Genomic DNA, 57,671 nt, shown 5'->3' with positions numbered 1-57,671 from the left:
CTTTATTTTTGTCAGAATTGTAGATTTTATTTTCATTTTAAAAGCATATAAATGTTTAGCTTATTAGATATCATTGGGACAATGGCATTTGCTATGTCTGGCGCGTTGACAGCAATGAATAAAAGACTGGATCCATTCGGGGTTTTTATAATTGCCTTTGTTACTGCAGTCGGTGGAGGTACAGTACGTGATGTTTTAATTGGTAGAACACCTGTGGGATGGATGCTTGATTTAAAGTATGTTTATGTTATTTTTTTGGGATTTATTCTAGCGGTTATCTTTAGAAAAAAATTTGATAGACTAAGAACTTCCTTGTTTTTGTTTGATACGATAGGTTTAGGTGTTTTTACATTAATTGGGTTAGAAAGAGGAATACTTGCTGGTTTACATCCTATAATTTGTATTGCATTGGGGACGATGACAGCTTGCTTTGGAGGCGTTACTCGTGATATTTTATGTAACGAAATTCCTGTAATTTTTAGAAGAGAAATTTATGCTACGATTTGTATTCTAGGAGGTATTGTCTTTTTTGTATTGAAAAAATGGAATCTAAATGATGATATTTTGTATCTCGTAACCTGTATTGTTATAATTTTAGTTCGATTAATGGCAGTAAAATATAAATGGTATTTACCAGCATTAGAACACAAGCGATAAATGAATTCTAATAATAAATTGTGAAAAACTACACCGTAAAATTATATCAGGAAACAGATTATGAAAAGTGGAATGACTTTATTGGTCAAGCCAAAAATGCTACTTTCCTGTTTCATCGTGATTTTATGGAATATCATAAAGACCGATTTGAAGATTTCTCCTTATTGGTTTATGAAAATGAAAAATTAGTTTCGGTTTTACCTGCAAATAGAGTTAATGATGTAGTGTATTCACATCAAGGACTGACTTATGGAGGTTTGGTTTATGATGAAAAGGCAAAACTTGTTTCAGTTATCGAAATCTTTAAAAATATTTTAATTTTTTTTAATGAGAAGGCTGTTGTAAAATTACATTTGAAGACGCTTCCAGCAATTTATCATTTAAAACCTAGTGAAGAAATTCAATATGCATTGTTTTTAGCTGAAGCAAAATTGGTTCGACGGGATTCGTTGTCAGTTTTGAATTTATCTCATGAAAATAAAATATCAAAAATTAGGAGAAGAGGTATTCAAAAAGCTATTCTTAATGATTTAATTATCAGAGAGGAGGATGATTTTGAAGGCTTTTGGAACGAAATCCTGATTCCTAATTTAGATAAGAAGCACAAGGCAAAGCCAGTTCATACCTTAGAAGAAATACACTTACTAAAAAATATCTTTCCAGATAATATTCGCCAGTTTAATGTATATCAGAATGATAAAATAGTAGCAGGAACATCAGTTTTTGAAAGTAAAAATGTAGCACATTGCCAGTATATTTCTAAAAATGAAAACCAAGATAATTTAGGAAGTTTAGATTTTTTATTTGAATTTTTGATAAAAGAAGTATTTGCTGAAAAACAGTTTTTTGATTTCGGAATTTCTAATGAGAATCAAGGGAAAAAGTTAAATGAAGGATTGTCATATTGGAAAGAAAGCTTTGGTGCGAGTACAATTGTCCACGATTTTTACGAAGTAGAAACAATAAATTATGGTTTATTAAATAATGTCTTACTATGATTTCTTTTTTAGATTTAAAGAAAATAAACGAGCCATACAAAAAGGTATTTCAAGAAAAAATGAATGCAGTTTTGGATAATGGTTGGTATATTTTAGGTAAAGAAGTCAAAACATTCGAAGCATCTTTTGCAGCGTATTGTGGTGCAAAACATTGTATCGGAGTGGGAAATGGTCTGGATGCTTTAACGTTAATTTTTAAATCATACATTCAGTTAGGGAAATTACAAAAAGGGGATGAAGTTATTGTTCCTGCAAATACATATATAGCCAGTATTCTAGCTATTTTGCAAGCCGATTTAGTTCCGGTTTTGGTCGAGCCAAAGTTAGAAACGTATAATCTTAATCCAGATTTAATTCAGGAAAAAATCACACCAAAAACTAAAGCGATTTTAGTAGTTCATCTATATGGACAATTGGCAGAAATGGATGCAATAAATGAGATAGCCTATGTAAGTAATCTTTTAGTTGTTGAAGACGCAGCACAATCCCATGGGGCAATTAGCAATCAGCCATCAGTAATCGGCAATCAAAGATCAAGCGTTGCATACAGTTTTTACCCAGGGAAAAATTTAGGCGCTTTGGGAGACGGCGGTGCAATCACAACCAACGACTCAGAGTTGGCAAAGATTTTATTTTCGCTTCGTAATTATGGTTCAGAAACAAAATATTATAATGATTTTGTTGGTGTAAATTCGCGATTAGACGAATTACAAGCTGCATTCCTAAATGTGAAATTACCGAATTTGGATGCTGAAAATGAGCTACGAAGAAATATTGCGAAGAGATATTTGACTGAGATTAAAAATGAAAAAATAATATTACCCTTTTGGGATTTTTCAGAGAATCATGTATTCCATTTATTTGTTATTCGAACTGAAAAAAGAGACGATTTACAAGCTTATTTATTAGAGAATGATATTCAAGCCATGATTCATTATCCTGTTCCTCCACATAAGCAAAAAGCATTCCTACAATGGAATAATTTATCTTTTCCTATTACCGAAAAAATACATAATGAAGTTTTAAGTTTGCCAATAAGTCCAATTTTGACAGATGTAGAAGTCAGTTTTATTATCGAAATAATTAATAAATACTAGTTTGAATTTCGTTAAAAAATATACTCAGACCAATCTATTTAAAATTTCTTCCTTAAATAGTTTGAGTGTAATGTTGAAAATTGGTATTATAAAACCTTGACAAAAATTATAAAAAACTGAGCTGATATAGCATAGGTTATAAATCGTTTTCTTTATCTATTAGCATTTTCATGTATTTGAGATATAAAATTAATTAGTTAAGAAAATCTTAATTTTTTTTGTTTTCATGCAATTTTATTTAGTATGTTTGAGAGAATTAATCTACAAACAAAACTACAATAAAATGAAACCAACCTTTACTCTTTTATCTTTTGGAATATTTATATTAAGTACTATTACTACAAATGCACAAATTAGTACAGGTACAGGTGGTGGTATTTTACCAAACTCACCAACTTCTAATACTAATGTGGGTATTGGGACTAATAATCCAACATCGACATTAGAAGTTAATGGAGAAGTCAAAGCAAAAAAAGGAGTGTTTACTAATAGTTTACCTGATGGACAAATTTTTATTGATGCAAATGAAAGAAACGTGAAGAGTAACGTTTTTTCAGCAGGTAATTTTGTTAGTGCCACTAGTAGAATGATGAATTTTTTTGATTATCCAACTTCAAATATTAATAATAAATCGAGGTTTTGGTTTTCTATTGATGACAGGTCTGATAATCAAAGATTTAGGGTTTATGCGGAGACAGGTGGATACGGAGGCCTTGAAGTAAATGATGCTAAACAGAGAAATGCATTTAAAGTTGCAGAAGAGAATACTCCAGACGGATGTAATTTTAGTCATATCTCTATTCCTCAGGCAAATACTAAATTAATTATTGGTTCAAGTTATGAAAACCTAACACCTGATGAAAATGCAAAATATAAGTTGATAGTAAAAAGAGGTACATGTGGGGCAACATTTTTAGATGGTTCAGGTAGTGCTCTTATAGAAGGGAATATAGTATCTATGGGAAATATGAGTATCGGAACCTCAAATTTTGTAGATGGAGCAGATACCTATAGACTTTCTGTAAAAGGAAAGATAAGAGCAGAAGAAATAAAAGTTTACAGCACTTGGGCAGATTATGTTTTTAGTAAAGATTATAAATTGCCTAATTTAAAAGAAGTTGAAAAATTTATAAATAAAAATGGCCATTTACCAAATATGCCTTCTGCTAAAGAAGTTACAGAAAAAGGTTTAGAGTTAGGTGAAATGGTAAAAATCCAACAGGAAAAAATAGAAGAACTGACTCTTTATTTAATTCAGCAGAATAAAGATATGGAAGAGTTAAAAGCTCAAATGAAGAAGATAATAGAGAAGAAATAAAACAGTAACGTTACAAAACTATGAAATATTATTTACTATTAATTCTGTTCGGATTTTCGATAAATATAGTTGCTCAGCAAAAAATCACATTCAATTATGATGCTGCTGGCAACCAAACTTTGAGAGAATTATGCCTTTCAGGATGTACAGCCAAAATGTCTAAAGAAATCCCCAAAGAGATTGATGCAATTACAGATGAGGACTTACAAAAGTTCTCTCCTGAAGATGTTATATCTTACTATCCAAACCCTGTAAGAGAAGAATTATATCTTAAATGGGAATTAAAAGACGGTAATAGTGTTTCATCTATAGTGGTGTACGGTTTAAACGGACAAACACTAAATACCTACCATAAAACCAAAAAAATAAACACTCAAAATATTTCTTTTCAGAGTTACCCAACAGGTGTATACATAGTTGCTTTAATATATACCAGCGGAGATCAAAAAACAATAAAAATTATCAAGCAATAATTATATGAAGCAATTTTACTTACTACTTTTATTTTTTGTTACTCATTTAACATTTTCTCAGAATTTTACAGATACCAAAGGAGAATTACAAATTTCGAACTCAGGTACAGCAACCTATACTTTACCTATTGCTATCCCGCCAAGTATAAAAAGCGTAGCACCAATCATAAATCTTACCTATAGTAGTGGTGTTAGAGGAGGGATAGCTGGACAAGGCTGGAGCATTAATAGTATTTCTGCGATTAGCCGCATGGCAACCAGAAGGGATATTGATGGCTTTACTGATGGAGTCGATTTTGATGACAACGACAAACTCGCTCTTGATGGACAGCGATTATTATTAAAAACCGGAACCTATTGGGTAACTGGATCAACCTATGAAACAGAATATAAAAGCAATACTAAGATTGAATTAAATAAAGAAGGAACTACAACTTATTTTGTTGTAACGGCTCCCGATGGTTCAAGAAGTTGGTATGGTTCTCAAGGATCTGGAAATCTTCAAAACTCGATTTCTGTGAACTCGTGGTATATTGTACGTTATGAAGATTCTAATGGAAATTATATTAGTTACAATTATAAAACAGTAACTTACAATAACACTAATCAATTGTATATTAATACTATTGCTTTTAGTGGGAATACTATAGCAGGAATTACAGCTGAAAATAAGATAGTTTTTAATTACAGAGGATCAAAAAGAATAGAGAAAGATTATGCAAATGGAGCCCCTGTATATGCAACCCAAATTTTGGATAACATACAAGTTTCTGCAAATAATACCTTATTTAGGAGGTATAAACTTACTCAGGAAGCAGACCCTATTTTAGGTTATGAAAGAATAACTCAGATACAAGAATATAATGGGCAGGATGAAGCTTCTAATCCTGTTATATTTAAGTATGATAACACGGAAACCAAGACTACAAGAATTGAAAAAGAATATACAAATAACCTTGCTTTTGATAGAGTAGATGTAGCAGGAGATTTTGATGGTGATGGGCGATTGGATTTTGCTATGGGCGATAAAGTTTATACAAAACTGTTCCAAGAAAATAGTGGTAACGCTCCTATTGTTATGCCTTTTTTGACTTCTACTAATAAAACTTTTGCAGCAACAACTTTAACAAGTGGGAAACTGAATCAATTCAGCAGTATGATAAATCCTGTTGAAGAGCTTAATTCAATTACCTTTAATTATTATAATCTCAGTAACAATACTGTAAATCTAGTAAATTCAAAATCAGTGCCCATTTCAAACTTGGTATATAAAGAGGAATGCATTACTGGAGGTGGAGGAGCTCCAGAACACGGAGGCGGAATCACTGTTACTGATCTTACTAATCTTAACAACCAATATATTGAGGGAGATTTCAATGGTGATGGTATTTCTGAAGTGATAATATTTCAGTATTTACAGACTGATCACTATGAAATGGATGGCCCTTGTTTTGGCCCAAATGGAGAGCCATTAATGTGTACTTGTGTTTTTAAAAATACGAGTATTGGCTATTGTCCTAATTTTACTTATTATTTAAACTTAGCCCCAAATGCTTCAACTGAGTTAAATAGTAAAGATTTTATGACTATGACAGAACTTGTTTTTTGCAAACAATACGAAAATAAATTTGTAGCAGATTTTAATGGTGATGGAAAAACGGATATTTTGTTCATTGATAATACAACTAAAGACTATCGTATTGTAAGCATCAAACAGCTAACAGCAGCTCCATGGCATGAAGTAGAAATTATCGGAACAGGAAATTTAGATAAATATTCTAAGACGAAACAGATTCTTATTGGGGATTATAATGGAGATGGAAAAACAGATATTATGATACCCGATACAGAGGGAGGAGAAGGTGCAGATCATGCAAAATGGCACATCTATTACAGTAATTCAAATGCAGCTGGGGGGGATTTTTTTACTAAAGAAGCTCATAATATTGTAGAATACAGACCTGATACAAATGACGATTATAAAACACAAAGACATTATAGTAATTACTATGCAATAGACATCAATAAGGATGGGAAATCTGATTTGGTACGCGTTTGGAGGAATTACTACAAACCAAAATTAACAATCAATGACCATGACACCGAGTGGCAAGTAACAGGCTTTACTAATAATATTGGCAAAGTCGGTGCTTCTGTTTTCATACAGACGTATGCTTCAGAGGTTTTTGATTCCAATTCTCCCGATGTTCCAATCCCTATAGCTTCAAATTTCAAATACAATGCTGCTAATACTGATTTAGTGCTTGTTAGAGGACATTACAATAGAATTGAGTATTATCAATTTAATAAAAATGTAAATACGGATAACAGGTTAAAATCGGTAACAGAGGTTAGCGGAAACATTACGCAAACTATCGAGTACCAACCTATGGAAGCTGTCGATTTTAGATTTGGTAATGCCACAACTGATTTTTATTCTTCCAGCGATACAGCCCTTTATCCTGATATAGAAATTATTCAAAATCCAGAGAGTTTTTTAGTTTCTAAACTTACAGCAACAATAAATGGTATTTCTAAATATCAGGATTTTAGGTATAGAGGTTATGTGTCTAATTATAATTACGGTACAGTAGGTTTTACCAGAACCACAAGAAGTAGTTGGTACTTATCTCCAACAGACGCTAAAATATGGACTACTCAATACAATGATCCTAGTCTTAGAGGAGCAAATACCATTACCTGGTCTAGTACAAATGCATCAACCGTTTTTGCTGCAATTCCAACAGATTTGTTGAGCACCAAAACAAATGTGTTTGCTACTTATTCCAAAGGAGGCAATACACCATCTATCCCTATGCCTAGTGATATCAATATTGTAAATCCTGTAATTGCTAGTGCAACTACCAAAGCGAGTAATTCGATTACAGCATCATCAGTTATAAACAATGATTTAAATGTTAATTATCAGGCACCACAAATAATCTTAAAACCAGGATTTAGTGCAAAAGCAAGCGGTAATAGTATGTTTAGAGCCTATCCCTTTATAGAAAGCGAAAATGCACCAACAACAAACAGTAGTGTTTACAATGTATTGTTGACCAAACAAACTACCGAAGATCATCTTACGGGAATAAAAAACGAAACCAGTTTTACTTATGATGGTACAGTGGAGAGTACAAACTATTATGGTTTGGAGACACAAAGTATATCCAGACAATACAGCGGAGGAACGCTTCAGGGGACAAATACAACTAATACACAATATGACAACAACCCTACAGGAGTTGGTAACGGGTATTATATAGGAAGGCCAAAGAAAGTAAATTCTTCTAGCACTATATATACGGGAGACACTAGAACATCTGAGGAAAAATATACCTATACAGGAACAAATTTAACTCAAACAGAAAAAAAAGGACATAATACCTACGCTATAATAGAGGATATGATCTACGATACAGTAGGAAATTTATTGACTAAAAAAGTGAGTGCTCCAGCTGCTTCAGTCCCAGTAGCTGCCCGAACGATTACCGATGAATATGACAGTACGAAACGATTTGTAATTAAAAAAACAGATCATCAGGGGTTTGTTACCGATTATGCTTATAACACATTAGGTCAAGTAACCAAATCTACCAATTATATGGGAGTGGTTAGTGATTTTACCTATGACAATTGGGGAAAATTAACAACTAATACTAGTACGAATGTCTCACAAACACCTCTTGTTATCAACATTGTGTATGAAAAACGATCTGATGGTGGATATATGACAACTAATACAACTAATACGGATTCTAAAACGATTACTGTATTTGATGTATTAGGAAGAGCAGTTATTACTACTACAAAAGGATTTGCGGCTAATTCTATGGTGTCAAAACAAGTTGTTTATGATGCATTAGGAAGGAAGACTAAAGAAAGTGAACCTAGTTTGTCCTCTCCTGATAAATGGACTTTATATGAATACGATTATTTAATGAGGCCAACAAAAATCACATTACCAACTGATAAAATACAGACAATAGCATATAATGGATTAACTACAACTAGCACAGATGATGGAAGAACTACCACGGCTACTGTAGATGCGCTGGGTAACAAAATACAAACTACCGATCCTGGTGGGACTATCAGTTTTGTTTATTATGCTAACGGAAGCCTTAAAGAGTCCAATTATGAAGGAAATAAAGTAACAGTATCTATTGACGGTTGGGGTAATAAAGTTGCCATGACTGATCCAAGTGCTGGTACCTACACCTATTCCTACGATGCTTTTGGGCAAATAAAAACAGAAACTACGCCTAATGGAACTACTTCATTTGCGTATGATGATGCAGGGAAAACAACAGAAAAAACAATTAAAGGTACGAATACCGATAGTAAAACTACTTATGCGTATAATAGTTTAAACCAGATTACAAGCAGTACTTTTACAAATATATTTGAGAGTAGTGTTATTACCAATAATTATGAATACGATACTTATAAAAGAATATCGCGAACGATAGAAACAACTCCTTATGCAACTTTTACAAAAGAACTGACCTATGACACATACGGGAGAGCCGACAAAGAAACTTCAATAGCTGCAGCAAGCGGAAAAACAAGTGCTAAAACGGTAAAAAATACGTACCAAAATGGTTTTCCTTGGCAAATAGTCGATGATACGACACAACAAATTTTATGGCAAACCAATGCTCTAAACGAAAGAGGACAGCTCATTGGTGCTTCTTTAGGAAATGGTATCGTGATTAACAATACGTATGACCAATATGGTTATGCTGAAAAGTTTAAACATGATAAAACAGGAACAGCTCCTGTAAATATTATGACATTAACAACCACTTTTGAACCAAAAAGAGGCAACCTAACCAACCGAACTAATAGCTTATTTAACTGGAATGAAAATTTTAAATATGACGAATTAGACCGTTTAACAAGTTATTATAATGCGCAAGGAGTTCCAGAAACCCAGAGTTATGATGCCAAAGGTAAAATTTCTAAAAATAGTGTAGGTACATATAACTATACTGTACCTAACAAAACATATCAAAATAATTCGATAACGTTAAGTCCAGAATCTTTAACGTATTATCAAAATAGAGGATCTGGAGCAAATACAGCTCCAAGATTGGGAATAGAGGTTACCTACAATACTTTTAAAAGTCCTGTAAGAATAAGAGAACAAGGACGTGATGGAACTTACAACGATTATATAAATTTTGCTTATAATGATGGTAATGATCGTAGCACTATGTTTTATGGTGGATTACAAGATGATAAATTACAACGTCGTTATCGTAAACATTACTCTGGAGATGGATCGATGGAGATTAAAGAAGATGAAACAACAGGAACAGTAGAGTTTGTAACTTATATAGGTGGTGATGGCTATACGGCATCAGTTGTTTTAAAATCGGATGGGATAAATCCTGCAAATTATTTATATTTACATCGTGATTATCAGGGTAGTATTATTGCTATTACAGATAATAATGCAACTATTGTCGAAAAACGTCTTTATGATGCTTGGGGAGCGATAATCAAAGTACAAAATGGTGCTGGTGTAACTCTGGATGGCTTAACAGTTTTGGATCGTGGTTATACAGGACATGAGCACGTACAAAGTATGGGGCTCATCAATATGAATGGCCGTTTGTATGATCCGAAATTACATCGTTTTTTGCAACCAGATAATTTTATACAGGAGGTAGAAAATACACAAAACTATAATCGTTACGCCTACGTTCTTAATAATCCATTAAAATATACTGATCCGAGCGGTGAACTTGCTTTTCTTGCAGTTGTAGGTATTGGTGCAGCTGTAGCTGCTTTTTCCTATACTTTGACAGCTCTATTGGCAGATGTCCCTTTTAGTGTTGGAGGCTTGGCTAAATCAACATTTATTGGTGCAGCAAGCGCTGCGGTGACTTTTGGTATCGGTAATGCAGCAAGTTCATTATTTAGTACTCCTGCAATGGGATTTTGGCAGGGTGCATATCAAGGTGCCATAATTGGAGGCATATCAGGAATTGGTTCAACAATTGCTACTGCAGCATTTACAGGAAATAGTATAACTTTAAAAGCTGTTTTGGGCGGTGCTGTGACTGGAGCAATTGTAGGAGGAGTAATGGGAGGAATTCAAGGAGGAATTAACGCTGAAAATTCAGGAAGAGAATTTTGGTCAGGTCAAAAGTGGGAAGAGATAAAAATGGGGTATCAAGAAAAATCTCTTTTCTCGAACAAAGTGAATTTTTCTGACACAAAATGGGACATCGATCAACAAATGAAAATTCCCCAGACTAATCAAAATTTTGAATTTGATTGTACACATGCTTGTAAATTATCTGTTGATAGCTATTTTGGTGTTTCTGGACAGGAAGCTAATAATTTGAGTTGGCTAAAAAGAGCTAATACTCTTGATTCTAATGGCATTGGGGGGATTAAAAATATGAGAATAATGGGGATGTATAATGGGACAGGATATTCGACTAACCCGTTAGGGAACGGTTATTATCATAATTATGATGCGAAAGAATCTCTACCATGGATGTCTAATCAGATGGCGCAGAATAGAATCATTCAAATAGGTTGGATGCCTGATGGTACATTAGGACATGCTAGTTTAGTAACGAGACTAAGATATTTATCTGATTTCTCTAAATTTAGAATTGATATAATGAATCCAAATTCAGGTGGAACAAGTGTATTAAAAAGTTTAAAAAATATTCATCAAATTTTTAGTATATGGAAACAATAAAAACATTATTTGTTATTTTTCTTTTTAACATTAATTGTTTTGGGCAATCTAATAGAACTCATGATACAATTAAAATCAATTTTGATAAACAAAAATATATAAATATTGCTTTTGATAGTCTTAAAAAAAGATATAACTTTCAAAAAGAACTGTATGAAAAAGAACTGATAAATACTAATAAAAACGAAAGTATAAGTTTAAAATACAAATTTGAGGATTTGCATTTTTATAGTATTCCTATTTTTAAAATAAAAAAGAAAGGGCCATCTTTTTGTTACAAAAATAATATTGAATGCATTATAGATTTTGAAGGCAAATCTATAATGCAGAATGTCGTCGTGTTGGATGTTGAAAATAACATCCTTACAGCAATTGATATTCCAGATTTAAATTTTGTACTTCAGAATGATAACCCAATGAAATTAGAATTTAAGTTAGATAAGTTAGACACTGAAAAAATCATCTATAATTCTCTTTTATCATTTCCTAAATCCTATAAAAAACTAAATGATATTTTAAAAACAGAAGAAACAACTTTTATCTTTAAAATTTTTGGAATTGAAAATGTCATATTTGAAGTTTCTAAAAACAATAATAAGTTATATGCTAGTTATGTTGGTAATTTAGGAGGATTGATCTTCTCAAATAAAGTTATAAAAAAGGAAACTAAAAGACAGCACATGCTAGCTAATGAATATATTTTAAAATATATAGGTTCAGAAAAAATAAAAAACCTTGCAAAAGGGGAGGCTGAAAATATTTTTTATGAAGAAATAGAAGATGGATTTAAAAAATATTCTCATATAAAAAATAAAGAAATTTTTCTTAAAGTTATTACAATTGAATAACATATGTTAGATGTAACTATTCTGTCCATACTTAATGTTACTAATATTTAGAATATTGTTACACTAAAAAATAATTAAAGATATATAACTGTAAAAACAAAAAACTCATGAAACAAATTGTTACCTGCTTATTTTTAACATTATCATTAACAGCCTTTTCGCAACAGCTTACTTATAAAAGTGGAGGAACGGTTTATAATGCAGAAAACAAAAGATTATCATCCGATGAAGTTCGACAACTTTTAGCCAATAATAGTGAAGCACTAAGCCTTTATAATGCAGGGAGAAGCAAAAAAACATGGGGAAATGTTCTTTTTTATGGGGGAATAGGTCTTGTGGCAACGAACTTAATTATCGGTATGAATACAGATAATAGTACTACATCTTATCCTGGAAATGGATATTACCCTTCAGTAAAATCTGAACGAACAAATATGACTGTGGCTATCATTGGTGGGGCATTAATTGTTGCTTCTATCCCTATCAAAATAGGGTATCCTAAAAAGATCAAATCGGCTCTTGCAAAATACAATGAAGGGTTGGTAGAAAATTATAGTCCTGCTCCCAAAGCAACTTTATTAGCAAGTACAAATCAAATAGGTTTACGAATTGAATTTTAGGGCTATTATTCTTTTACTGAGTCGTTATAGTGTAATAATTATTGAAGTTGTCAGTTTCTTTGAAGATAGAGCGGATGTTTTAGAATGGAAAGAATTATAATGGCAGAAGTTTTGTAATGGTTTTATTTACCAAGGCTTTGCATTTATTTTTGAAGGTGTTTTGTTTAGTTAAATAATTCTTAAAATCAATTTCTTTTCATTTGGTTTTATTTGATATTTTTACAAGAACTAATCTGCTAAAAACACAATACATGAAACCATCCTTTACTCTTTTATTTTTTGGAATTTTTATATTAAGTACTATTACTACAAATGCACAGATTAGTACAGGTGCAGGTGGTGCAGGAAGTATCTTACCAAACTCACCAACTTCTAATGTAAATTTAGGTATTGGTGTTGATAATCCGAAATCTAAACTTGAAATAGCAGGATTTCCAGCTATCAATACTACTTATACTTTTTTAGATAATGGAGATTCTTTTGATAAAAGTAGATTGTTGAATATTGGAACTTTAAGAGAAAATTCTACATCAACAAATGGTGCTAGATTATTAACTTTTTATGATGTACCTCCTTCTAATATTTTGCCTTATGCCCAAACTATGCTAGCAATTGAAGATAGAAATGATGCTAATAGATTGAGACATAGTGCAAAAGCCAATGGAGATAGTTCATTCAAACTTAGTGATAGGAATCAAAAACTTGTTTTAGAACTATATGAAAATGATGAAGCTGGAATCTTAACCTTGAATAAACCAGATTCCTACTTTACAATTGGAGGTATGCAAACTTGGCCAGTACCTTATAGACTTATGGTGAAAAATGGCGCTTCAAAATTTGAAGGAGCTGTATATGTTGATACAAATTTAGGCATCGGAACTTCAAATTTTGTAGATGGAGCTGATACCTATAGGCTCTCAGTAAAAGGAAAAATAAGAGCCGAGGAAGTAAAAGTTTATAATACTTGGGCAGATTATGTTTTTAGAAAAGACTATAAATTACTTAATTTAAAAGAAGTTGAAAAATATATAGCTGAAAATGGTCATTTGCCCAATGTTCCTTCTGCTAAAGAAATTACAGAAAAAGGTTTAGAGCTTGGGGAAATGGCAAAAATTCAACAAGAAAAAATAGAAGAACTGACCCTTTATTTAATTCAGCAAAATAAAGAGAATGAACAATTGAATAAAGATATTCAGGAACTAAAAGCACAGATGAAAATTTTATTAGATAAAAAATGTCAAAATTAAAATATCTTATTAAGAGATACATGCCTGAAAAAATATGGATTTCTTTTATTAAGATTTATAATTTGACAAATTTAAGGGATTTATACAATTGGTATTTAATTAAAGAAGCACCTCATAGGCATAGAAAAGCACTAGAAGCTGTTAGAAAAAAAGAAAAGATTAAAGTTGCTTTCTTTTTAATTCATGAATCTGTTTGGAAATACGATGTGTTATTTGATTTAATGTTGCAGCATCCGAGATTTGAACCTCTACTATTTGTTTGTCCTGTTGTAAATTTTGGTGAGGGAAACATGGTTTTCGAAATGAATAAATCTTTTGAAGCATTTAAAAAGAAAGGATATGATGTTATTAAAACCTTTGATAGTACTATAGGGGAATACTTAGATGTAAAAAAGGTATTTTCGCCTGATATTATTTTTTTTACCAATCCGTATGATGGTTTAGTAGATTATAGATATAATATAAAGATGTTTCCAAATACTTTAACTTGTTATGTGCCTTATAGTATCCCAACGGTTAATTATGAGTTTACCTATAATTTAGATTTTCACAACTTGGTTTGGAAAATTTTTTCGGAAACAGAGATCCATCAAAAAATGGCATCCAAAAAGCAAAGAAATAAAGGAATAAATAGAATCGTAACAGGTTATCCAGCATTTGATCCGCTTTTAATTAATAAAAAAACCAAGGACGTTTGGAAAAATAAAACCTCAATTTTAAAAAAAGTTATTTGGTCGCCACATCATTTAATGAACGAATTAAACAAAGTGTCTAATTTTTTAGAGTATTATGATTTCTTTTTAGAATTAGCCATTAATTATAAAGATAAATTACAAATTGCATTCAATCCACATCCTTTACTAAGGGTTAAATTAGAAAACGACTCAAATTGGGGTAAAGAAAAAACCGATCGCTACTTCAATAAATGGATAAATCTTGAAAATGGCCAGTTTGGAGATGGTTATTACATCGATCTTTTTTTAACCTCAGATGCACTTATTCACGACAGTGGTTCTTTTATGGCAGAATACCTTATTACGGGTAAGCCATCACTCTTTATGATCAGAGATGAATCCGTTATGGACTATTGGAATACTTTTGGAGAAAAAGCAATCGGAGCACATTATCAATCTAGAAACAAAGAGCAAGTTATAGATTTTATTGAAAATGTTGTGCTGAATGAAAACGATTGTATGAAAGAGCAGCGTAATAATTTTGTGCAAAATAATCTGATTACAGAAAACAAACAGACTGCCTCCCAAAATATTTTGGAGTATTTAGAGAATCAAATCTTTAAATGATTTTTGATTGTTTTTAAGTTTAGGATTTTACTTATCATTAGCAATGAGTAAAATGATATTTTTATTAAACAAATTAAATACTTAATAAATGCACAAGATCTCTTTAAAGTCAATGGCTACTACAGGAATTATTTGGTCAGCTGTAGATAAATTTGCTGCTCAGTTCGGTCAATTTGTTGTAGGTATAATACTTGCACGCATTTTATTGCCTGAAGATTTTGGTTTAATAGGGATGCTAACTATTTTTATAGCGCTATCACAGACTTTTATCGAAAGCGGATTAGGAGTAGCTTTAATTCAACGTCAAAATAGATCTAAAGTTGATTTTTCGACCCTATTTGTATTTAATTTAGTTATAAGTAGTTTTTTTTATTTGGTATTATTTTTATCAGCACCTTTTATATCTTCTTTTTTTAAGCAACCTCAATTAATTGATTTGATAAGAATCTTAGGTTTGGTTTTGTTTTTAAATGCTTTTGCAATAGTTCAACGAACTAAACTGACAATTGAGATTGATTTCAAATCCATTGCAAAAAGTAATGTTATTGGAATGATTACTGGCGGATTGTGTGGAGTAGTGGCTGCAATGAATGGATATGGAGTTTGGTCATTAGTTATTCAAATGCTTATTGGGGCTTTTAGCTCATCTTTATCTTTTTGGTTTTTAGGTAATTGGGTGCCTTCTGTTACTTTTTCAAAAACGGCATTTAAATCTTTATTTGGTTATGGATCAAAATTATTAATAGCTGGTTTGTATGCCCAAGTTCTTAATAATATATATAACATTTGTTTAGGTAAGTTTTATCCAATTGCTTCACTAGGCTATTATACAAGAGCAAAGAATTTGGCAGATTTATCATCAGGAACTATAGCCAGCATCTTACAACAAGCCACTTTTCCGGTTCTTGCATCTTTACAAAATGATAAAGAAAAACTAGTTTCTGTTTACAGTCGTATGATCCGAATGTCAGCTTTTTTTATTATTCCTTTAATGACTCTGATTGCTTTGCTGGCAAAACCTATCGTTATATTATTATTTACAGAGAAATGGGTTTCTCTAATTCCACTTTTACAATGGATGGTTTTTGCTCGTGTTTTTTTTCCTATGAGTGCAATTAATATGAATTTATTAAATGCAATTGGTCGATCAGATTTATTTTTGAAAGTTGATCTGTCTAAATTGCCTTTGACCATCATAGCAATGATAATTACAATTCCATTAGGTGTAAAATCAATTATTATTGGTCATGTTGTTACATCAACTGTGGCATTTATCATAAATGCATATTTGCCGGGTAAGTTTTATGGTTATGGAGTAATTAATCAGTTGAAAGACATGTTCCCCGTTTTTATGGCTACTGTAGGAATGGCTTTTGTCGTATTTGTAATGTCTAGTTTTGTAAAAAATTTAATTTTACAGTTATTCTTTGGAGTTCTATTTGGGACAGTAACTTATTTATTTATTTGTTGGTTGCTAAAATTAGATGAGTTAGTAGAACTTAAAAAGTTGCTTTTAAAGTTTAAGAAAGATGGTGTTGTAAAGAATTAATTTTTGAATATAAAACATATTTTTTTGTCTTCAAGATGCTATTATTCCATTTGGATTTTCAATTAAATATGATAATTCATTTAATAAATAATCGACATTTGGAATAGCACACGAAAACTCTCTACATTAAGTTGTAGTGTTTAATTAGTTAATTTTTAGTATTTATGGTTGTGATAAAAGTTAGTATTTTTTAAAATTTGTTCTCAGAAACAGCCAGAATCTTAAGCCTATATTTTTGTAAAATGATTTATAATCTTTGAATTTAAAAGTGTGAACTATTTCATGATGTACTCTTTTTTGAATAGCAAGATCTTCTTTTTTGTTTCGATTTAATCGGATGGCTTTTTTTAGAATTAAATAAGTAGATAAGTTCATTTTTTTGAATCTTGATTTTCGACTGTCATAAAAGTTAGTAGTTAATGAATTATCGGAAATTCTTTTTTTAATTAAAACGTCATCTATAAAATCAAATTCATACAAACGTGCTGAGCGTATCCAAAAATCTAAATCTTCATAAGCAAGTGTTTCATCGTAACCTTTTAATGAATCGTAAACTGATTTTTTAGTCATTGCAGAAACGGAACAAATACTTTTTCCGTCAGAAAGAATGTATAAATAAATATCACCAGTGTGTTTTTTTTTGATAATTTTTCCAGTATCATCAGTAGGGAAGTAGTATGAATCAAATTCGCTTTTTTCTGTAATCAATTCTGCATTCCCATAAACAATTCCAAGATTTTTAAAAGAACTTTCTCGAAAGGTTTTTATTTGCAACGAAATACAGTTTGAAACTAAAACATCGTCAGCAGCCAAATCAATAATATATTCTCCTTTGGCTAGTTTTAGTGCTTTATTAAAAGATTTAGTGTTTCCTAAATTAGTTTTATTAATAATGAATTGAGCTTTAGGATAATCCAAAAGCCATTCGTTAATTATATCTTTAGAATTATCAGTACTACAATCATCTACAATTATCAATTCAATGAATGGATAATCTTGGTAGATAACAGAGAATAAACTCTCCATGATAAATTTTTCATGATTGTAGCATAGGCAAATAATTGTTACTAATGATTTATTTTGCATTTTGTTTTTAAAGAGTTATATATTTGATACGAAAATAAGAAATCAATAATGGTAGTGACTAACAAAAAATAAATTTTATGAATGTAGTTATGATTAATTTTCCAAAAATTGAAAACATCTTAGGTAACATTGCGGTTATAGAAAATGAAACTATTCGTTTTGAAATCAAAAGAGTCTATTATTTATATGATATTCCAAGTTCTTCTATAAGAGGGGGACATTCTCATAAAAAACTACAACAAGTTTTAATCGCAATTTCAGGAAGTTTTGATGTTGTTTTAAAAGATGGTAAAACTGAAAAAAAAGTCACTTTAAATAAGCCTGATATAGGTTTGTTGATTGAAAATAATATATGGCGTGAACTCGAAAATTTTTCATCAGGTGCAGTTTGCCTTGTCTTAGCTTCTGAAGTTTATGATGAGAATGATTATTTACGGAATTACAATGAATTTTTGAAATCAAAAAAATGAAATTACTATATATAACACAAAGGGCAAATGAGGAAGGAGGAGTGCAAAGAGTACTTGCTGTAAAAACCAATTATTTAATTGAGAAATTTAATTATGAGGTTTATATTATCACTCAGAATAAAGGAAATGAAAAGCTTTTTTTTGAATTCAATCATCAAATTAAATTTTATGACATTCTATTGAAAAGCAATAAAGTTTCCAATTTGCTTCGATATAAAGTTGAGCTGCAGAAGTATATCAGAATAATACAACCTGATTGTATTATTGTTTGTGATTTTGCATTAAAATCATTTTCCATTCCATTACTAGTAAACACAAAAGTTCCTATCGTCTTTGAGGTACACGGCTCTAGATTTAATGAATATAGAAAGTCTCATTTTTTTGGACTTAGTAATAAATTCAAATATAGATATAGGAATTATTGTGCTTCTCATTTTTTGTATTTTGTGGCGTTATCAGATGAAAGTCTGAATGAGTGGTCTGTTAAAAATAGTGTTGTAATTTCTAATCCGTTATGGGTTGGAATAAATCTTTTTTCAGATTTAAACGCAAAAAAGGTTATTGCGGTCGCAAGGCACTCATATGAAAAAGGAATTGATAGATTATTGGAAATATGGGAAATAGTTATGCAAAAACACCCTGATTGGATATTGGAAATTTATGGAAAACAAAATGAGGATTTAGCATTACAAAACTTAGCAAAAAAATTGAAGATTGAAAAAAATGTAGTTTTCCTTAATCCAGTTAAAAGTATACAACAAAAATATAATGAAGCATCAATTTTAGTAATGACCTCTAGGAATGAAGCATTGCCAATGGTTCTAATTGAAGCTATGGCTTGTGGTTTGCCTAGTATAGCTTACGATTGTCCTGTTGGGCCAAGAGCAATTATACAAAATAATGAAAACGGATTCCTTATAGAAGATGGAAATAAAGATTCTTTTGTTGATAAATTATGTCTTTTAATAGAAGATAAGAATTTAAGGATAAAAATGGGTAAAAAAGCAATAAAGAGTATAGAGAAGTATGATTTAGACACTATTATGAATCAATGGAAGGTTTTACTTGATTCAGTTGTTAGGTCTTGATTTATAATTTGGTAAAAACCCAACCGATATAAATCAAAGATAAAAAGTGAGGGGCTATCACTCAATAAGTTTTTCTTTAATGATGATTTAAAAAATAAAAATAAATTTCCATAAAATACAGAAAGTTTATATTTATCTATTATTTTATAATAATGCGAAAGCTTGACATATTCTACGTCGATAAGCTTTTTGTCGACTAGATATTTTAATCCACTTACAGATTCTTCCGATTTTTTTAAGAAAGCTTCACTACTTTCTATTCCTAGGTGATAAACTGGATTATCAATATGGATTATTTGTATGCTGTTTTGTTTTAACTCGAAAGAAAACAAAGTATCTTCATGTCGTAAATTTGGAATTTTTTCATTAAAACATACTTTCTTAAAGATTGATTTTGTGATCAAAAAGTTTAATGTCAATAAAGAAAGATATGGATTTTCTTGTCTTTTCTCAACTACTAATGCTTCTCTAGATTTTCCATAAACCCATCTTAGGATTTCAGATTCTATGGGGCTCTCTTTTTGATATTGAATTCCACCGTAAACTACTTTTTCTTCGTTATTTACTTGAAGAATATAATTAGAGATAAAATTGGAATGAATTGGTAATGTATCAGCATCTAGAAAAAGAAGGTTTTCAAAATGAGCTTTTTGAGCTAATAAATTTCGAATAGCACTACGTCCTATGTTATGTTTCAAAACAGTATAAGAAGTATTCTTTAATTGGTTTATTTCGGTATTTTTAATTAAGTATTGATTAGATCCGTCATCCTGACAAATAATCTCAAACTCAATTTCAGATTTTAAACATTGCCTATGTAACTCATTGACAAGAGGACAAATATTGTAATTATATACTGGAATAAGAATAGAAAGCATTAATTGTCGTTTTTTAAAATATATTTGTAAAGAAAATACTTTTTATTAAAAAAATCTCCTTGTTAATAAAAATGATATCAAGTTTGTATAAAAGTAAAACACTGAAAATGAATTTAAGATCTGTTTATTATTTTATTTCCCCAAAATCAAGACTTGTTGCACGAAAAATATATTACTCACCTTTTGATCTGTTTAATTCATTAAGTGGACGTAAAAATAAAATGGTTCCAAATAAAGGAGACATTTTTATAGGTTCAGGAGACTTTGTAGAGCAAGGGAAACATCATCTTAAGCTTTTAACAGAATATGCAAAGCTAAAACCAAATCATTCTGTTCTTGACGTTGGTTGCGGTATTGGTAGAGTAGCTGTTCCACTTACTAACTATTTATTAGATGATAGTAGATACGAGGGATTTGATTTGGTTAAGAAAGGCATTAATTGGTGTAAAAATAATATAACGATCAACTTTCCTAATTTCAGTTTTCAGCATATCCCTTTAAACAACGATTTGTATAGTTTAACAAATCAAAAAGCTGAAAATTTCACGTATCCTTATCCGGATAACTCTTTTGATATTGTATTTTTATTTTCAGTTTTCACCCATATGCAGCCATTAGAGGTTCAAAATTATCTTAATGAAATTTATAGAGTATTAAAGCCTGGTGGAAGATGTTTAGCTACATTTTTTGTTTATGATGAAATTAATGAGAGTATAATCTCAAACAATAACGGAACTTATATTTTTCCATATAAAAACGAAGGGTATAGATTGATGAATGAAAAAGTGCCATCAGCGAATATCGCTTTTAACGAAGAGTATTTATATAAAATGGCAGAGCTAAGTAAATTAAAAATTGAAAATAAAATATACGGAACTTGGTCCAAAAGAGGAGATAAGTCTCTATTAGATTTTCAAGATATTTTAGTTTTTGAAAAATAATTTAAAAGTATATTACACTGTTCTCTGAACTACTTCAAAAATTCTAGCATCTTCACATTTTAATGTTTTTGAAGGGAATTTCATCAATAATGCATAATCGTGTGTTGCCATGATAATAGTTTTTCCAAGTGCATTGATACTTCTTAAAACTTCAAGAACTTCAGAGCTTGTCTGAGGATCTAAGTTTCCAGTAGGTTCATCAGCAAGGATAAATTCAGGATCGTTTAGTAGAGCTCTTGCAATTGCAACACGTTGTTGCTCTCCCCCAGAAAGTTGATGAGGCATTTTTTGAGTAAATTCTTTCATGCCAACTTTATCAAGAACTTCATCGATTTTACGTTCCATTCCTTCTTTATCAACCCATCCCGTTGCTTTAAGTACAAAAAGCATATTGTCTTGTACAGTTCTGTCCGGAAGTAATTTAAAATCTTGAAACACAATTCCGATTTTACGTCTCAAATAAGGAATATCATTTTCTTTTAGAGTAGCCAAATCAAAATCAACAATATGACCTTCACCTTCTGTTAATGGTAAGTCGCCATATAAAGTTTTCATGAAACTACTTTTTCCAGAACCTGTTTTTCCGATGATATAAATAAACTCGCCATGTTTTACTTCTAAATTTACATGAGATAAAATATTTTTTCCTTCTTGATAAATAGCTACATCTTTAAGAGACAGTACGGTTTGTGACATGATAAAATTGATTTGAATGGTAAAAGTAATAAGTTAACAGCTGTATTCAAAATAAAATTCCCTCATTTAAAGAAATAGTCACTTATATGTCATTATTTAATACTATAAGTGTGTGGTTGTTGGTTTTTTTATGTGTGTTAAATCATGATAGTTGTATTTTTATTTATAATAAATACCAAAAGCATTTCGTTATACCCAGTAGAAAATGATACATTTGAAAATTAAATTAAAATCACAATGCACAAACTTTCACGGTTAATTTTTATACTAGTTTTTCTTTTATCGATTAAGGTTTCGGCACAAAAGTCGGCGATTTATACCTATGATTTAAGGGATTTTGACAAAGCAGTTTCTTTATATAACGATAAACAATATGCATCGGCTCAGATTATTTTCGAAAAAGTAAAAGAAAAAGATACGAGAGAAGAAGTAAAGGCCGACTGTACTTATTATATTGCTAATTGCGCTATAAGAACCAATCAGCCAAATGCTGATGAGCTTATGGAGCGTTTTGTTGAGGATTATCCAATAAGCACCAAACAAAATCAAGCATATATAGAAGTAGCGCATTATTTTTTTGATCAGGCAAACTATCCCAAAGCATTGCAGTGGTTTGATCGTGTAGATGAAAACTATATGAGCAAGAGTGATTTAGATAAATTTAACTTCCAGAAAGGATACAGTTACTTTAATTCTAAAAAGAAAAAAGAAGCGACAACTTATTTTAATAAGGTCGTAAATTCTCCTGAATATGGTTCTCAAGCCAAGTATTATTTAGGATTTATGGCTTATGAAGGAGATGATTATAAAGAAGCAACCAAATATTTTGATGAGGTTTCAGGTGAAGAAAAATACAAAGAGAAGCTTTCGTATTATCAGGCTGACATGAATTTTAAATTAGGGAATTTCCAAAAAGCAATTGATTTAGGACAAAAAGCAATGCCAAAATCAAATGAAATCGAAAAGTCAGAATTGAATAAGATTATCGGAGAGAGCTATTTTAATTTAAAAGTATATGACAAGGCAATTCCATTTTTAGTACAATATAAAGGTAAAAAAGGGAAATGGAATAACACAGATTTCTATCAATTAGGATATGCTTATTATCAGCAAAAAGAGTATGAAAATGCTATTTCACAATTTAATAAGATTATTGAAGGAAAAGATTTTGTGGCGCAAAATGCCTATTATCATTTAGGACAGAGTTATTTAAATACTGATAAAAAACAACAAGCCTTAAATGCATTTAAGAATGCTGCTGAAATGGATTATGATAAGGCAATCCAGGAAGATGCAAGTTTAAATTATGCAAAGCTGAGTTATGAAATAGGGAATTCATACCAAAATGTACCAGTAGTATTACTTGATTTCTTAAAGAAATACCCAAATAATTCCAGTAAATCAGAAGTAGAGAAGTTATTGATAGATTCTTATATTTCGTCTAAAAACTACAGTGAAGCTTTAAGTTTATTAGAAAAAAACAAATCTCCAGAGAATAGATTAGCTTATCAAAAAGTGCTTTTTTACAGAGGTTTAGAATTGTATAATGATAATAATTATCAAGAAGCTTCTAAGATGTTTGTGAAATCTCTTAACGAACAAAAAAGTCCTGAGTTTACGGCTCGTGCTACTTTCTGGAAAGGAGAAACAGAGTATCTTACTGATGATTTTAAAAATGCTTTAATCAGTTACAAACAATTTGCAGGTTTGGCTGCTGCCAAAGCAACTCCAGAGTTTAAAAATGTTAATTACAATATTGCTTACACCTATTTTAAGTTAAAGGAATATGAGAATGCAGGTAATTCATTTCAGGCTCAAATTGATAATTCAAAAGAGGATACTTCAAGATTGCATGATTCATATTTAAGATTAGCCGATTGTCGATTTGTAACATCTAAGTATGCATTGGCAATGGAAGCTTATACTAAAGTTATGAGTTTTAAAGGAGTTGATGCTGATTATGCTTATTTTCAGAAAGCCATTTGTTATGGTTTTATGAATAAAAATGACAAAAAAATCGAAGAGCTTAATGGGTTTCTTCAGATGTATAAAAAATCAGAATATCGTGATGACGCCATGTTTGAGTTAGCAAATACATACGCTGCAGTGGAAAAACAAGAATTGGCAATTAAAATGTATGATCAATTGGTTGCTGAGTTCAAAAACGGAGCTTTCACAGCAAAGTCTATTTTACGTGAAGGATTAATTTATTATAACTCAGATAGAGATCAATTGGCTTTGACAAAATTTAAAAAAGTAGCAGCCGATTTCCCTAGAACACCAGAGGCTCTTGAAGCAGTTTCTACAGCGAGATTAATTTATGTTGATAGCGGAAAAGTAGATGAATATGCAACTTGGGTACGTACGTTGGATTTCGTAGCAGTTACAGATGCTGATTTGGATAACGATACTTTTGAAGGGGCTATAAAACAATATGAGCAAAATAATAACAAGCAAGCGATTATAGGTTTCAGTAACTATGTGAGCAAATTTCCAAAAGGAATACATGCACTGGAAGCGAATTTTAAATTAGCACAAGCATATACAACAGAAGGCTCAGAAACTAAATCGATTCCTAATTATCAATATGTAATCGAACAGCCTCGTAGTGAATATACAGAGCAATCTTTGATGCGATTGGCTCAGATATTCTTAAAAGCTAAAGATTGTGATAAAGCAATTCCTGTTTTGGCTCGTATAGAAAACGAAGGTGATTCTTCTCAGAATAAAACATTTGCACAAGCGAACCTAATGAAATGTTATTATGATAAAAACGATTATAGTAACTCAGTTGTGTATGCAGAAAAAGTATTGCAAAATCCTAAAACAGATGAAAATGTAAAAAGTGATGCACAAATTATTGTGGCAAGAGCAGCAATTAAATCTGGTGATGAAGATAAGGCTAAAACAGCTTATGCAAAATTAGCTACAACATCTAAAGGGGAGCTGGCAGCAGAATCATTGTATTATGATGCTTATTTTAAAAATAAAGAAAACAAGTACGATGCTTCAAATGCAGCAGTGCAAAAATTAGCCAAAAACTATTCATCATTTAAATATTTTGGAGCAAAAGGATTGGTATTAATGGCAAAAAATTTCTATGGTTTAAAAGATAGTTATCAGGCGACTTATATTTTAGAGAATGTAATTCAGAATTTCACAGCTTATCCAGATGTCGTTTCTGAAGCTGAAAAAGAATTAAGTGCTATTAAAGCAGAAGAATCTAAAACCAATTCATCGATTACAAAGTAGAAAATACAGTAAAAAGAGTATAGATGATAGAGTCAAGACATCACAGATAAGTCTATTTTCTTTATCCTTTGCTCTCAAAAAAATAAAATATGAAAATCAATTTCCAAAATAAACATATCGCTTTTCTTTTACTGCTAACTTCCCAGTTGACTTTGGCACAAAAAAAAGATGAAACAAAAAAGAAAGAAGAAACAATTGGTACCGAAGAAGTAAATGTAGTAAAGGCATATTTACCTACAATTTCAGATGCTTTTAAGGTAAAAGAAATTCCTTCATTAAATGATGAAGGAAACGCTCCTAAAGAAACGATCAAATACACCATTTTTTCTTTTCCGGTAGCTTCGACTTTTACGCCTTCAAAAGGAAATGCCCAAGGGGTAGATAAAGCTAAAAAAGAGCATTTGTTTACTAATTATGCAACCGCAGGAGTTGGTAACTACGGTAATTTAAATGCCGAATTATTTGTTGCGCAGGAATTAGGAAACAATGACTATGTAGCAGGGATGTTTAAGCATCAATCATCGCAAGGAGGAATAAAAGGAATAGATCTTAATGATAAGTTTTATGATACTTCATTAGATTTAATCTATGGAGTGAAAAATAGAGATATGTCCTGGAGTATTGATTTAGGATATCAAAATCAGATTTATAATTGGTATGGTTTGCCAGTTGATTTTGGTTCAACTTTGACTCCACAGGATCGCGGAATGTTAATTAGTAGTATAAGTCCAAAGCATTCATATAACGGAATTAATCTTGGTGGGAATATTGACTTCAGTGATGGGATTTTTACCAAAGCGACTATGAAATACAGTCATTTTTCGGATGGTTTAAAATCTTCTGAAAACAGATTTTACATAAAGCCATCTTTTAAAGTCGAAATAATGGATCAGTCTATAAATACAGATGTAATTGTAGATTATGTAGGAGGAAGTTTTGAGAATAATTACGAGAAAACAAATTTGCAACCTATAAAATATGGCTTTACAAATTTTGGATTATCGCCAAGTTTTGTAATGCAGCAAGATGATTGGACACTGAATTTAGGTGCTAAATTATTCTATAGCTTAGATAATGAAAATAGTAATAGTAAAATTTTAGTGTATCCAAATGTGACTGCTTCGTACAAGGTGGTTGGAGATTTAATGATTTTTTATGCTGGAGCGGAAGGGAATTTAGAACAAAATACTTATATGGATTTTGTAGATCAAAACCCATTTTTATCTCCAACACTAAATATTAATCCGACTGATAAACAATTTGATATTTTTGCAGGTCTAAAAGGAAAATTAGCTAATAATGTAAGTTATAAAGTTCAAGGGTCGTATGTAAACGAAAGAAACAAAGCTTTATTTAAGAGTAATAACTATACGGAAGACATAGCTAACGAAAATTACGCTTTCGGAAATTCATTTCAAGTTGTGTATGATAATATGACAACAATGCGTTTTTATGGAGAGTTAAAAGCTGATTTCTCAGAGAATGTTTCTTTCGGAATCAACGGAACTTTTAATAGTTATAGTAATGATCACCAAAGTGAAGCTTGGAATTTACCAACAATGAAATTAAGCACAAGTTTAGATTTTAATGTTACTAAGCAATGGTATGCAGGGTTTAATTTGTTTTATGTAGGCGAAAGAAAAGATGAGCAGTTTAATGTCAATTTAGCGACAAATTCAACTCCAGTTACATTAAAAAGCTATTTCGATTTAAATGCACATGTAGGATATAAATATAGCGATAGATTAACTTTTTATTTAAAAGCAAATAATATTACAAATCAGGCATATCAAAAATGGTTGAATTACCCAGTTCAAGGTTTTCAGATTATGGCTGGAGCAAACTATAAATTTGATTTTTAAGAAGACTTAACCGCGAATTCCGTAAAGATTTACGAAAGTTTTATAAATATTTTAGCCTTACATTCAGGAATGAATTTATTTTATTCCTGAATGTAAGGCTAAGTTTTTTTAAATATATTAATTTGCGACCTTTGCGTAAATATTTACGCATTTAGCGTTAAAAAAATCTCAGAACCTTAGTGACTCAGTAACTCAGAACCTTAAAATAAATGACTTTCAAACAAAAAATACATACCTATTATTTACAAATGGTTCAGGATCGAATAGATGTTTTTAAAGACATGATTTTGGCATTGACTGAAGATTCTAAAAATGATGCTAAAGGCTCAGCAGGTGATAAGCACGAAACAGCTTTGTCAATGATGCATATTGAGCAGGAAAAGCTAACTAATAAATTAAAAGAAGCAATTGCTCAAAAAGCAATTCTGGATAGAATAGATGCTGAGTTTATTTCTTCGACTATTATTATTGGGAGTTTAGTTCGAGCAAATGGTATTTATTTGTATTTGAGTGTAGCTTTGCCAAAAATTACTATCGATGGAATTAATGTGATTGCATTATCGCCACAGTCTCCATTAGGAACCCATTTAATAGGTAATACCGTTGGCTTTAAATTTGAAATTAATAAAACACATTATACTATCGAAAGTGTTTCATAAAAAGCTCTTTTCTTTCATTTTTAAACTAAAATTAAGTAAAGAATTTAAAATTATAACTGCAATGCCGTTTTTTACTTCTTGATTGTTTTGTTTTTATTGTAAATCATCACTTTTAGTTACATATTATAACTGAAATGGCTATATGTGTTTTGTATTTGTAACTGTTATTGCATATTTGCCTTATCAAAATGAATAAAAATATAAAAATATATAGTTATGTGTGGAATAGTATGTGCTTTTGATCTAAAACAAAAAGCTGAAACCTTAAGACCTCAAGTATTAGAAATGTCTAAAATCATTCGTCACCGCGGACCAGATTGGAGTGGTATTTATAGTAATGATAAGGCGATTTTGTCGCATGAGCGTTTGGCAATTGTAGATCCAGCTTCAGGAAAACAGCCTTTGTTTACAGAAGATAAGAAATTAGTTTTGGCTGCAAACGGTGAAATTTACAACCACAGAGAATTACGTAAACAATTTGAAGGGAAATATAACTTTCAAACAGAAAGTGATTGCGAAGTTATCTTAGCACTTTATAAAGAAAAAGGACCTCATTTTTTAGATGAAATGAATGGTATTTTCGGATTTGCAATATATGATGTAGAAAAAGATGAGTATTTTATTGCTCGTGATCATATGGGAATTATTCCGTTATATATTGGATGGGATCAGGATGGGACTTTTTATGTAGCTTCAGAATTGAAAGCTTTAGAAGGATATTGTACAAAAATACAGTTGTTTCCTCCAGGACATTATATGACAAGTAAAGATGGCGAATTTGTTCAATGGTACAAAAGAGATTGGATGGAGTATGATGCGGTAAAAGATAACCAAACAAGTATTCCTGAAATTAAAAAAGCACTAGAAGCAGCTGTTCACAGACAATTAATGAGTGATGTGCCTTATGGAGTTTTGCTTTCTGGAGGTTTAGATTCTTCTATAACATCGGCTGTAGCTAAAAAATATGCTCAAAAACGTATAGAGTCTGATGATACAACAGATGCTTGGTATCCGCAATTACACTCTTTTTCGGTAGGATTAGAGGGTTCGCCAGATTTAGCTGCGGCTCAAATAGTAGCAAAACATATCGGGACAATTCACCACGAAATTAAATTCACCATTCAAGAAGGTTTAGATGCAGTTCGCGATGTAATTTATAACCTAGAAACGTATGATGTGACTACAGTTAGAGCATCAACTCCAATGTGGTTAATGGCAAGAGTTATTAAGTCAATGGGGATTAAAATGGTATTGTCTGGAGAAGGTGCAGATGAGTTATTTGGAGGGTATTTATACTTCCATAAAGCACCAAATGCGAAAGAGTTTCATGAAGAAAACGTTCGTAAATTAGGTAAATTACATATGTACGACTGTTTACGTGCAAACAAAAGTTTAGCAGCTTGGGGAATTGAAGGGCGTGTACCGTTCTTAGATAAAGAATTCATGGATATAGCTATGCGTATTAATCCACAAGATAAAATGATCAATAAAGAACATCCTATGGAAAAATGGGTAGTTCGTAAAGCTTTTGAAGATATGTTGCCAGAAAGTGTTGCTTGGAGACAAAAAGAGCAGTTCTCTGATGGAGTAGGATACAGCTGGATTGATACTTTGAAAGAAGTGGTAGCAAAAGAAGTTTCGGATGAACAATTAGCGAATGCAAAATATAAATTCCCTTTGCAGACACCAACTTCTAAAGAAGAATATTACTACCGTTCTATTTTTGCAGAACATTTTCCGAGTGATGCTGCCGCTTTATGTGTGCCTCAGGAAGCAAGTGTGGCTTGTAGTACAAAAATTGCATTAGAATGGGACGAGGCATTTAAAAATATGAATGATCCTTCAGGTAGAGCTGTTGCAAGTGTTCATGATGATGCTTACGCTAAAGCATAAAAACAATAATTGTTTCTGTTTGGAATAATACAAAAGAAAGCGCCCTCAATTTTGAGGACGTTTTCTTTGTGAATATAAAAACTATTGATTCAGTGGGTTGAAAAGAAATTTTAACCATATTTGTTATCGCAAAATTTTAAAAGTATTAAAAATATATAGTTATGTGTGGAATATTAGCCATTATTGGAAAAGGAAAAGACCCGCAACTTGTAAAAGAACTTTCAGAAAGAATGTCACATCGCGGTCCAGATGAAAGTGATTTGCATATAATGGAAAAAGGGCATATCATGAGTCATGAACGTCTATCGATTATAGATTTGCATTCAGGAAAACAACCTATTCAAGGAACATCTTCTGCTTGGATGGTTCATAATGGCGAAATATACAATCATCAGGAATTACGAAATGGTATTTTGAAAGGACATACTTTTAGAACAAAATCAGATTCAGAAGTAATTGTTCATTTATACGAAGAGTTTGGTTATGATTTTTGTAACATGCTTGATGGAGATTGGGCTTTTGTAGTGATTGATGGAGATGATTTTATTGCTGGAAGAGACCCTTTAGGGGTAAAACCTTTGTATTATGGTTTGGATGAAAGAGGAAGAATCTATTTTTCGTCAGAAATGAAACCTATTGCAGATCAGTGTAAATCGTTTTCTACATTTCCTCCAGGGCACTATTATACACCTAAAACTGGTTTTGTAAAATATTATCAACCAGAATATGAAGACTACTTAAAAGCAGATCAGAATTTAGATTTAGATTTAATCAGAGAGACTTTGACAGAAGCAACTCGTAAACGTTTAATGAGTGATGTGCCAATTGGGGTATTGCTTTCGGGAGGATTAGATTCATCTTTAACATCAGCAATAGCATCGAGATTATTGGCTGAAAGAGGGGAGAAGCTACATTCGTTTTCTATTGGATTAGATGAAAATGCACCAGATGCAAAGGCGGCTAAAAAAGTAGCAGCATTTTTAGGAACAGAACATCATGAAGTACATTTTACGATAGAACAGGGGATTGAGATTCTTGATAAATTGATTTGGCATCTAGAAACTTATGATGTAACATCAATTCGAGCAAGTACGCCAATGTATTTCTTGTCTAAAGCAATTGCAGATATGGGAATAAAAGTAGTGCTTTCGGGAGAAGGAGCAGATGAGATTTTCGGAGGATATTTGTATTTTAGAAATGCTCCGTCAGCTGAAGAATTTCAAAAAGAAACGATTGAAAGAGTTCAGAAATTATTCACTGCCGATTTATTAAGAGCAGATAAGTCAACAATGGCTCACGGATTAGAAGCGAGAGTTCCGTTTTTAGACAAAGCTTTCTTAGATGTGGCAGTTCGTGTTAAGCCAGAAGAAAAACAGCCTAAAACGTACGAAGGAAAAGAAAAATATATATTAAGAAAAGCTTTTGATACTCCAGAAGATCCATATTTGCCAGCAGAAGTATTGTGGAGGCAAAAAGAGCAGTTCTCAGATGGAGTAGGGTACAATTGGATTGATGAATTAATTGAATATTGTTCTTCAAAAGTTACAGACGAACAATTAGCTGGAGCGGTGGCAGAGTTTCCTTATAACTCACCAACGACCAAAGAAGCTTATTTTTACAGGTCGGTATTTCATAAATACTATCCACAGGTCAGTGCAGCGCAAACCGTTAGGAAATGGATTCCAAAATGGCAAGAAAACCAAGATCCAAGTGGTAGAGCAAATGCAGCTCACGTAAAAGCAGATATAGAAATTGCTAAATCGGGAGTTGTGGTTTAATAAAACGAGTTATATTTTGAGTTAGAAATAATAAGCAAGTCAATTAGTAAAATTTCAAAACAGCATTGTTAAATGTTCGTTTTGGAATTTTGTTATTTATAATAGTTATAGATTTTGTTTTTTATGCTATAAAAAACAAGATTTTTTAATAATATGTTGATAACTTAAGTGCTTTAGGTAGTATTTTAACGGATATATAATTTGCGTTTTTATATATTTGCGTGTTAGACAAATATTACATTTTTTAGAATAAATTATATGAGCGAAGAAATCAAGAAGAGCAATTATTCAGCAGATAGTATTCAGGCATTAGAGGGAATGGAGCATGTAAGAATGCGTCCATCGATGTATATTGGAGATGTGGGTGTTCGAGGACTACATCATTTGGTTTATGAAGTAGTAGATAACTCTATTGATGAGGCCATGGGAGGGCATTGTGATACCATTGGTGTTGCGATAAACGAAGATGGTTCTGTAAGTGTAGAAGATAATGGTCGTGGTATTCCAGTAGATATACATAAAAAAGAAGGTGTATCAGCATTAGAAGTTGTAATGACTAAAATTGGTGCTGGAGGTAAATTTGATAAAGATTCATATAAAGTCTCTGGAGGTTTGCACGGTGTTGGGGTTTCGGTAGTAAATGCCTTGTCAAATCACCTGCGTGCAACTGTTCACAGTAGTGACGGAAAGATATATGAGCAAGAATATGAAAAAGGAAAAGCTTTGTATCCAGTTAAACAAATTGGAGAAACTACAAAAAGAGGAACTATTGTAACCTTTTTTCCTGACGAAACAATTTTCACACAAACTACAGAGTTCTCTTATGATACTTTGTCAGCACGTATGCGTGAGCTTTCCTTCTTGAATAAAGGAATCACAATTACATTTACTGATAAAAGAGAAGTTGATGAGAAAGGTGAATTTAAAACAGAGATATTTCATTCTGACGAGGGATTAAAAGAATACATTCGTTATCTGGATGGAAACCGTGAGCCAATTATTGCACACGTTATTTCTATGGATCACGAAAAAGGAGAAATCCCTGTAGAAGTAGCTTTGATTTATAATACAAGTTATACAGAGAATATCTTTTCTTATGTAAATAATATTAATACACACGAAGGAGGAACGCACCTGCAAGGTTTTAGAACTGGATTAACGAGATCGTTAAAGAAATATGCAGATGCTTCTGGAATGTTAGACAAATTAAAGTTTGATATTTCTGGAGATGACTTCCGTGAAGGACTTACAGCAATTATTTCGGTAAAAGTAGCTGAACCACAATTTGAGGGGCAAACAAAAACGAAACTAGGAAATAGAGAAGTTGTTTCGCCAGTAAGTCAAGCTGTAAGTGAGATGATTGAGAATTATTTGGAAGAAAATCCAAATGATGCTAGAATCATTGTTCAAAAAGTAATTCTTGCTGCTCAAGCGCGTCATGCTGCTAAGAAAGCGCGTGAAATGGTACAGCGTAAAACCGTTATGGGTGGAGGCGGATTGCCAGGAAAACTTTCAGATTGTTCTGAGCAAGATCCAGCGCGTTGTGAGGTATATCTTGTCGAGGGAGATTCGGCGGGTGGAACTGCAAAACAAGGTCGTGATCGTGCATTTCAAGCAATTTTGCCATTACGTGGTAAGATTTTGAATGTTGAAAAAGCAATGCATCATAAAGTATTTGAAAACGAAGAGATTCGTAATATATTTACTGCTTTAGGAGTTACAGTTGGTACTGCAGAAGATAGTAAAGCATTGAATTTAGAAAAGCTACGTTACCATAAAGTAATTATTATGTGTGATGCCGATGTCGATGGTAGCCACATTTCTACTTTAATATTAACATTCTTTTTCCGTTTTATGAAAGAACTAATAGAAGAAGGGCACGTATATATTGCTGCTCCACCTTTGTATTTGGTTAAAAAAGGGAATAAAAAAGAATATGCATGGAATGATGTTCAACGTGATCAGGCTAATGAAAGAATGGGTGGAAGCGCAGGAATTCAACGTTATAAAGGTCTTGGGGAGATGAATGCGGAGCAATTGTGGGAAACTACCATGGATCCAAGTTTTAGAACTTTACGTCAGGTAAATATTGATAGTTTAGCAGAAGCAGATAGAGTTTTCTCTATGTTAATGGGAGATGAGGTTCCGCCTCGTAGAGAGTTTATCGAGAAGAATGCAGTTTATGCGAAAATTGATGCTTAAAAAAGTTTAATTGTTATATTTGTTTAGTTGACTGTTGCTTATATTAGCTGTCAAGTAAATTGATTAGAATAAGCAATTAACCCAATAAAAAAATTAACTAATAACCGAATAAATTTTAAAATATGAAAGTTACCATTGTAGGAGCAGGAAACGTTGGAGCCACTTGTGCTGACGTTATTTCTTATAGAGGAATTGCAAGCGAAGTAGTATTATTGGATATCAAAGAAGGTTTTGCTGAAGGTAAAGCTTTAGATATTATGCAATGTGCTACAAATACTGGTTTTAATACCAAAGTAACTGGGGTAACAAATGATTATTCTAAAACGGCTGGTAGTGATGTAGTGGTAATTACATCAGGAATTCCTAGAAAACCAGGAATGACTCGCGAAGAATTAATTGGAATCAATGCAGGGATTGTGAAAACAGTTGCTGAAAATGTATTGAAGCATTCACCAAATACAATAATTGTAGTTGTTTCTAACCCTATGGATACAATGACTTATTTGGCATTGAAATCAACAGGATTGCCAAAAAACAGAATAATTGGTATGGGAGGGGCGCTTGATAGTTCTCGTTTTAGAACGTATTTATCTTTGGCGTTAGATAAACCAGCTAATGATATTTCAGCTATGGTAATTGGAGGTCATGGAGATACAACAATGATTCCGTTGACACGTTTAGCTTCATATAACGGTATTCCGGTAACAGAGTTTCTTTCTGAAGAAGTTTTGCAAAAAGTAGCTGCTGATACTATGATGGGTGGAGCTACACTTACAGGGCTTTTAGGTACGTCTGCTTGGTATGCGCCAGGAGCTTCAGTAGCGTATTTGGTTGACAGTATTTTAAATGATCAAAAGAAAATGATAGCATGTTCTGTTTTTGTTGAAGGCGAATACGGGCAAAATGATATTTGTATTGGTGTACCATGTATTATTGGTAAAAATGGTGTTGAAGAAATCTTAGACATCAAATTGAATGACCAAGAAAAAGCATTATTTGCTAAAAGCGCAGATGCAGTTAGAGGAATGAATGACGCTTTAAAGGCGATTTTAGTATAAGATTTACGAGTAAATAGAAGAAGACTGCACTTTTGCAGTCTTTTTTTTGAGATTAATTAATAAATAAATTGGTTAATCTTTTCGTTAATTATATATTTGCTCGGTTTAAAAAAAATGATGTAATTCATAATTCCGTTATTTAGATATGAAAACTTGCTCAAAGGCTTGATTTTGTATGATTTAAAACAAAACAAACTATAAAACATAATTAATTTTTAGTAATAATGCAGAATAAAGGACTTATTAAATTTTTCGCAATTCTATTTGCATTGGTAAGTATTTACCAACTTTCCTTCACTTTTGTCGCTGATAAGGTAAAAAGTGATGCGAAATCTTTCGCAGGAAACGATCCTGATAAAGAATTAAAATATTTGGATTCTATTGGTAAAGAAAAAGTTTTCAATCTAGGATTTACTAGTTTTACTTTTAACGAAGTAAAAGATAAGCAAATCAATAAAGGTCTTGACTTAGAAGGAGGAATTAATGTTATTCTTCAAATTTCTGTAAAAGACGTTTTAAAAGGATTGGCTAATAATTCTAAAAATCCAGTTTTTAATAAGTCATTAGCAGATGCAACAGCAAATCAAAAAGGAAATCAAACGTATTTAGATGCATTTTTTGAAGCGTTTGAAGCAAATTCAAATGGAACAGTAAAATTAGCTTCTCCAGATATCTTTGCTAACAGAAGTTTGCAAGGTGAGGGTGGAATTGATTTCCAAATGAGTGATGCTCAAGTAAAAAAAGTAATCAAAAGAAAAGTTGATGAGTCTGTAGATAGTGCTTTTGGAGTACTAAGAAAACGTATCGATAAATTTGGTGTAACACAGCCAAATATTCAAAAAATTGGAGAAACAGGAAGAATTCTTGTTGAACTTCCAGGTGCTAAAGATGTTGATAGAATCAAGAAATTATTACAAAGTACTGCTCAATTAGAGTTTTGGGAAACGTATAAAATTGAAGAAATGGGTAATTTCTTAATGGCAGCTAACGAAGCCTTAAAGAAAACCGAAATCAATAAAGTTGAAACTAAAGCTGTAGTTAAAGATTCATTGAATGATTTACTTACAGGTGGTAAAGATTCACTTGCTACTAAAAAAGGAAATAATCCTTTATTTGATAAAATTATAGGTCAAGGTGGTGGACCAGTTTTAGGTCTTTTCTCACCAAAAGATACTGCTGTTGTAAACAGTTATTTAAAAAGATCAGATATCAGAGTATTATTAGCTCCGGATCAACATTATGCAAAATTTGTTTGGGGTAAACCAACAGATATTAAAGATGCAAAAGGAAAAGAAATTGAAGCTATTGAATTGTATGCTTTAAAAGGAAATAGAGATAACGTTGCTGCAATGAGTGGTGGTGTTGTAACTGATGCTAAAGATACTTTTGACCAAATGGGTAAACCAGCTGTGTCTATGCAAATGAACAGTCAAGGTGCTAAAGCTTGGGAAGAATTAACAGGAAGAGCATATACTCAAAAAAGTAATATTGCTATTGTCTTAGATGATATCGTATATTCTGCTCCAGGAGTTTCTAGTGGTCCAATTTCAGGAGGAAGATCAGAGATTTCAGGTGTATTTGATGTTACAGAAACTAAAGATTTAGCTAACGTATTAAGAGCTGGTAAATTACCTGCTGCTGCAGATATTGTTCAGTCAGAAGTTGTAGGACCATCCCTAGGTCAGGAAGCTATTGATAATGGAACAACTTCAGCTATCGTAGGTTTACTTTTAGTATCTCTTTGGATGATGATTTATTATGGTAAAGCAGGTTGGTATGCAAATCTTGCATTAGCAGTTAACTTACTTTTCTTATTCGGTATTTTGGCAAGTTTAGGAGCAGTTCTTACTTTACCAGGTATTGCAGGTATCGTATTAACAATGGGAACAGCTGTAGATGCGAATATTATTATATACGAAAGAGCAAAAGAAGAATTGCGAGCAGGTAAAACACTTGACGAAGCAATTAAAACTTCATATAGCTGGAGAGGTGCAATGTCATCTATTACAGATGCAAACGTAACGCATATTTTAACTGGAGCTGTATTATTCATATTTGGTTCAGGACCAATTAAAGGTTTTGCTACTACTTTATTGATTGGTATTATTACCTCTTTATTTACTTCTATCTTTATCGCTAGAATATTTATTGACAGAAATATTAGTAGAAAGAATGATTTAACATTCGTAACTAATTTCTCTAAAAATATGTTTAATAACTTCCATTTTGATTTCTTAGGAGTTAAAAAATGGACTTATTTATTCTCAAGTGTTGTTGTTGTTGTGAGTATTGTATCATTGTGCATAAACGGACTTGATCAAGGTGTAGATTTTGTTGGAGGAAGAACATTCCAAATTCGTTTTGAAAAACCTGTTCAGGCAGAAGTTGTTAAAGATGAATTAGCTGTAGTTTTTGGTAGTGCTGAAGCAAAAGTTTTTGGTAAAGACAACCAATTAAAAATTACAACTAAATACAAAGTTGCTGAGCACGGTGTTAAAGCTGACGAAGAAGTAAATAAATTGTTGTTTGATAATTTGAAAAAATATTATTCTGATGGTTTAACTTATGATAAATTTGTTAATGCTTATGAAGGTAAAAAACTAGGAATAGTACAAGCTTCAAAAGTAGGGCCGGCAGTTGCAGAAGATATTAAAACAAACGCTTATTGGGCTGTACTTGGAGCAATGGCAATTGTATTCTTATATTTAATGATTAGTTTTAGAAAATGGCAATTTAGCTTAGGTGCAATCGCAGCTATTGCTCATGATGTTATCTTCGTATTAGGTATTTATTCATTATGTTATAAATTCATGCCATTTGGTATGGAGGTAGATCAACACTTTATTGCGGCGATCCTTACCGTTATTGGTTACTCAATGAATGATACGGTTATTGTATTTGACAGGGTTCGTGAATTCTTAGCAGGAAAAACAAAAGGTTCTTTTGAGCAGATTGTAAATGACTCTATTAATACAACAATGTCAAGAACTATCAATACTTCATTAACGATGATCGTGGTATTATTAATCATGTTTATTTTTGGTGGAGAATCAATTAGAGGATTTATCTTCGCTATGTTGGTAGGTATTATTGTAGGAACATATTCTTCATTATTTATTGCAACTCCAGTTTTAGTAGATTCTATCTCTTCTGCTGATAAGATTGCTATAGAAGAAAGACATAAAAATGCTGAATAATAATTGTATTATTATTTAATGAAAGGATCCAATGAAAATTGGATCCTTTTTTTTTTGAGTGAAAGTTTTTGAAATGTTGAGAAATTCAAATTGAGTAGGTGCGGGCTTAATATGCTAATATGTTAGATCAAGCTTAAGCATTGTTCAATTTACAATACAAATGCAATCTAATCATTCGGAGTAACGTAGGATTCCAGAAGTGTTATGAAATTTTTGGATATGATATGATTGTTGTTATTATAGCAATAAGGAAAGTAATTAGCTTAATAGAATCACAATTGTCATATCAATGTAATGTAGTTTTGTTGTATTGTTTAGCTGAAATGAAATGTTTTTATTAGGTGATAGGTATATGATTATTTGATAAGATTGAGGAAGGAAGGGAAGATTGTTTTATAAGATCAAATTATGAAGTGTAAAATGAGATTAAATACTAAAAATAGAGACTAGCAAATATATAGAAACAAAAAAAGACCCGATACTCTCATATGAAGGTATCGGGTCTCTTTATTTGTATGTGTTTATTGTTTATAAAGAAGCTTTTTTATTTGCTCTAATCATAAAGTAAGTTCCAACTATTATAAACGGAATACTTAGCCACTGTCCTGTTGAAAATAGGCCTAATTCGCTTTCAATACCGCCTTGACTTTCTTTTACAAATTCGACTATAAAACGAACAACAAATAAAAGTACTAAAAACAATCCGAACAAAAATCCAGGTTTTTGACTTGCATTTGTTTTCCAGTATAAATAGTAAAGGATTGCAAAAACAAAAATGTAGCAAAAACCTTCATATAGTTGCGCTGGATGTTTTACAGGAACCTGTGCTAATAAATCAGCAAATTTAGGATCTGTTGCAATAGCAGTATATGCGTCTTTTGGATTGGCAATTTGAGTTTTGTTTACCGCATCGTTTTTACTGAAATATTCATGTAAAAAACGAATTCCAAAAACAGAATCTGTTTCGTTTCCTGTGATTTCTGAATTAAAGAAATTACCTAAACGTACAAATATTGCCCCACTGGCAACAGGAATTACAACTCTGTCTAATATCCATAATAAAGGACGTTTTAATATCTTTTTGCTGTAATAGTACATTGCAATTATAATTGCGATTGCTGCACCATGACTAGCTAATCCTTGGTATCCTGTGAATTCAAAATTTGGACTAAAGCGGAAAGGTAAAAAGATTTCAGAAACATGATTTCTATAATATTCCCAATCGTAAAATAAAACGTGACCTAAACGTGCTCCAACTAAAGTTGCTAAAACAGTCCAGATAAATAAAGAGTCTAATTTGTCGATTGGTTCATTTTCACGTTCGAAAATTTGTTTCATTATGTACCATCCTAATCCAAAAGCAATTACGAACATTAGGCTGTAATATCGAATCATAAAAAAACCTAAATCAATTCCTTCCGAAGGATTCCAAACAATGTTTAAAGCGTGTATCATGTAGTAGTATATTTTTATGTTGTAAAAATAAATATTTAAAGTAAAGTTATACTTTATAAAAAGTTAATGTTTGTGTTTGCATTTCTTTTCAGGGACAGGATCGTAGCCACTTCTTCCCCACGGATGGCAGCTGAGTATTCGTTTGACTCCTAGATAGCCACCATAAAATAAACCATGAGCTTGCAAGGCTTCAATCATATAGCTGGAGCATGTTGGTTCAAAACGGCAAGCCGCAGGGGTAAAGGGGGAAATCGCATTTTGGTAAAACCGTACAAGTAAAACAAATGGATATATGAGGATTTTCATCACTTAAGCTTGTAGATTACACGATTTTTGAAATAAAGGAACGAAAAAATGCTTATACATATTTGATTTTTTAAATAAATTAAACAGTTTCAATTTTCATTTCGGAGGATAATCAAGTATCGTTAATCGTATAATTCAAAAATCATTAATTGCTTAATGAAATTTAATTATTTTGGCTAATTGACACTAAATAAAGTTCCATCTTTACCATCTTTTAGTTGAATACCTAATTCAATCAATTGATCTCTAATTTGATCAGAAAGTGCAAAATCTTTATCAGCTCTTGCTTGATTTCTCATTTCAATTAGCATTGTTACAACACCTTCCAATTTATCATTGTTGGTGTCTGAGGCTTTTTCATCTTTAAGTCCTAAAACATCAAATACAAATGCTTTTAATGAAGTTGTTAGGTTGTTTAGATCTTCAGAGGTAATAGTTTCCTTTTTCTCTTTTAATAAATTAACATAACGAACGGCTTCAAATAATTGCGCGATTAAAATAGGAGTGTTAAAATCATCATTCATGGCATCGTAGCATAATTGTTTCCAGCTAGCAATGTTAATTGATGAAGTAGCGCTTGGAGTAATCGAATCTAATGAATCCATAGCTTCCATTAATCGTTTGTATCCTTTTTCGGCTGCAACAATAGCATCATCCGAAAAATCTAAGATGCTTCGGTAATGAGCTTGCAACATAAAAAAACGAGCTACAGAAGCTGAGAATGGTTTGCTAAGAATAGTATTTTCTCCACTCAAAATCTCACCAGGTAAAATATTATTCCCAGTTGATTTTGCCATTTTCTTTCCGTTTAGAGTAAGCATATTGGCATGCATCCAATAATTTACTGGACTCTGACCAGTACAAGCTTCGTTTTGTGCAATTTCACATTCATGATGTGGGAATTTTAAATCCATTCCACCACCGTGAATATCAAAATGATTTCCTAAATATTTAGTACTCATTGCAGTACATTCAAGATGCCAACCAGGAAAACCATCGCTCCAAGGTGAAGGCCATCTCATTATATGTTGGGGTTCTGCTTTTTTCCAAAGAGCAAAATCCTGAGGGTTTCTTTTGTCTGATTGACCGTCAAGATCGCGTGTATTAGCTAGCATATCTTCGATATTTCGCCCACTTAATATACCGTAATTGTTGGTTTCGTTATATTTTACAACATCAAAATATACTGATCCGTTTGCTTCGTAACCAATTCCAGTGTCGATTATTTTTTTGACAATTTCAATTTGTTCAATAATATGACCAGTTGCAGTAGGTTCAATACTAGGAGGTAAAAAATTAAAAGCTTTAAGGATGTCATGAAAATCTACAGTATAACGCTGTACAATTTCCATTGGTTCCAATTGTTCTAAACGTGCTTTTTTTGCAATTTTATCTTCTCCTTCATCTACATCATCAACAATATGACCAACATCAGTAATATTTCGTACATAGCGTACCTTGTAATTCAAATGCAAAAAATACCTAAAAATCACATCAAATGACATAAAAGTTCTCACATTCCCTAAGTGTACATTGCTGTAAACCGTTGGCCCGCAAACATACATTCCAACATTTCCTTCATGAATAGGATTGAAATTCTCTTTTTCACCCGAAAGCGAATTGTATATTTTTAGATGTTGACTTGTATATAAAGGCATGTTGTTTTACTATTTGATTGTTTTAATTGTTGATTTGTTTAATCGTGTAAACATTTATCGCTAGCTGTATTTTGTTCTTTTGAAAGATAGTATTTTTTTAAACTATTTATCTGATTGCAAATTTTTTCAATTTTTCCTCGACAATTTATATAATCATCTTCTGATATATAATTTAAATCCTTTGATATAATTAAATGATTTAAAGTCTCCATTGCAGATGAATATGAAATAGTTAAAAAATGTGCTTTGTCTTTATTTGTATTTCTCGAAGTTCCTTCGGCAATATTTGTTGTTATTGACGATGAACTTCTTTTTATTTGAGAAGTTATTCCAAATGTTTCATTTGAAGGGAAATTACTAGTCAATTTATAAATATCCAAAACAAACATTCTTGAGTTCTGCCAAACTTCTAACTTTTCAAATGAAAAAACGTACATTCTTTTTAGCTTTATTTGTTTAGCTGTTTTCGATTAAACGATTGAACAAATAAACAATTAATCAGAATTTAAAACTGAGTTTCTAATTTAATGTAGTCCAAAAATTCTCTTCTTGTTTGAGGATCTTTAAATTTACCGCCAAATTCAGATGTTACAGTACTGCTTTCAATATCTTTAATTCCTCTTGAGTTTACACAAAGGTGCTTTGCGTCTATAACGCAGGCTACATCTTCAGTGCCAAGGGCTCTTTGTAATTCCTGAACGATTTGCATAGTTAAGCGCTCTTGTACCTGAGGTCTTTTAGAGTAATACTCAACAATTCGGTTCATTTTTGATAGACCAATTACTCTTCCATTAGAGATGTAAGCAACATGAGCTCTTCCTATAATTGGTAATAAATGGTGTTCGCAGGTAGAATAAAGCGTAATGTTTTTTTCAACCAACATCTCGCCATACTTATAATTATTATCAAAAGTAGATGCTTTAGGTTTTCTTACAGGATTAAGTCCTCCAAAAATTTCTTTAACAAACATTTTGGCTACTCTATTTGGAGTGCCTTTTAAACTGTCGTCTGTTAAGTCCATTCCAAGTGTAATCAGAATATTTTCAACATCTTTCTTTATTTTTTCAATTTTTTCATCGTCAGTAATTGCAAAAGCATCTTCTCTAATTGGGTTTTGCGCACTTGATCCGATATGATTGTCACCTATTTCGTCTAAAAAATCTTCGTTATTTATCATTAAAAACTACTATTATAATGGGTATATCTTTTTGAGTGCGTAAAGATAATTAATAAAAGGGAAACAGTTTCTATCGTTTCTACTATTTAATGTGCAGTTTTTAGATATAAATTAATTCTGGAACCCGTATGTGCCTAAAACAGAAATGACAACAACTTTTAATCGTTGTTGCCATTTGCATTTTATTAACTATTTGTTTTTTTTATTGCCTCCTATTTTTTAGCATTATATACTAAAAGTGCCTCTTTTAAAACAGTAACAGCTTGAATTAAATCTTCTTTGTTTAAGACATATGCAATACGTACTTGGTTTAATCCCATCCCTGGAGTTGAGTAAAACCCTGCAGCAGGAGCAATCATTACAGTTTTACCGTTATAATCGTAACTTTCTAATAGCCATTGTGCAAAAACGTCTGCATTATCAATGGGTAATTGAGCAATACAATAAAATGCTCCTTTAGGTTTGGTAACTATAACTCCTTCTATTTTATTAAGCTCAGTGATTAAAGTATCTCTTCGCTCTCTGTATTCAGAAATTACTTCGTCAAAATAACTTTGTGGAGTGTCAATAGCTGCTTCACATGCAATTTGTTCAATAGTAGGCGGACTTAAACGAGCTTGAGCAAATTTCATTACTGTCGCAATAACATCTTTATTTTTCGAGATTAAACAGCCAATTCTAGCGCCACACATACTGTAACGTTTAGAAACTGAATCAACCATAATTACGTTTTGTTCGATACCTTTTAGGTTCATTACAGAATAATGAATATCGCCATCGTAGGTAAACTCACGATACACTTCGTCGGCAATTAAATACAAATCATGTTTCTTAACTAAATCTGCTAATTGCAAAATTTCAGACTCAGAATATAAATATCCAGTTGGATTTCCTGGATTACATATTAGTATAGCTTTAGTTTTTGGCGTAATCAGTTTTTCGAAAGAAGCAATGCTAGGTAAAGCAAATGCTGTTTCAATACTTGAAATTACAGGAACTACAGTTGCACCTGTTGATGCTGAAAAAGCATTGTAATTAGCATAAAAAGGTTCCGGAATGATAATTTCGTCTCCTGGATCGGTAATTGTTGCTAATGCAAAAAGTAAAGCTTCAGAACCTCCGGTTGTAATAATTATATCTTCCTTGTTTACACTTACGTTCTGATGTTGGTAAAATTGAGCTAGTTTTTTTCTATAACTTTCATAGCCCGCAGATGGACTATATTCAATAATACTTAAATCAATATTTTTTATGGCCGCGATGGCGACTTCGGGGGTTTTTATATCAGGTTGACCAATGTTTAAGTGATACACTTTGTGCCCTTTTTTCTTAGCTATATCAGCATAAGGAGCAAGTTTTCGTATCGGTGATTCGGGCATGTTTTTGCCTTTGCTTGAAATTTTTGGCATGATCTAAATTATTGAAGTGCAAATTTGCATTTTTTTTTCGAATTTAACGTAAACAATATATGTAGTTGTGAATTTGTATTAATTAACTAAAATTTTAGTATTTTTATAAGAAATACTCTTAATGAAAAGAAAATTTACTTTGTTTTTTTTGCAAATAATCACCTTTACTGCATTTGCACAACAGGGATTTGTTATTGATGAGCATACAGATAGAGTTACTATTCCTTTTAAGTTAATAAATAATTTAATTTTTATACCTATAAACGTCAATGGTGTTGAACTAAATTTTTTATTAGATTCGGGAGTAGATGATACTGTACTTTTTAGTTTAGAAGATAAAAAAGAGGTGCGATTCTTTAATATTGAGAAAATAAAACTAAGAGGTTTAGGGATTGAAGAATCTATCGAAGGTTTAAAGTCGACTAATAATACATTAGAAGTAAATGGTTTAAAATCTACCAATAACCTATTGTATATTATATTAGATCAGGAATTTAATTTATCATCACATATAGGTATTCCTGTAAATGGAATTATTGGCTATCGTTTTTTTCAAAATAATCTGGTTGAGATAAATTATCAAAATAAAAAAGTAACCGTCTATCGAGATACTGCTAAGTATAGAAAAAAATTAGAGAAAAAATTCAAAAATATTCCAATCACAATCGAGAGAGCAAAACCTTATCTTTATTCAAATGTAGTTATTGATAGTGTAGGAATTCCTGCAAAGCTGCTAATTGATACAGGAAATAGTGACTCTTTTTGGGTCTTCCAAAATCCAAAGATTAAATTGCCAAAGAAAAACTTTGAAGATTATTTAGGAAAAGGATTCAGTGGTGATATTGAGGGAAGAAGAGCTAGAATTTCTAAATTTTCTATTGGAGATTTCGATTTCATACATCCCATTGTTGCTTTTCCAGATTCAAGTTCCATTCGAAACGTAAAAATGGTTCCTGATAGGATAGGATCGGTTGGGGGAGAGATATTAAGACGATTTACAGTAGTTTTTGATTACGAAAATCAAAAAATGTACTTCAAGAAAAATAGAGAGTTCTCTCATCCTTTTACATATAATAAAAGTGGAATCATTATCCAGCATAACGGATTGCAATGGGTGCAAGAAACGGTACATCTGGAAACTGTTCCTATGGGAGGTGAAACTTTTGATAAGAATGGAACAAAAATCAGTAATGATTTTAGATATAAATTTCAGTTAAAACCAGTTTTCGAAATTGCTAATATTCGAAAAAAATCTGCAGCAGAACGTTCAGGCTTAAGAATCGGGGATGTGATTATTAGTATTAATAAAAATAAGGCGTACAGATATTCATTACAGCAAATAAATACATTACTAAAATCTGAAGATGATATATGGATAAGTTTGGAAGTTGAGAGAGACAGTCAAATTCTAAAATTCAGGTTTCGATTAACGGATGAGTTGTAATGTTGTTTAATGATTTTGTTAATGTAAATGTTTTAAATTACTGAAATATAATATTTTTTTTGTTTTCGTCTGTTAATTATTAAAAAATCTGCGTTTTTGGTATTAAGGAATTGATTTACTATTTTTAACAAAAAATTAATAATTATATATGTCTAAAAAATACTTTGTTGAACTAAAGTTGCTTTTGTTTTTTCTAGCTTTATTTTTATTACCTACCAAAAATTTCGGGCAATGTGCGGGTTTGGATACCAAAACTAGCATATGTGATATTCCTAATCCAACGAGTCAAACTGTTGATTTATTTGGATTGTTAGATGGAAATCCTATAGCTGGAGGTACTTGGACAGATGATGATCTCTCGCAAGCATTAGATAGCGCTACGGGGATTTTGAATGCCCAACTAATAAGGAAAAGTGGTTTTTATAGATTTACTTATACCGTTTCTGGAGTACCAGGCTGTACTGATAACTCGGCAACAATTACAGTTGCTATTGGAGGATATCCGGGTGTTTCAGGTCCTACTGGGGCAGCATGTACAGATGCTACTGCATATGATTTATTTCATGTTTTTAATGGAGCTTTTTTAAGTCCACAATCTAATGGAAAATGGTATAATAATACAAAAGCAAGTCCTGTTACTGGTAGTATTATTGATCCTAAAGATTTAGGAGTAGGTACTTATCAGTTTACATACTCATTTCCAGCGATAGGAGATTGTGCAGGACCTGTTTCTTCAACAGTATTTGTTACTGTTTATAGAGCACCAGAAGCAGGTGTTCCAGCTAATATACTAGCATGTGATAGTGATGATTTATCAATCTATTCTAATTTGGATTTAAATAGCCGGCTTTCTGGAGAAGATGCTAATGGCGAATGGACAGATAATGAAAACACAGGTGAAATAACATCAATAAAAGATCATTTTATTGATGTACAAAGAATTTATAATACTTTTGGAGAAGGTACTTATACCTTTACTTACACAGTTAGCAATACTCCGCATCCTATATGTAAAATTGATTTTGCAACAGTAAGAATACGAATTGAAAAAAGAATTGATCTTACAGGAGCAACATTGGTTGTTAGTTCAGATATATGTGAACCAGATATGCTTAGAGCCACTTATTCAGCAAAGCTTACTAGTGGAACCAAAGTTATTCCCAATGGACAATACAATATTACGTATAAAATATCAGGTCCAACATCGGCAACAAATACTGAATTGTTGACTATTAGTAACGGTTCTGTAACTTTTTCGTTGCCATCAATATTTTTTCAAAAGGTAGGCCAGTTTAAAATTGAAATTACCGAATTTACTCCTTTTACATCTGAAGGAGCGTGTACTACTATAATTGATGATTTATCAGACGTTTTAACTATTTATCCAATTCCTAAGCTTGATTCGGCAAAAATAAAAATCGATCCAGTTTGTCAAAATAAAAGTGCGCTGGTACAAATTACAGGAGCTTCAAGTCTTCCAGATGGGAGATACAGTATTATTTATAAATTAACGGGGGCAAATAATACCAATGCACAAGTAGTTTCGATTACTGTTGTAAACGGAGCAGCAAATTTTATAATACCATCAACTTTAACTGCTAAGGATGGAAATTCATTAGTTACAATTACAAATATTACAAATACTCTTGTTGGTTGTACCAATGCTGCAAATGTATCTGGAAACATGGTGGTTAATCCGTTGCCTAAATCAATTGATATTAAGATAGAAATAAAAGATTATTGTTTAAATGAACCAGTACCAGTTTCGATTTCAGGACTCGGAACTTTAAAAGATATTACAATTTCATATACTATTTCGGGAAGTAATTTGACTACAGCACAAACAATAGCCTTAGCTGTGTTAAGTGGGAAAGGAAGTTTTATTATTCCTCAAAATTTACTCATTAATACGGGGGCAACTAGAGTTACAATTACAAAAGTTACTAATAATGAAACAACTTGTGATATTGTACCTACAGGTTTATTCGATGATTTTTTAATAAACTCAATTCCGATTGCGCCAACGACTAGTTCTCAAATATTTTGTAAATCAGATGGAGCTACAGTTGCTAACTTAGCACCTAACGGAACGCAATATAAATGGTATGATTCAGTCATGGCTACTACACCTTTGTCTGCCTCAACGATATTGGTATCTGGAAATTATTACGTTAAAGAAACAGCGCTTTCTGGAGGATGTATATCGCCAGCAAGTTTAAGTATTGTTACTATAAATGATATACCAGCACCAGTACTAAAACTAAAAGGGCAAGACTTTTGCGGAATAAATAATCCTACAATTGCTGATTTATCTAACAATACTAATGCGCCTACTTCGATAGTTTGGTATGATGCTCAAGATAACGGAAACCAGTTAACCAATGCAACTTTGCTTCAGGACAATGCAACTTATTATGGGTTTGAATATTCAACCACGATAAATTGTTTTTCGAATGATGTTTTGATAGTAAAAGTTTCGCTTACAAATTGTTCTACTACAGAATATGCTGATTTCTTTATTCCCGACGGGTTTTCTCCAAATGGAGATGGTACAAACGATACTTATGCAATTCCCGATATAGACTTTTTATATCCCGATTATACACTCGAAATTTATAATAGATATGGGAACTTAATGTTTAAAGGCAATAAAAATAAACCAGATTGGGATGGTAAAAATTCTGATTCTAAAATAATTGATGGAGTAGCTCCAAATGGTGTTTATTTTTATGTTGTCCATTTTAATAAAGATAACAGGCCGCCTTTACAAGGTCGTCTTTATTTAAATCGATAACTCCCATTTAATATAATTTTCAAATGAAAAAAGTAATACTAATTATAAGTTTTCTTTTCTATATTATTGATGCATCTGCTCAACAAGACCCAGAATATACACATTATATGTATAATATGAGTATGGTAAATCCGGCGTATGCAACAGGAACTCCGTCAATGTTGAATTTAGGAACTTTATACAGAACGCAATGGGTTGGGGCGGTTGGTGCGCCTAAAACATTTAACTTTTTCGGACATACTTCTATAAGTAATAAAATAGAAGCGGGAGTCTCATTAATTTCTGATGATATAGGGGATGGTGCTAAAAAAGAGAATAATTTTTATGCTGATTTTGCATACATACTAGAATTAGGAGGGAACAATAAACTTTCGTTAGGATTAAAAGCAGGACTTACTTCTTTGCAAACAAATTTTAATGGATTCCAATTTCAAAGTGGAGATGTAACTACCGATTTGGCTTTCGCTGAAAACATCAATGTTACCAAGCCTAATATAGGTATAGGAGCTTATTATTTTACAGATAAATTTTACGTTGGATTATCAGCACCAAATTTATTGAAGTCCAAACATATCGAAGAAAAATCAGGAATAAACGCTTACGGATCTGAAGATATTCATACTTTTTTAACCGCAGGATATGTTTTTCAGCTTAGCGATATGTTTAAACTGAAGCCTGCTTTTATGTCTAAATTTGTTGTTGGAGCGCCAGCTTCTGTAGATATAACTGCAAATGTTTTGTATAATGAGAGATTTGAATTGGGAGCTGCTTACAGAGTAAATGATGCCGTTAGTGTTTTAATGAATGTAAATGTAACCAAAGCAATTCGAGTAGGTTACGCGTATGATTATACAACAACTAACTTTGGTCAATTTAATTCTGGAACGCATGAAATTATGCTTCTTTTTGATTTGGATTTATTAGGCAAAGGATATGATAAATCACCGAGATTCTTTTAAAATGAAAAATATGAAAAAATTACTAGTTATTATATTCGTATTTTTAATACAGTTTATAAGCGCTCAAGACCAGAATAGGGCTCGGGCAAAGCGTCTCTTTGATAAAACATATTATAGTGAAGCCATTCCGTTATATGAAAAAATAGTCTCAGAGAAGCCTTCGGCAGAAGCCATAAAAAACTTAGCCGACTCCTATTATTATACCAATGACTTAAAGAAAGCACAACAGTATTATAGACTTCTGATTAAAAGTTATGATAAAGATTTAGATAGAAATTACTATTTTAAATATGCCCATACACTTAAAGCAACAAACAGTTACCAAGAAGCAAGTGAAGTTTTAAAACAGTACTATTCTAAAAATAGTCAGGATTATTTAGATTTTGAAAATGCCACAAAAGAACTAGAGAATATTTCAGCAATCGGAGATAGATATAGTATTAAAAATCTAGCTATTAATACTAAAAACTCTGAGTTTGGAGCAGTAAAATATGGAGATAGTTTAATTTTTGCAGCAGTAAAAAAGAAGCCAGGATTATTTGATAAAATGTACAAATGGGATAATGAAACCTATCTTAATTTAGTTTCAGCATCAATAGATAAGATAAATGCAGGAGATTCGATTGCTTATTATTTTGCAAAAGAATTAAAAACAGGAATGCATGAATCTAATGCTGTTTTTACAAAAGATGGTAAAACGATTTATTTTACACGAAATAATTATAAAAATGGAAGAAGAGGAAAAAACGATGATAAAATTTCGAATCTTCAAATTTTTAGAGCAGAACTCATAAAAGGGAAATGGAAAAATGTGATATCGCTTCCGTTTAATAGTGATAACTATTCAGTAGAACATCCAGCGTTGAGCTCTGATGAAAAAACATTGTATTTTGCCTCGGATATGCCAGGAACATTAGGTTCATTTGATATATTTTCGGTAGCTATAAATGAAGGGGCATATGGAAATCCTCAGAATTTAGGAGCACTGATAAATACAGATAAAAGAGAGCAGTTTCCGTTTGTTTCAAAAGATAATAGGCTCTATTTTTCATCCGATGGACATTTGGGATATGGCTCACTCGATGTATTTGTTTCCCAAATAAAGGAAGGAACCTATACAAAACCTTTGAATGTTGGTCTGCCATTAAATTCAAATCTGGATGATTTCTCGTTTAATATAGATTCAGATACTAAAGAAGGATATTTTGCCTCGAATAGAATAGGAGGAAAAGGAAGTGATGATATCTATCAATTAAATGAAATCAAGCCATTACTAATTGAAGATTGTAAGCAACTTATTGCGGGAATAATTACAGATATTGATACAAAACTACCATTAGAAAACGCTGTGGTTATACTTCAGCAGGAAGAAAGCAAGCAATTGCGTACGATAGTAACTTCGGCAGATGGTAGATTTAATTTTAAAGTGGCTTGTGAGTTATCTTATACAATTTCGGCATCTAAAGAAAATTATACCGATAATTCCAGAACTTTAATTCTTGATAAAACTAGAGGAAAAAGTAATGATGCTTCGATGGCACTTAAGTCTCTTGAGGTTATAAAACAAGAAGAGGAAAAATTAGCCGAAGAGAAAAAGCAAAAAGAGGCATTGGAGTTGGTCACTTTAAAAGCAAATGAAGCTAAAGCTAAAGCAAATGAAATTGCTCAGGTCGAAATCAGGAAAAAAGAAAAAGCAGAGAGGGCTGTTGCAGATCAAAAAGAAAAGATAGAGAAGATTATTGCACAAGAAAAAGATGTAGTAAGAGATAAAGACCGATTAATTATCAAGACAGATCCTATTTATTTTGACTACGATTTATGGTATATAAGAAAAGAATCTAAAATTATCTTAAATAGAGTTGTTGAATTAATGAAGAAATATCCAGATATGGTAGTTGAAATTGGTTCACATACAGATTCCAGAGGTAATGATAAGTACAATGCTAATTTATCTCAAAAAAGGGCCGAATCGACTAAAGGGTACCTGATAGATTCTGGAATTGATAAGAAGAGAATTATTGCCAAAGGATACGGAGAGTCTGTGCCAATTATAAAATGTAAAACAGATGATGCTTGTAATGAGGAACAACACGAATTAAATAGACGTAGTGAATTTGTAATTAAGAATTTATAAATACTTTCTTCTAATAGAAAATCAAAAGGCTTCTAAATAAATTAAGATTTTATTTAGAAGCCTTTCTTTTGGTTTCTTTTTTATTTAATTTTATAAGATATATGAACTAAAAATATTTAATTATGAAGAATCTAGTCCTGTCTTTTTTGCTTGTGTCTTGTCTTGGATTTCAAAGCTGTAAGAAAAATGAAACTCAGAAAGAAGCCGAAGCTGCTAAATCGGATGCTGAAAGTATTGTAAATGTTCAATGTTATAAAGCAGTTTATGAAAATGATACTATCGATTTAAAATTAAATACTTTAAAAAACGGAAAAATAAGTGGAGACATGGTGATGAAAATTGCGGGTGCGCCACTTAAAAATGGAGAAATCAAAGGAGAATTTAAAGGAGATACTTTATTTGCAGATTATGCTTTTATAGAAGGAACAAACAAGGATAAAACGTTTAAAAATCCTATGGCATTTTTAAAACGAGAAAAACAACTTATTATAGGTAATGGCGCTATGGAAACGTATTTAGGGAGAACTTATTTTGCTAAAGGTAAACCTATAGATTTTGAGCGTGTAAAATATAAACTTGAAGCTACTGATTGCGTAGATAAATAAAACTTACGAAAGTAAATCAATAAAAAAATCGCTTCCTAAATTTTAGGAAGCGATTTGAGTTTATGGGAATTTAATTTGAATGTTAATTAGATACTTCTCCTCTAATTTTTAAAGCGACACGACCCTCTGGGTAGTTTACTGCATTAGTTTCAACAGTAATTGTTTTTCTTATTGGCCCTGGAGCCATATTAAATTTTACTTCAATTTTTCCTGATTTCCCAGGCATAATTGCCGCACTTGGTTTAGATACAATACTAATACCTGCTGTAGACTGTACTGATGTGATCATGAGGGGGGCATCTCCAGAGTTGGTGAATTCAAAGGCTTTAGCCCCGTTATCACCTTTACTTACTGTACCATAATCAATAGTATTATCCTTGGCAGCAAAATCAATTTTTGGGCCGTTTTGAGCAAGACCAATGGTGGTAACCATTAAGATTGCTATAAATGAGGCTACTTTCTTCATTTGAAATTGTTTTAAGTTATTAAGTAAATATACTTTCTTTTAATTAATACACAAATTATTAATTCGCTTTTTATAGTGTACTTAATTATTTACTTTTGTCATCTATAATAAATACAAAAATCAAACCAAAGTATAAAAGTTGATTTGTTTAACTATTTAAACGTTTATTTAATTGATAAAAAGACGATTAAAAAAAAGGTAAGGCAAATTAATGATTAAACAAATTAACGATTAAATATATCCAAGATAAAATGACAATTCCAGCACAATTTGACGCTAAAACAATCGAAAATAAATGGTACGACTACTGGATGAAAAATAATTATTTTCATTCGGAACCTGATCATAGAACGCCTTATACAATTGTAATTCCTCCTCCTAATGTTACTGGAGTCTTGCACATGGGGCATATGCTTAACAATACCATTCAGGATGTATTGATAAGAAGAGCGCGTCTTAAAGGATTCAATGCTTGTTGGGTTCCTGGAACAGATCACGCATCGATTGCTACAGAAGCCAAAGTTGTTGCTAAATTAAAAGCTGAAGGAATCAATAAAAATGATTTAACACGTGAGGAGTTTTTAGCGCACGCTTGGGAATGGACAGACAAGTATGGTGGTGTAATCTTAGATCAGTTAAAAAAATTAGGTGCTTCTTGCGATTGGGAACGTACCAAATTTACAATGGATCCAGATATGTCGGCTTCAGTAATTCGTTCGTTTGTTGATTTGTATAATAAAGGGTTAATATATAGAGGATACCGAATGGTAAACTGGGACCCTGAAGCAAAAACGACTTTGTCTGACGAAGAAGTTATTTATGAAGAACAACAAGGAAAATTATTTTTCCTTAAATATAAGATTGAAGGAACAGAAGAGTTTTTAACTGTTGCTACAACGCGACCAGAAACTATTTTTGGAGATACAGCTATTTGTATTAATCCAAATGATGAGCGTTTTACACATTTAAAAGGTAAAAAGGCTATTATTCCTATCTCGGGAAGAATTATTCCTATTATCGAAGATGAATATGTTGATGTAGAGTTCGGAACAGGATGTCTTAAAGTGACTCCTGCACACGATATGAATGATAAAACATTAGGAGAGAAACATAATCTGGAAATTGTAGATATCTTTAATGAAGATGCTACGCTTAATAGTTTCGGATTGCATTATCAAGGAAAAGACCGTTTTGTGGTTCGTACCGAGATTGCAAAAGAACTAGAAGAAATTGGTGCTTTGGAGAAAACAGAAATACACCTTAATAAAGTTGGAACTTCTGAAAGAACTAAAGCGGTTATCGAACCAAGATTATCAGATCAATGGTTCCTGAAAATGGAAGATTTAGTAAAACCAGCAATCAAATCTGTTTTGGTTGATGGAGACATTAAATTACACCCAAAACGTTTTGAAAATACCTATGCTCATTGGTTAAACAATATTCGCGATTGGAATATCTCTCGTCAATTATGGTGGGGACAACAAATTCCAGCTTATTACTATGGAGATGGGAAAGAAGATTTTGTAGTTGCCGAAAATATCGAAGATGCGTTAAAATTAGCACAAGAGAAAACATCTAACGTTTCGCTTAAAACATCTGACTTAAAACAAGATGTTGATGCATTAGATACTTGGTTTTCATCTTGGTTATGGCCAATGTCTGTTTTTGGAGGTATAATGGATCCAGAAAGTGAAGATTTTAAATATTACTATCCAACAAATGATTTGGTAACAGGTCCGGATATCTTATTTTTCTGGGTTGCCAGAATGATTATTGCAGGTTACGAATATGCAGGTGAAAAACCATTTACAAATGTATATCTAACAGGTTTAGTACGTGATAAACAACGTCGTAAGATGTCTAAATCATTAGGTAATTCGCCAGATCCATTAGATTTAATCGATACATTTGGTGCCGATGGAGTTCGTGTAGGATTGCTTTTAAGTGCTTCTGCAGGAAATGATATCATGTTTGATGAAGAGTTATGTAATCAAGGAAAAGCGTTTTCAAACAAGATTTGGAATGCTCTTAAATTGATAAAAGGATGGGAGGTTTCGGAAACGATTCCACAACCAGAATCATCAAAAGTAGCAATCGAATGGTTTGAGGCAAAGTTTCAGCACGCATTAGTTGATATTGAAGATAATTTTGAAAAATACAGAATTTCAGATTCATTAATGGCAATTTATAAATTGGTATGGGATGATTTCTGTTCTTTATTCCTTGAAATGATCAAACCGACTTACCAACAGCCAATTGATAAAATGACATTTGATAAAGCAATCGAAATTTTAGAAAATAACTTGAAATTGCTTCATCCGTTTATGCCTTTCCTAACAGAAGAAATATGGCATATACTTGCTGAAAGAACTCCAGAAGAAGCTTTAATTGTTTCGACTTGGCCAGAATTAAAACCATTTGATGCAAAATTAATTACTGATTTTGAGAATTCGGTTGAAGTTATTTCTGGTATCAGAACGATTCGTAAAGAGAAGAATATTGCAATGAAAGATAGTATTGAATTAAAGGCTATTAACAGCGAGAAATTTTCTACTTATTTTGATTCTGTAATAATTAAACTAGGAAATATATCTGCTTTCGAATACGTTTCGGATAAAGTAGATGGAGCTTTGTCATTTCGAGTAAAATCTAATGAATATTTTATCCCGATAACAGGAGGGAATATTGATGTTGAAGCTGAAATTGCAAAATTGAATGCAGAGTTAGTTTATACACAAGGTTTCTTGAAATCGGTTCAATCTAAATTGGCAAATGAAAAATTTGTTGCAGGAGCGCCAGAAAAAGTTTTGGCTAACGAAAAACAAAAAGAAGCCGATGCTTTAGCAAAAATTGCTACAATACAGCAAAGTTTAGCAGGTTTGAAATAAGAAACAGAGTTCTCTACTAATTTATAAATTGACCCGACAGATTTTTATAATGTGTCGGGTTTTATACTTGTATTTAAATTCAAATTTTAAGCAAGTATTATTTATTAAAATTATGTAATTTAGAAAAATCTTTAAGAGATAATCAAAATGAAAATAAAAAGTATATATATTGAAAATTTTCGCAGCGCTAAAGATTTAAAGATTGACTTTGATGATAATTTGAATGTTTTAGTCGGTGTTAATGGAGCAGGAAAAACTACGATACTTGAAACTTTAACGTTATGTTTGTCTTGGTTGATTAAAAGAATTCAAAGGCAAAATTCTTCTGGACTAATGATTTCTGAATCAGATATTCGTTATAATTCATCATTTGCATGTGCAAGAATAGTATGTGTCGAAAATGATAAAGAATATTCTTGGGAATTGATAAAATTTGCAGATGGTAAAATTATTGATAAAAAATCGGATTTAGTTGAAGTTTCAGATTTGGCCTTACATTTTCAAAGAATTTTAGATCACGAAAATAGATTGCCAGTTATAGGATATTATCCGGTTTCAAGAGTTGTTGATAAAATTACGCCAGAAGTTAGATTTGATGATACATTTTCAACACTTGATGCTTATGATAAAGCTTTAGACGGAAAGCAAAATTTTAGTGCTTTCTTTGAATGGTTTAGACAACAAGACGATATTGTAAATGAAAAAGCAACTAGCAGAGATAAATGGATTTTACAAAATAAAGTTTCAATAAAAAGGAGAGTTGATAAAATTTTCAAATTATTAAAATCTTCATTACATGATAATGAAGAGGATTCAGAAAAATTTGATTATTTAAGAAGAAGAATAAATAAGGATGAATATATATATGAGCATCCGCGTTTTCTTTTTCGTGAAATTTTTAGAACTATTGAAGATTTGTTTTATCATAAAATAAAACAAAAAGACAAAATAATTTTTGATTATTTAGAAGAGAATTTTCTTCGTATGGAAATGTATAGTGAAGATGAAAGTTTAAAACAATTTGATAAAATATATAGTTCTTTACTTCATAGAACAATTGAAAGCTTTTTTCTGTTTATTGATAATGAAAATGATCTTATTGATGATTTTCTTCAAGTTTTAATTGAGTTATTTATTTTTTCAAATGAAATTAATCTGTGGTGGCTGAGTGATGTTTCAAGAAAAAAAATAGAAAATGTAGTTAGGACGTCACTTAGTGAAATAGAAGAAGATAAAAAGATTAAAGATTCAAAGTTCGATTTAGAAATTAAACAATTAGAATCGTCTATCTTTAGAATTATTAGCCAAGAAATTAGAAAGAAGAAAAATTTAAAAGGAAAAGAAGGAAGAGAAATGTTATTTGTGAAGAAAGCAATAGAACAATTTCTTCCAGATTATACAAATTTAAGGGTTAGAAGAATTCCAAGACCTCACATGCTTATTGATAAAGAAAATCTTGAATTTAATCTTAATCAATTATCTGATGGAGAGAAGAATTTAATTACTTTAATTGGAGACATTGCACGCAGATTAGCAATTGCAAATCCTGAAAGTGATAATCCACTTGAAGGAAATGGTGTTATTATGATTGATGAAGTTGATTTGCATTTACATCCTAAATGGCAACAATTAATGATTCCTCAATTGGAAAAGATATTTCCTAATTGTCAGTTCATTGTTTCAACACATTCACCTCAAGTTTTAAATAATGTTCAACCAGATAATATTATACTACTTGAGAACAATAATAATGTTTTAAGACATTCTTTTGCTATTGAATCTTATGGAAAGAATTCAGACAGAATTTTGGAAGATTTATTAGGAGTTGATGCTCGTCCTACAAATATTAAAAATGAGATTGAAGAACTTTATAGATTTATTGAATTAGGAGAAATAGATAAAGCTAAGAATTTGTATAAGGATTTATCTAATAAAATAATAGGAGGAGATCCTGAACTTGCAAAAGCAAATGTTTTGATTAAGCGTAAAGAGATTACTGGTAAATGAAATATATAATAAAGCAAACAGAGCCAGAATCTTTTATTATTTGGAAAAATAAAGAAAATGATGATTGGCAACCAACTTACGCAAATATTGATAGGCAAGAACGGATAGATTTATTTAAGTCTTTAAAAGGTGAACAAGGACATATTTGTTGCTATTGTGAGCGAGAATTAAATGATGGAGATTGCCATATTGAGCATTTTAGACCAAAAGATAAAACGAAATTTCCTCACTTAGAATTGGTATATGATAATTTACTATGTTCGTGTCAGGTTAATACTGAGAAAGGAGAACCTCTGCATTGTGGAAATAGTAAAGGTAATTGGTTTGATGAGGAACTATTGATATCTCCTTTAGATTCTACTTGTGAGAATAAATTTAAATATACTTTTGATGGACAAATTCTCCCTTTTAATGAAAATGATGAAGCAGCAAAAAATACAATTGAGAAGTTACAGTTAAATATAGATAAATTAAAAG

The 57,671-nt window shown here is 31.5% G+C and carries 40 protein-coding genes (1 of these 40 running past the window's edge); 30 read left to right on the top strand and 10 right to left on the bottom strand.

Annotated features, from left to right (window positions below; all coding sequences use genetic code 11):
- Positions 1-51: 51 nt before the first annotated feature.
- The 11 genes from OIU80_RS01235 to OIU80_RS01185 all read left to right on the top strand — a co-directional run bounded on the left by OIU80_RS01235 (position 52) and on the right by OIU80_RS01185 (position 16,832).
- Positions 52-657: a trimeric intracellular cation channel family protein gene (locus OIU80_RS01235; protein ID WP_264285295.1), complete on the top strand. Its 606-nt coding sequence runs from the start codon at positions 52-54 to the stop codon at positions 655-657.
- A gap of 20 nt (positions 658-677) precedes the next feature.
- Positions 678-1,655, top strand: coding sequence for a GNAT family N-acetyltransferase (locus OIU80_RS01230; RefSeq protein ID WP_264285294.1), 978 nt, complete (start codon positions 678-680; stop codon positions 1,653-1,655).
- Complete coding sequence (locus OIU80_RS01225; protein ID WP_264285293.1) at positions 1,652-2,752, top strand: DegT/DnrJ/EryC1/StrS family aminotransferase; 1,101 nt, start codon at positions 1,652-1,654, stop codon at positions 2,750-2,752. Before OIU80_RS01230 ends, OIU80_RS01225 begins: the two co-directional genes overlap by 4 nt.
- Positions 2,753-3,035: 283 nt before the next feature.
- Positions 3,036-4,070: a hypothetical protein gene (locus OIU80_RS01220; protein WP_264285292.1), complete on the top strand. Its 1,035-nt coding sequence runs from the start codon at positions 3,036-3,038 to the stop codon at positions 4,068-4,070.
- Positions 4,071-4,090: 20 nt separating this feature from the next.
- Positions 4,091-4,543, top strand: a complete 453-nt coding sequence (locus tag OIU80_RS01215; protein WP_264285291.1) for a T9SS type A sorting domain-containing protein — start codon at positions 4,091-4,093, stop codon at positions 4,541-4,543.
- Between the two features lie 4 nt (positions 4,544-4,547).
- Entirely contained in the window at positions 4,548-11,267 is a 6,720-nt protein-coding gene (locus OIU80_RS01210) for an RHS repeat-associated core domain-containing protein (protein ID WP_264285290.1), read from the top strand.
- Complete coding sequence (locus OIU80_RS01205) at positions 11,255-12,115, top strand: hypothetical protein (RefSeq protein WP_264285289.1); 861 nt, start codon at positions 11,255-11,257, stop codon at positions 12,113-12,115. Before OIU80_RS01210 ends, OIU80_RS01205 begins: the two co-directional genes overlap by 13 nt.
- 107 nt (positions 12,116-12,222) lie before the next feature.
- A complete protein-coding gene (locus OIU80_RS01200) occupies positions 12,223-12,735 on the top strand; it encodes a hypothetical protein (RefSeq protein WP_264285288.1) in 513 nt (170 codons plus the stop codon).
- A 251-nt stretch (positions 12,736-12,986) separates the two neighbouring features.
- Positions 12,987-13,982: a hypothetical protein gene (locus OIU80_RS01195; RefSeq protein WP_264285287.1), complete on the top strand. Its 996-nt coding sequence runs from the start codon at positions 12,987-12,989 to the stop codon at positions 13,980-13,982.
- Entirely contained in the window at positions 13,970-15,283 is a 1,314-nt protein-coding gene (locus OIU80_RS01190; protein ID WP_264285286.1) for a CDP-glycerol glycerophosphotransferase family protein, read from the top strand. Before OIU80_RS01195 ends, OIU80_RS01190 begins: the two co-directional genes overlap by 13 nt.
- A gap of 88 nt (positions 15,284-15,371) precedes the next feature.
- A complete protein-coding gene (locus OIU80_RS01185) occupies positions 15,372-16,832 on the top strand; it encodes a lipopolysaccharide biosynthesis protein (protein WP_264285285.1) in 1,461 nt (486 codons plus the stop codon).
- A gap of 180 nt (positions 16,833-17,012) precedes the next feature.
- Here the strand turns inward: OIU80_RS01185 and OIU80_RS01180 are convergent, their stop codons facing one another.
- On the bottom strand, positions 17,013-17,918 hold the full coding sequence (locus tag OIU80_RS01180) for a glycosyltransferase (RefSeq protein WP_264285284.1): 906 nt from the start codon (positions 17,916-17,918) through the stop codon (positions 17,013-17,015).
- Between the two features lie 77 nt (positions 17,919-17,995).
- Here OIU80_RS01180 and OIU80_RS01175 point away from each other — a divergent pair, with 77 nt between their 5' ends.
- Both OIU80_RS01175 and OIU80_RS01170 read left to right on the top strand, forming a co-directional pair.
- Positions 17,996-18,388, top strand: coding sequence for a sugar 3,4-ketoisomerase (locus OIU80_RS01175; protein ID WP_264285283.1), 393 nt, complete (start codon positions 17,996-17,998; stop codon positions 18,386-18,388).
- The gene (locus tag OIU80_RS01170) at positions 18,385-19,476 is read left to right on the top strand and encodes a glycosyltransferase family 4 protein (protein ID WP_264285282.1); all 1,092 of its coding nucleotides are present in this window, start codon (positions 18,385-18,387) and stop codon (positions 19,474-19,476) included. The genes OIU80_RS01175 and OIU80_RS01170 overlap by 4 nt, the downstream gene beginning before the upstream one ends.
- On the opposite strand, the gene OIU80_RS01165 is transcribed toward OIU80_RS01170, so the two are convergent.
- Positions 19,437-20,354 carry a glycosyltransferase family 2 protein gene (locus tag OIU80_RS01165; RefSeq protein WP_264285281.1) on the bottom strand — a complete coding sequence of 306 codons (918 nt, stop codon included), beginning with the start codon at positions 20,352-20,354 and terminating at the stop codon, positions 19,437-19,439. The two genes, OIU80_RS01170 and OIU80_RS01165, sit on opposite strands and share 40 nt — an antisense overlap.
- 107 nt (positions 20,355-20,461) lie before the next feature.
- Between OIU80_RS01165 and OIU80_RS01160 the strand changes: the two genes are divergently transcribed.
- Positions 20,462-21,295, top strand: coding sequence for a class I SAM-dependent methyltransferase (locus OIU80_RS01160; RefSeq protein ID WP_264285280.1), 834 nt, complete (start codon positions 20,462-20,464; stop codon positions 21,293-21,295).
- 12 nt (positions 21,296-21,307) lie between these two features.
- Here the strand turns inward: OIU80_RS01160 and OIU80_RS01155 are convergent, their stop codons facing one another.
- Positions 21,308-21,991: a cell division ATP-binding protein FtsE gene (locus OIU80_RS01155; protein WP_230604841.1), complete on the bottom strand. Its 684-nt coding sequence runs from the start codon at positions 21,989-21,991 to the stop codon at positions 21,308-21,310.
- A gap of 237 nt (positions 21,992-22,228) precedes the next feature.
- On the opposite strand from OIU80_RS01155, the gene OIU80_RS01150 reads away from it, so the two are divergent.
- The 8 genes from OIU80_RS01150 to secDF all read left to right on the top strand — a co-directional run bounded on the left by OIU80_RS01150 (position 22,229) and on the right by secDF (position 37,892).
- On the top strand, positions 22,229-25,243 hold the full coding sequence (locus OIU80_RS01150) for a tetratricopeptide repeat protein (protein WP_264285279.1): 3,015 nt from the start codon (positions 22,229-22,231) through the stop codon (positions 25,241-25,243).
- 89 nt (positions 25,244-25,332) lie between these two features.
- A complete protein-coding gene (locus tag OIU80_RS01145; protein WP_264285278.1) occupies positions 25,333-27,105 on the top strand; it encodes a TonB-dependent receptor in 1,773 nt (590 codons plus the stop codon).
- 209 nt (positions 27,106-27,314) lie between these two features.
- Positions 27,315-27,764: a hypothetical protein gene (locus OIU80_RS01140; RefSeq protein ID WP_264285277.1), complete on the top strand. Its 450-nt coding sequence runs from the start codon at positions 27,315-27,317 to the stop codon at positions 27,762-27,764.
- A gap of 216 nt (positions 27,765-27,980) precedes the next feature.
- Entirely contained in the window at positions 27,981-29,657 is a 1,677-nt protein-coding gene (asnB, locus tag OIU80_RS01135) for an asparagine synthase B (protein WP_264285276.1), read from the top strand.
- Between the two features lie 161 nt (positions 29,658-29,818).
- Positions 29,819-31,435, top strand: coding sequence for an asparagine synthase B (asnB, locus tag OIU80_RS01130; RefSeq protein ID WP_264285275.1), 1,617 nt, complete (start codon positions 29,819-29,821; stop codon positions 31,433-31,435).
- A 258-nt stretch (positions 31,436-31,693) separates the two neighbouring features.
- The gene (gene gyrB / locus OIU80_RS01125) at positions 31,694-33,637 is read left to right on the top strand and encodes a DNA topoisomerase (ATP-hydrolyzing) subunit B (RefSeq protein ID WP_264285274.1); all 1,944 of its coding nucleotides are present in this window, start codon (positions 31,694-31,696) and stop codon (positions 33,635-33,637) included.
- A 122-nt stretch (positions 33,638-33,759) separates the two neighbouring features.
- Positions 33,760-34,695, top strand: a complete 936-nt coding sequence (gene mdh, locus OIU80_RS01120; RefSeq protein WP_264285273.1) for a malate dehydrogenase — start codon at positions 33,760-33,762, stop codon at positions 34,693-34,695.
- Between the two features lie 224 nt (positions 34,696-34,919).
- Entirely contained in the window at positions 34,920-37,892 is a 2,973-nt protein-coding gene (gene secDF / locus OIU80_RS01115) for a protein translocase subunit SecDF (protein WP_264285272.1), read from the top strand.
- 528 nt (positions 37,893-38,420) lie between these two features.
- On the opposite strand, the gene lgt is transcribed toward secDF, so the two are convergent.
- The 6 genes from lgt to OIU80_RS01085 form a co-directional block, all read right to left on the bottom strand.
- Positions 38,421-39,347: a prolipoprotein diacylglyceryl transferase gene (gene lgt, locus OIU80_RS01110; RefSeq protein ID WP_264285271.1), complete on the bottom strand. Its 927-nt coding sequence runs from the start codon at positions 39,345-39,347 to the stop codon at positions 38,421-38,423.
- 63 nt (positions 39,348-39,410) lie between these two features.
- Positions 39,411-39,653 (bottom strand): membrane protein insertion efficiency factor YidD, encoded by a 243-nt coding sequence (gene yidD / locus OIU80_RS01105; protein ID WP_264285270.1) that lies wholly within the window; start codon positions 39,651-39,653, stop codon positions 39,411-39,413.
- A 176-nt stretch (positions 39,654-39,829) separates the two neighbouring features.
- Entirely contained in the window at positions 39,830-41,311 is a 1,482-nt protein-coding gene (gene cysS / locus OIU80_RS01100) for a cysteine--tRNA ligase (RefSeq protein WP_264285269.1), read from the bottom strand.
- 38 nt (positions 41,312-41,349) lie between these two features.
- Positions 41,350-41,748: a four helix bundle protein gene (locus OIU80_RS01095; protein WP_264285268.1), complete on the bottom strand. Its 399-nt coding sequence runs from the start codon at positions 41,746-41,748 to the stop codon at positions 41,350-41,352.
- Between the two features lie 68 nt (positions 41,749-41,816).
- Complete coding sequence (folE, locus tag OIU80_RS01090; RefSeq protein WP_129537629.1) at positions 41,817-42,488, bottom strand: GTP cyclohydrolase I FolE; 672 nt, start codon at positions 42,486-42,488, stop codon at positions 41,817-41,819.
- 212 nt (positions 42,489-42,700) lie between these two features.
- Positions 42,701-43,897, bottom strand: coding sequence for a pyridoxal phosphate-dependent aminotransferase (locus OIU80_RS01085; protein WP_264285267.1), 1,197 nt, complete (start codon positions 43,895-43,897; stop codon positions 42,701-42,703).
- 121 nt (positions 43,898-44,018) lie between these two features.
- On the opposite strand from OIU80_RS01085, the gene OIU80_RS01080 reads away from it, so the two are divergent.
- From OIU80_RS01080 to OIU80_RS01060, 5 genes are all read left to right on the top strand, one after another.
- Complete coding sequence (locus tag OIU80_RS01080) at positions 44,019-45,341, top strand: pepsin/retropepsin-like aspartic protease family protein (RefSeq protein ID WP_264285266.1); 1,323 nt, start codon at positions 44,019-44,021, stop codon at positions 45,339-45,341.
- 148 nt (positions 45,342-45,489) lie between these two features.
- Positions 45,490-48,135 (top strand): gliding motility-associated C-terminal domain-containing protein, encoded by a 2,646-nt coding sequence (locus OIU80_RS01075; protein ID WP_264285265.1) that lies wholly within the window; start codon positions 45,490-45,492, stop codon positions 48,133-48,135.
- A gap of 23 nt (positions 48,136-48,158) precedes the next feature.
- Positions 48,159-49,094 (top strand): PorP/SprF family type IX secretion system membrane protein, encoded by a 936-nt coding sequence (locus OIU80_RS01070; protein WP_264285264.1) that lies wholly within the window; start codon positions 48,159-48,161, stop codon positions 49,092-49,094.
- A 10-nt stretch (positions 49,095-49,104) separates the two neighbouring features.
- Entirely contained in the window at positions 49,105-51,228 is a 2,124-nt protein-coding gene (locus tag OIU80_RS01065) for an OmpA family protein (protein ID WP_264285263.1), read from the top strand.
- A 122-nt stretch (positions 51,229-51,350) separates the two neighbouring features.
- Complete coding sequence (locus tag OIU80_RS01060) at positions 51,351-51,833, top strand: hypothetical protein (protein WP_264285262.1); 483 nt, start codon at positions 51,351-51,353, stop codon at positions 51,831-51,833.
- Between the two features lie 82 nt (positions 51,834-51,915).
- Here OIU80_RS01060 and OIU80_RS01055 read toward each other — a convergent pair whose 3' ends face one another.
- On the bottom strand, positions 51,916-52,299 hold the full coding sequence (locus tag OIU80_RS01055; protein WP_264285261.1) for a DUF1573 domain-containing protein: 384 nt from the start codon (positions 52,297-52,299) through the stop codon (positions 51,916-51,918).
- Between the two features lie 251 nt (positions 52,300-52,550).
- Here OIU80_RS01055 and OIU80_RS01050 point away from each other — a divergent pair, with 251 nt between their 5' ends.
- The 3 genes from OIU80_RS01050 to OIU80_RS01040 form a co-directional block, all read left to right on the top strand.
- A complete protein-coding gene (locus tag OIU80_RS01050) occupies positions 52,551-55,187 on the top strand; it encodes a valine--tRNA ligase (RefSeq protein ID WP_264285260.1) in 2,637 nt (878 codons plus the stop codon).
- A 147-nt stretch (positions 55,188-55,334) separates the two neighbouring features.
- Positions 55,335-57,194, top strand: coding sequence for an AAA family ATPase (locus tag OIU80_RS01045; protein WP_264285259.1), 1,860 nt, complete (start codon positions 55,335-55,337; stop codon positions 57,192-57,194).
- Positions 57,191-57,671 carry the 5' portion of a retron system putative HNH endonuclease gene (locus OIU80_RS01040; RefSeq protein WP_264285258.1) on the top strand. The gene runs 116 nt beyond the window's last position, so 481 of the gene's 597 nt are visible here — the first part of the coding sequence; its start codon is at positions 57,191-57,193; its stop codon lies beyond the right edge, outside the window. The genes OIU80_RS01045 and OIU80_RS01040 overlap by 4 nt, the downstream gene beginning before the upstream one ends.

This window comes from Flavobacterium frigoritolerans (assembly GCF_025847275.1).
In the GTDB taxonomy this organism is placed as follows: Bacteria; Bacteroidota; Bacteroidia; order Flavobacteriales; family Flavobacteriaceae; genus Flavobacterium; species Flavobacterium frigoritolerans.
This window is presented reverse-complemented; position numbering and strand designations above follow the sequence as displayed.

Excerpts from the sequence above, each read along its gene's own strand:
- OIU80_RS01055 (WP_264285261.1), bottom strand. The coding sequence starts at position 52,299 with ATGAAGAAAGTAGCCTCATTTATAGCAATCTTAATGGTTACCACCATT.
- gyrB (WP_264285274.1), top strand. The coding sequence starts at position 31,694 with ATGAGCGAAGAAATCAAGAAGAGCAATTATTCAGCAGATAGTATTCAG.
- OIU80_RS01185 (WP_264285285.1), top strand. The coding sequence starts at position 15,372 with ATGCACAAGATCTCTTTAAAGTCAATGGCTACTACAGGAATTATTTGG.
- OIU80_RS01075 (WP_264285265.1), top strand. The coding sequence starts at position 45,490 with ATGTCTAAAAAATACTTTGTTGAACTAAAGTTGCTTTTGTTTTTTCTA.
- OIU80_RS01225 (WP_264285293.1), top strand. The coding sequence starts at position 1,652 with ATGATTTCTTTTTTAGATTTAAAGAAAATAAACGAGCCATACAAAAAG.
- OIU80_RS01085 (WP_264285267.1), bottom strand. The coding sequence starts at position 43,897 with ATGCCAAAAATTTCAAGCAAAGGCAAAAACATGCCCGAATCACCGATA.
- OIU80_RS01175 (WP_264285283.1), top strand. The coding sequence starts at position 17,996 with ATGAATGTAGTTATGATTAATTTTCCAAAAATTGAAAACATCTTAGGT.
- secDF (WP_264285272.1), top strand. The coding sequence starts at position 34,920 with ATGCAGAATAAAGGACTTATTAAATTTTTCGCAATTCTATTTGCATTG.
- OIU80_RS01170 (WP_264285282.1), top strand. The coding sequence starts at position 18,385 with ATGAAATTACTATATATAACACAAAGGGCAAATGAGGAAGGAGGAGTG.
- OIU80_RS01165 (WP_264285281.1), bottom strand. The coding sequence starts at position 20,354 with ATGCTTTCTATTCTTATTCCAGTATATAATTACAATATTTGTCCTCTT.
- yidD (WP_264285270.1), bottom strand. The coding sequence starts at position 39,653 with ATGAAAATCCTCATATATCCATTTGTTTTACTTGTACGGTTTTACCAA.
- OIU80_RS01235 (WP_264285295.1), top strand. The coding sequence starts at position 52 with ATGTTTAGCTTATTAGATATCATTGGGACAATGGCATTTGCTATGTCT.
- OIU80_RS01140 (WP_264285277.1), top strand. The coding sequence starts at position 27,315 with ATGACTTTCAAACAAAAAATACATACCTATTATTTACAAATGGTTCAG.
- lgt (WP_264285271.1), bottom strand. The coding sequence starts at position 39,347 with ATGATACACGCTTTAAACATTGTTTGGAATCCTTCGGAAGGAATTGAT.
- asnB (WP_264285276.1), top strand. The coding sequence starts at position 27,981 with ATGTGTGGAATAGTATGTGCTTTTGATCTAAAACAAAAAGCTGAAACC.
- folE (WP_129537629.1), bottom strand. The coding sequence starts at position 42,488 with ATGATAAATAACGAAGATTTTTTAGACGAAATAGGTGACAATCATATC.
- OIU80_RS01045 (WP_264285259.1), top strand. The coding sequence starts at position 55,335 with ATGAAAATAAAAAGTATATATATTGAAAATTTTCGCAGCGCTAAAGAT.
- OIU80_RS01210 (WP_264285290.1), top strand. The coding sequence starts at position 4,548 with ATGAAGCAATTTTACTTACTACTTTTATTTTTTGTTACTCATTTAACA.
- OIU80_RS01200 (WP_264285288.1), top strand. The coding sequence starts at position 12,223 with ATGAAACAAATTGTTACCTGCTTATTTTTAACATTATCATTAACAGCC.
- OIU80_RS01070 (WP_264285264.1), top strand. The coding sequence starts at position 48,159 with ATGAAAAAAGTAATACTAATTATAAGTTTTCTTTTCTATATTATTGAT.
- asnB (WP_264285275.1), top strand. The coding sequence starts at position 29,819 with ATGTGTGGAATATTAGCCATTATTGGAAAAGGAAAAGACCCGCAACTT.
- OIU80_RS01065 (WP_264285263.1), top strand. The coding sequence starts at position 49,105 with ATGAAAAAATTACTAGTTATTATATTCGTATTTTTAATACAGTTTATA.
- OIU80_RS01220 (WP_264285292.1), top strand. The coding sequence starts at position 3,036 with ATGAAACCAACCTTTACTCTTTTATCTTTTGGAATATTTATATTAAGT.
- OIU80_RS01050 (WP_264285260.1), top strand. The coding sequence starts at position 52,551 with ATGACAATTCCAGCACAATTTGACGCTAAAACAATCGAAAATAAATGG.
- OIU80_RS01150 (WP_264285279.1), top strand. The coding sequence starts at position 22,229 with ATGCACAAACTTTCACGGTTAATTTTTATACTAGTTTTTCTTTTATCG.
- OIU80_RS01155 (WP_230604841.1), bottom strand. The coding sequence starts at position 21,991 with ATGTCACAAACCGTACTGTCTCTTAAAGATGTAGCTATTTATCAAGAA.
- OIU80_RS01215 (WP_264285291.1), top strand. The coding sequence starts at position 4,091 with ATGAAATATTATTTACTATTAATTCTGTTCGGATTTTCGATAAATATA.
- OIU80_RS01060 (WP_264285262.1), top strand. The coding sequence starts at position 51,351 with ATGAAGAATCTAGTCCTGTCTTTTTTGCTTGTGTCTTGTCTTGGATTT.
- OIU80_RS01145 (WP_264285278.1), top strand. The coding sequence starts at position 25,333 with ATGAAAATCAATTTCCAAAATAAACATATCGCTTTTCTTTTACTGCTA.
- OIU80_RS01190 (WP_264285286.1), top strand. The coding sequence starts at position 13,970 with ATGTCAAAATTAAAATATCTTATTAAGAGATACATGCCTGAAAAAATA.
- OIU80_RS01180 (WP_264285284.1), bottom strand. The coding sequence starts at position 17,918 with ATGCAAAATAAATCATTAGTAACAATTATTTGCCTATGCTACAATCAT.
- OIU80_RS01095 (WP_264285268.1), bottom strand. The coding sequence starts at position 41,748 with ATGTACGTTTTTTCATTTGAAAAGTTAGAAGTTTGGCAGAACTCAAGA.
- OIU80_RS01080 (WP_264285266.1), top strand. The coding sequence starts at position 44,019 with ATGAAAAGAAAATTTACTTTGTTTTTTTTGCAAATAATCACCTTTACT.
- cysS (WP_264285269.1), bottom strand. The coding sequence starts at position 41,311 with ATGCCTTTATATACAAGTCAACATCTAAAAATATACAATTCGCTTTCG.
- OIU80_RS01195 (WP_264285287.1), top strand. The coding sequence starts at position 12,987 with ATGAAACCATCCTTTACTCTTTTATTTTTTGGAATTTTTATATTAAGT.
- OIU80_RS01160 (WP_264285280.1), top strand. The coding sequence starts at position 20,462 with ATGAATTTAAGATCTGTTTATTATTTTATTTCCCCAAAATCAAGACTT.
- mdh (WP_264285273.1), top strand. The coding sequence starts at position 33,760 with ATGAAAGTTACCATTGTAGGAGCAGGAAACGTTGGAGCCACTTGTGCT.
- OIU80_RS01205 (WP_264285289.1), top strand. The coding sequence starts at position 11,255 with ATGGAAACAATAAAAACATTATTTGTTATTTTTCTTTTTAACATTAAT.